This window comes from Streptomyces coerulescens (genome assembly GCF_042657965.1).
Classification (GTDB): Bacteria; Actinomycetota; Actinomycetes; order Streptomycetales; family Streptomycetaceae; genus Streptomyces; species Streptomyces coerulescens.
In genome coordinates this window covers 169,605-227,275 of record NZ_JBHSKM010000022.1, presented here as the reverse complement: position 1 = coordinate 227,275, position 57,671 = coordinate 169,605, and the positions used below count along the sequence as shown (strand labels likewise).

The following is a 57,671-nucleotide window of genomic DNA, read 5'->3' as shown; positions in this document are numbered from 1 at the left end:
CACCGCGCACGGGCCGAGGATCTGGCGCGCGCCCAGCGAGCGCAGTGCCCAGAGATTGGCCCGGTAGTTGATCCGGTGCGGCGGCAGATGGTGGCCGCGTCCGTGCCGGGGCAGGAAGGCGACCCGCCGGCCGGCGATCTCGCCGAGGAAGAGGGAGTCGCTGGGCGGCCCGTAGGGGGTTTCCACCTGTATCTCGGTCACGTCGTCGAGGAACGAGTAGAAACCGGAGCCGCCGATCACGCCGAGTTCGACGTTCGCCTTGTTCGCCATGTCCGCACCCTAACCGGACCCGGATATGCCGAGGACCCCGTCGCCGTACGACGACAGGGTCCCGTAAGAAGTGGTGCGCGCTAGGCGGCGGAGCTGCTGGAGGAGCTTCCGGCGCTCGACGGCTTCGAGTCCGAGGAGGACGAAGTCGTCGAGGTGGAGGACGACGAGGAGGAGTCGGTCGAGGAGGACGACGACTTCGCGGAAGCCGGCGAGCTGCTCGACGAGGAGCCGCGGCTGTCGTTGCGGTAGAAGCCGGAGCCCTTGAAGACGATGCCGACCGCGGAGAACACCTTCTTGAGGCGGCCCTGGCAGTTGGGGCACTCGGTCAGGGCGTCGTCGGTGAACTTCTGCACCGCCTCGAGGCCCTCGCCGCACTCGGTGCACTGGTACTGGTAGGTCGGCACTGTCTTCCTCCTGGCACTCTCACTCGATGAGTGCTAACGACGGTCCATAGTGACGTATTCCAGCCGCTCAGTCCACTGCCACCGGCATGCGGTGACCCACGCCACGTGCGACGGTGCGGCTGCCGGAGCGTGCCATGAGCCGTGAGCGCAGCGCGAGCAGGGTCGCGAGGGCCAGCAAGGTGCCGGCCATCGGCACCAGGAATCCGGCGCCGCCCCACAGGCGGTCCTCCAGTTGTCCGGCGACCGTCACGGCGGCGGCCTGGCCGAGCGCCACCGCACCGGTGAGCCAGGTGAAGGCCTCGGTGCGGGCACCGGCCGGGACCAGGTTCTCGACCAGCGTGTAGCCGGTGATCAGCGCGGGCGCGATGCACATGCCGACGAGCAGACCGAGGCCCGCCAGGACGAGCACCGAGTGCGCGGCCCACAGACCGGACGCGGCCAGCGCGAGGGCGGCGTAGCCGACGAGGAGGCGGCGCTGCGGGGCCACCTTCCAGGCGATCGCGCCGCAGGCGATGCCGGAGAGCATGTTGCCGGCGGCGAAGGTGCCGTAGAGGACGCCATTGAGTCCGGGTTCGCCGATCGACTCGGTGAACGCGGCCAGCGAGACCTGCATGCCGCCGAAGACGGAACCGATGCCGAGGAAGGTCACGATCAGCACCCGCACTCCGGGGACACGAAGCGCGGAAGCGTGCTCCACGCGTGCGTGCCCGGCGGCCGTGACCGAGGGCTGGGTGCTCTTCTGCGCGGCGAACAGCAGACCGCCGAGCAGCGTCAGCGCCGCCTCGGTCACCAGGCCCGCGGCCGGGTCGACGGCGGTGCACAGGGCGGTGGCCAGTAGCGGGCCGACGACGAAGGTCAGCTCGTCGGTGACGGACTCGAAGGCCGCGGCAGTGGTCATCAGGGGCGAGCCCTGGAGCTTCACGCCCCAGCGGGCCCGCACCATGGGGCCGACCTGCGGCACCGAGGCACCGGTCGGCACGGCGGCCACGAACAGCGCCCACAGGGGTGCGTGGGCCAGCGCCAGCACCGTCAGGGTCAGCCCGGACACGGTGTGCACGAGGACGCCGGGGAACAGGACGGCGCGCTGTCCGTAACGGTCGGCGAGGCGGCCGCTGTAGGGCGCGAACAGTGCCATGGAGACGCCGGTGACGGCCGCGGCGGCGCCCGCAGCGCCGTAGGAACCGGTGGTGTGCTGGACCAGCAGCACGATGGAGATGGTCAGCATCGCGAACGGCTGGCGGGCCGCGAAGCCGGGGACCAGGAACGTCCAGGCGCCGCGGGTGCGCAGCAGCTGTCCGTATCCCGGGCGGGAGGCGGCCGACGAGTCCTTCGACGGCTCGTGGGTGACCGTGGATGCCACGGCCCGTGCCTTTCTGCCGCCTGGTAGCACGGCCCCTACGGGTGGGGGGCGGCGCCGAGAGCTGTCCTCTTGCGCGGAACTGCGGTAGATACCGGAGCCCACTTCGAGGAAGGACGTCCCGGCCGCCATACGGTCGCGCCAGCTCTGCGTCAGGCAGAGTTGGTTCGATCTGGGGTTACGCCTGCATAGTACAGGGAGCAGGGGACATTGGCCTTGTGAAGATGAGCACGGCGCCTCATTTCACCTGCGATCAGTTTGTCCCGTTCGTCCCCAGCCACCCCGCCAGCTTGCCTCCGGCGCCCACGGCGCGCAGCCGGCGCTCGGCGGCGTCGCGCACCGGGTCCGTGGCGACGACGAGCAGTTCGTCCCCGCGCCGCAGCACCGTCGTCGGCATCGGAACGAACGATTTTCCGTCGCGGACGACCAGCGTGACGGCGGCCCCGGCGGGCAGTCGCAGCTCGTTGATCTCGACGCCGTGCATCTTCGAGCCGTCGGGGATCGCGAAGGACAGCAGATGTCCGCGCAGCCGCTCCAGCGGCGCCGACTCGATGCCCAGGTCGGCGGGTGTGGGCCCCTGGCCGAGGTCCAGCTTGCGGGCGAGCCAGGGCAGGGTCGGCCCCTGGATCAGGGTGTAGACGACGACCAGGACGAAGACGACGTTGAAGATGGTGTGACTGCCCTCGATGCCGCTCACCATGGGGATCGTCGCCAGGATGATGGGCACGGCGCCGCGCAGCCCGGCCCAGGACATCAGGGCCTGCTCCCGCCAGGGCACGCGGAACGGCACCAGGCAGGCGACGACGCCCAGGGGCCGCGCCACCATGGTCAGCACCAGCCCGATGACGAGCGCGGGCACGATGTCGTCGCCCAGCTCGTGCGGGGTGACCAGCAGCCCGAGCAGCACGAACATGCCGATCTGGGCGATCCAGCCGACCCCGTCGGCGAACCCGCGCGTGGCCGGCCAGTGCGGCAGTTTCGCGTTGCCCAGCACCATCGCGGCGAGATAGACGGCGAGGAAGCCGCTGCCGTGTGCCATGGCGCCGGCCGCGTAGGCGGTGACGGCGATGGCCATGACGGCGATCGGGTAGAGGCCGGAGGCGGGCAGCGCCACATGTCTCAGGCCCCAGGCGCCCAGCCAGCCCACGGCGAGACCGATGGCGGCGCCGATGGCCAGCTCCTGTGCTATCTCGCCGGCCAGCACATACCAGTGCGGGACGGGACCGGCCTCGGAGAACGCGACCACCAGGATGACCACGGGGGCGTCGTTGAAGCCGGACTCCGCCTCCAGCGTGCCCGTCACGCGCGCGGGGAGCGGGATCCTGCGCAGTACGGAGAACACCGCGGCGGCGTCCGTCGAGGAGACGACCGCCCCGATGATCAGCGCCTGCCGCCATTCCAGCCCGACCAGATAGTGCGCGGCCGTCGCCGTGACCCCGACGCTCACCGTGACCCCGAGCAGCGCCAGCGCGGAGGCGGCCGGCAGGGCCGGCTTGATCTCCTTCCACTTCGTGCCCAGACCGCCCTCGGCCAGGATCACCACCAGGGCCGCATACCCGATGACCTGGGTGAGCTCGGCGTCGTCGAAGCGGATGCCGCCGATGCCGTCCTGCCCCATGAGCACACCGATGCCCAGGTACACGAGCAGGCTGGGGAGCCCGCTGCGCGAGGAGATCCGAACCGCTGCGACGGCGCCGAGCAGGACGAGCGAGCAGACGAGCAGGAGCTGGTTGAGGTCGTGGACAGTCAGCGGCCGTTCCCTTCCCTGGCCCGCGCGCACGCGCGCGTGGGCTCACGTACATAGGACACGAAGTGGCGGTTCTCCGCACCCAACTACTTCGTTACCTTACCTAACTCTTGACGATTTCTTGACGCTCATGGGTGCATGATCGAACGTCCGTCCGTGCTGGTTCCCTACTCCGCGTCAAGTTGGATCGGGCCCTGCGCCTATGGTTGCTCCAGCACTCCAGGACCGCCTGCCTCTCGCGTTAGGACAGCAAGGACAGCGATGCCCCCCAACACCACCGCCTCCACGGGTCGACAGCCCGGCAAGTCCGGCAGGAAGAAGGGGCGCAGAGCCCGCCTGCTCGTCCTCGTGCTGGTGCTGGCCGTAGTGGCGGGCGTGGCCGGCGGGGCGTACTGGTCCATCAGCACCGTCCGCGCCTCGTTCCCGCAGACCAAGGGATCGATCACGCTCAAGGGCCTGTCCGGGCCCGTCGACGTGAGGCGCGACGACTACGGCATCCCGCAGATCTACGCCTCCTCCGACGAGGACCTGTTCATGGCGCAGGGCTTCGTCCAGGCCCAGGACCGGTTCTGGGAGATGGACGTACGCCGCCACATGACGTCCGGCCGGCTGTCGGAGATGTTCGGCAAGAGCCAGGTCGACAACGACGAGTTCCTGCGCACCCTGGGCTGGGACCGGATCGCGAAGCAGGAGTACGACAAGACGCTGTCCGCGTCCACCAAGAAGTACCTCCAGGCCTACGCCGCCGGCGTCAACGCCTACCTGGACGGCAAGGACGGCAAGGACATCTCGCTGGAGTACGCCGCCCTCGGCTTCACCAACGACTACAAGCCCGGGAAGTGGACCCCCGTCGACTCGATCGCCTGGCTGAAGGCGATGGCCTGGGACCTGCGCGGCAACATGCAGGACGAGATCGACCGCGCCCTGATGACCAGCCGCCTCGGCCCCAAGGAGATCGCGGACCTGTACCCGCAGTACCCGTACAGCCGCAACAAGACGATCGTCCAGGCGGGCCAGTACGACGAGGCCACCAGGACCTTCGGCTCGACGGGCTCCGCCGCGAGCGCGGGTTCGTCCGCGGACGGCACGGCGGGCACGGGTACGGGAACCTCCTCCGGCACCGCGGGCCTGCAGGGCCAGCTGGCGGGTCTGCAGGAGGTCCTGGACGACCTCCCCACGGCCGTCGGCGTGAACGGCAACGGCATCGGCTCCAACTCCTGGGTGGTCGGCGGCAAGTACACGATCACCGGCAAGCCCCTGCTCGCCAACGACCCGCACCTGTCGGCCTCGCTGCCGTCCGTCTGGTACCAGATGGGCCTGCACTGCCGCACGGTCTCCAGCAAGTGCCAGTACGACGTCAGCGGCTACACCTTCGCGGGCATGCCCGGCGTGGTCATCGGCCACAACCAGAACATCTCCTGGGGCATGACCAACTCGGGCGTCGACGTCACCGACCTCTACCTGGAGAAGCTCTCCGGCGACGGTTACCTGTACGACGGCAAGACGGTGCCCTTCGTCTCGCGCCAGGAGACCATCAAGGTCGCCGGCGGTGCATCGAAGGAGATCGTCGTCCGCCAGACCAAGGACGGGATGCCCCTGCTGTCCGACCGCAGCGACGAGCTGGTGAAGGTCGGCCGCAAGGCCACCGTCGACACCGCCGCCCCCGACCGCGGCGACGGCTACGGCATCGCGCTGCGCTGGACCGCGCTGGACCCGGGCACCACCATGGACGCCGTCTTCGCCATGGACAAGGCGAAGAACTGGACCGACTTCCGCGCCGCGGCCACCCAGTTCGACGTGCCCTCGCAGAACCTGATCTACGCCGACACCGAGAACCACATCGGCTACACGCTGCCCGGAAAGATCCCCACGCGCGCGTCCGGCTACGACGGCTCCGTCCCGGTGCCGGGCTGGGACCCGAGGTCGCGCTGGACGGGCTACATCGACGACGACGAGCTGCCCTACGAGTACGACCCGGCCCGCGGCTACATCGTCACCGCCAACCAGGCCGTGATCGGCAAGGCCAAGTACCCGTACACGCTCACCACGGACTGGGGCTACGGCGCCCGCAGCCAGCGCATCAACGACCTCATCCAGTCGAAGATCGACGACGGCGGCAAGATCTCCACCGACGACATGCGCCAGATGCAGCTCGACAACAGCAGCGAGATCGCCAAGCTGCTCGTGCCCAAGCTGCTGAAGATCGACATCTCCGACAAGGACGTCCGGGACGCCGCGGCCATCCGGGAGGCTCAGGAGCTCCTCGAGGGCTGGGACTACACCCAGGACGCCGACTCGGCGGCGGCCGCCTACTTCAACTCGGTCTGGCGCAACATCCTCAAGCTCGCCTTCGGCAACAAGCTGCCCAAGGAGCTGCGGGTCGAGGGCCAGTGCCTGTGGGTCGACCCCGTCAACACCACCGGCCCCGTCGACGAGACGGACAAGGTGCGCGAGTGCGGTCAGCGCGAGCCCGACCAGGCGCAGCCCGACGGCGGCGACCGCTGGTTCGAGGTCGTGCGCAGCCTGATGAGCGACGAGGACAGCGACTGGTGGAAGACGCCCTCCTCGGGCACCCGCCCATCGGCCGACAACCGCGACGAGCTGTTCCGGCGCGCCATGATCGACGCCCGCTGGGAGCTGACCGCCAAGCTCGGCAAGGACATCGACACGTGGAACTGGGGCCGGCTGCACCGCCTGTTCCTGAAGAACCAGACCCTCGGCACCGAGGGCCCCGGGTTCCTCCAGTACGCCCTCAACCGCGGCCCCTGGAAGCTCAGCGGCGGCGAGGCCACGGTCAACGCCAGCGGCTGGAACGCGGCCGGCGGCTACGGCGTCGTCTGGGTGCCGTCGATGCGGATGGTGGTCAACCTCGGCGACCTCGACAAGTCGAAGTGGATCAACCTCACCGGCGCCTCCGGGCACGCCTACAACGCGCACTACACCGACCAGACGGACAAATGGGCCGACGGCGAACTGCTCGACTGGTCCTTCTCCAAGAAGGCGGTCGAGGACGGTACGAGCGACACGCTTGTACTGAAGCCGTGATGGGTTGTCTTTGGGGTGCGGGTGCGTGGGGGCTGGTCGCGCGGTTCCCCGCGCCCCTCAAGGGCGTCGCCCTCGTCGTCGTTTCAGATGAACCGGCGTACCCCTGACGGGGTCACCACCGCGTGCACCGGGCGGTCGTGCGGTTCCTCGGGGACGCGGGGGACGACCTCCGAGTCGTACAGCAGGACCACGAGCGCCGGGTGCGCGGCCGCGCGTTCCAGCCGGGCGAGGACGCGGTCGTACGACCCTCCGCCGCGTCCCAGACGCATCCCGCGCGCGTCGACCGCGAGACCGGGCAGCAGCACGACGTCCGCGCCGGTCACGGCGTCCGGGCCGAGGCGCTCGCCGCCGGGCTCGAACAGGGCCATCTTCCCGCCGTGCCGGACACGTTCCAGGCAGTCCTGCCCGGTGTACGCGCCCCAGTCGAGGTCGTTGTCGGGCAACAGCGCCGGGAGGAGCACTCGTACGCCCCGCGCGCGCAGCGCGTCCAGGAGCGCGAGGGTGCCCGGTTCGCTCCCCACGGAGACATAGGCCGCCACCGTGCCCGCACGCGCCAGTTCGGGCAGCTCCAGCGCGCGGCCGGCCAGCGCGGTCGCCGACGACCGCACGTCATCCGCCGTCAACCTGTCTCTCACCGTGAGGAATTCTCGGCGCAACGTTCGCTTGTCAGGCTCGGCCGGACGTCCGGTGTGACTCATTGGTCCTCGCGTACCCTTCTCAATGTGCTCATATGAGAGCCAAATAACCGGAGCCTCAGATTCCCTACAAAGGCACCGGATAAGGTTGCGGGCATGACTCAGTCTCACCCTCGGATCAGCAAGGCTGTCATCCCCGCAGCGGGTCTGGGCACCCGCTTCCTGCCGGCCACCAAAGCCACTCCCAAGGAGATGCTGCCGGTCGTCGACAAGCCGGCGATCCAGTACGTGGTCGAAGAGGCCGTCTCGGCGGGCCTCGACGACGTCCTCATGATCACGGGCCGCAACAAGCGCCCCCTGGAGGACCACTTCGACCGCAACTACGAGCTGGAGTCCGCCCTTCAGAAGAAGGGCGACGCCGACCGGCTCGCGAAGGTGCAGGAGTCCAGCGACCTGGCCACCATGCACTACGTCCGCCAGGGCGACCCCAAGGGCCTCGGCCACGCCGTCCTGTGCGCCGCACCGCACGTCGGCCACGAGCCCTTCGCCGTCCTCCTCGGCGACGACCTCATCGACCCCCGCGACCCGCTGCTCAAGCGGATGGTCGAGGTGCAGGAGCGGCACGGTGGCAGCGTCATCGCGCTCATGGAGGTCGCCCCCGAACAGATCCACCTCTACGGCTGTGCGGCCGTCGACCCCACCGAGGACGGTGACGTGGTCAAGGTGCACGACCTCGTCGAGAAGCCGGCCGCCGCGGACGCCCCGTCGAACTACGCGATCATCGGCCGTTACGTCCTCGACCCGCACATCTTCGACATACTGCGCAAGACCGAGCCGGGCCGCGGCGGCGAGATCCAGCTCACCGACGCGCTCCAGCAGCTGTCGCAGGACGAGAAGGTCGGCGGCCCCGTGCACGGCGTCGTCTTCAAGGGCCGCCGCTATGACACCGGAGACCGCGGCGACTACCTGCGTGCCATTGTCAGACTCGCATGCGAACGTGAAGACCTGGGCCCGGACTTCCGGACCTGGCTTCGCAGTTACGTAGCCGAGGAGATGTAGCGAGTTGAGCACCGCCGCCGCGCCCCGCCCCGCCGGTCAGGACCACCTCTGGTCGGTGGACGAGCACCTGGAGGACATCCTCACGACCGTCCGCCCCCTCGAACCCATCGAGCTGCAACTGCTCGACGCCCAGGGCTGCGTCCTGGTCGACGACGTCACGGTGCAGGTCTCCCTGCCGCCGTTCGACAACAGCTCGATGGACGGGTACGCGGTGCGGGTCTCGGATGTCGAGGGCGCGAGCGAGGAGTTCCCGGCGGTGCTCGAAGTCGTCGGCGATGTCGCGGCGGGCCGGGCCGATCCGCCCCAGGTGGGCCCCGGCCAGGCCGCCCGCATCATGACCGGCGCCCCGCTGCCGCCCGGCGCCGAGACCGTCATCCCGGTGGAGTGGACCGACGGAGGGCTCGGCGAGGGCCCGGTGACCGGGATGCGCGCCGGCAGCCTCGCTCCCGAGGGCGCGCAGGGCCAGGTGCACATCCACCGGCCCGCGAAGGCACGCGCGCATGTGCGCGCGAAGGGCAGCGACGTCAAGGCCGGCGACAGGGCGCTCGCGGCGGGCACGGTCCTCGGACCGTCACAGATCGCCCTGCTCGCCGCCATCGGCCGCGGCACGGTCCGGGTGCGCCCGCGCCCGCGCGTGGTCGTCATGTCCACCGGCAGCGAACTCGTCCAGCCCGACGAGCAGCTGGCCGAGGGCCAGATCTACGACTCCAACAGCTTCTCCCTGACCGCGGCCGCCCGTGACGCCGGCGCCATCGCCTACCGCGTGGGCGCCGTCGCCGACGACGCCGAGACACTGCGGTCCACCGTCGAGGACCAGCTCGTGCGCGCCGACCTCATGGTCACCACGGGCGGTGTGAGCGTCGGGGCGTACGACGTGGTCAAGGAGGCGCTGTCGCACGTCGGCGACGAGGACGAGCCCGGCAGCGGCATCGAGTTCCGCAAGCTGGCCATGCAGCCCGGCAAACCCCAGGGCTTCGGCTCCATCGGCCCCGACCACACCCCGCTGCTCGCCCTGCCGGGCAACCCGGTGTCGTCGTACGTCTCCTTCGAAATCTTCGTGCGCCCCGCGATCCGGGCCCTGATGGGCCTGCAGGACGTCCACCGGCCCCGCACGAGAGCGACCCTCGCCGCCGACGAGGCGCTGACCTCGCCGAAGGGGCGCAGACAGTTCCTGCGCGGGAGCTACGCCGACGGCGAGGTGCGGCCCGTCGGCGGTGCCGGCTCCCACCTCATCGCGGCCCTCGCGCACGCGGACGCGCTGATCGTGGTCCCCGAGGACACCGAGAGCGTCGAGCCCGGCACCGAGGTCGAGGTGGTCCTGCTCGGCTGAGCGGCCCTGGGCCGGGGTACCGTGTCGCGCACAGCAGGCCCGTGCGGCGCACCGCGACGGGCCCGGACCGGGAGCGCCACACCAGGATGAGCACGCAGGACCAACCCAGCCAGGACCGGCTCACGCACATCGACGACGCGGGCGCCGCCCGTATGGTCGACGTGTCCGGCAAGGACGTCACCGCGCGCACCGCCCGCGCCAGTGGACGCGTCCTCGTCTCACCCCGTGTGATCGAGCTGCTGCGCGGTGAGGGGGTCCCCAAGGGCGATGCCCTCGCCACCGCGCGCATCGCGGGGATCATGGGCGCCAAACGCACCCCGGACCTCGTCCCGCTGTGCCACCCGCTCGCGCTCTCCGGTGTGAAACTGGACCTGTCGGTCGCGGACGACGCCGTGGAGATCCTGGCCACCGTGAAGACCACGGACCGCACGGGCGTCGAGATGGAGGCCCTCACCGCGGTCTCCGTCGCGGCGCTGACCGTGATCGACATGGTGAAGGCGGTCGACAAGGGAGCGGTCATCACGGACGTACGGGTGGAGGAGAAGACGGGCGGCAAGTCGGGCGACTGGAGCCGGGCATGACATCGGACGCGTCGACCGGCGGTGCCCTGCTCGCGCCGTACAGCGCGCTGGTGGTCACCGCCTCCAACCGGGCCGCCGCCGGGGTCTACGAGGACAAGGGCGGCCCGCTGATCGCGCACGGCCTCAAGGGCTTCGGCTTCGCGGTCGACGGCCCGCAGGTCGTGCCCGACGGCGACCCGGTCGCCGCCGCCCTGCGCGCCGGGATCGACGCCGGATACGACGTCATCGTCACGACCGGCGGCACCGGCATCTCGCCCACCGACCGCACACCCGAGGCGACCCGCGCGGTGATCGACCACGAGGTGCCGGGCATCGCGGAGGCCATCCGGGCGTTCGGCCGGGAGAAGGTGCCGACCGCGGTGCTGTCCCGGGGTCTGGCCGGAGTGGCGGGGCACACGCTGATCGTGAACCTGCCCGGCTCCAGCGGCGGGGTGAAGGACGGGCTGGCCGTACTCGAGCCCCTGCTGATCCACGCCGTCGACCAGATCCGCGGCGGCGACCACCCCAGACCGAGCAGTGGGGGTGCGAGCTGAACAGCCCATCCTGGCCCGTCGTGCTGGGGGACGGCGACATCGTCCTCCGGCCGATAAAGATGCGCGACCAGCGGGCCTGGCGCGAGGTCAACCGACGCAACCGGGACTGGCTGCGCCCGTGGGAGGCGACGATTCCGCCGCCCACGCCCAGCGGGCCGATCGCGCACCGGCCGACCTACCGTCAGATGGTCCGGCACCTGCGGTCCGAGGCGGGCGCGGGCCGGATGCTGCCGTTCGTCATCGAATACCAGGGGCGGCTGGTGGGGCAGTTGACCGTGGCCGGGATCACCTGGGGCTCGATGTGTTCCGGGCATATCGGCTACTGGGTGGACGAGTCGGTGGCGGGGCGCGGGGTGATGCCGACCGCTGTGGCGCTTGTCGTGGACCACTGTTTCCGGACCGTCGGTCTGCACCGCATCGAGGTCTGCATTCGCCCGGAGAACGGGCCGAGCCGCCGGGTCGTGGAGAAACTCGGATTCCGAGAGGAGGGGCTGCGCCCGCGATATCTCCACATCGACGGAGCCTGGCGCGACCATCTCGTCTTCGCGCTCACCGCGGAAGAGGTCCCGGAAGGGCTGCTGGGCCGCTGGCAGCGGACCCGCTCGCAGAAGGCGCCGCACTCGAACCAGCAGAACACCCCGCAGAACACCCGGCAGAACCCGCAGGGGAATCCCGCGTAGCACGGAAGCGGCCCGGGGAATTGAATAAGTGTTCGAAATTGATCGCCGGATGACCGCCTCGGGGCATTAAATTCGCGCCCCGAGCGGGCTGCTGATCGCATCGGTCACAAAAAAAGTTCGAAATATCAGCCAGATCGTGCGACACACCGGCTCAATTGGCGGATGGCCCCACGCAAACCCCTCTACCGTGTGAGACGTGAGCAGCAGCGGCCTCATCTACGCAGTCATTGTCGGGGCCTGGGCCGCCTACTTGGTGCCGATGTGGCTCCGTAGGCAGGACGAGCTGAACGAGGCCCGTCCGACGGAACGCTTCAGCACAGCCATCCGGTTGCTGTCCGGACGGGCGGGGATGGAGCGCCGGTACGCCAAGGACCTGCGCGCGCGCTCCACCTCCGAGGGGGAGCCCAGCGCCGATGACCCGGGCGACGCCACCGAGTCGGTGGACGTCCGGGCCTTCGCCGTACCTCCGACCCGTCCGCAGACCCAGGCGACGGCTCAGGCGCAGGCATCCGGGCGCCCCGAGCCGGCGCGAGAACCCGCGGCCAAGCCGTCGGCCAAATCGGCGGCCAAGGCGTCGCCCGAGCGCGCCGAACCGGGCTCCGTCCCGGCGGGCAAGAGCGCCGGGCCGCGCAAGCGGGTCCCGGCGGCACGGCGTCCCCCCTCCGGGGAGGCGGCCGCGGCACGGGCCCGGCGCACGAAGGTGCTCGCCCGCCGCAGGCGCACCACCGTCGTTCTCTTCCTCGCCTTCACCCTCGGCGCGATCGTCGCGGCGGTCGGCGGACTCGCCTTCCTGTGGGCGCCCGGCATCCCCGCCCTGCTGCTCAGTGGGTACATCGCGTATCTGCGGTCGCAGGAGCGCCGCCGCTTCGCCTACCAGATGGACCGGCGCCAGGCCGAGGCCGCCGCGCAGCGGCTGCGCGAGCACGCACGCCAGTCCCGGCGCCGCGGGAGCGCCGACGCCGGGGCCGGCGTCGACGAGCCCGACGAGGGGCCCGAACCAGGCACCGACACCGGGCTGTCCGCCCTCGCCGCGGACCGGCGCGCCCTCGTCGAGCAGACCGATCACGCCGAGTGGGTCGACCAGCAGCGCGAACGGCAGCGCCGGCCCGGCCACGGGGACAGCTGGGACCCGGTCCCGGTGCCGCTGCCGACGTACGTGACCGCACCGGTCGCACCCCGCGCCTCCTCCGACGTGGACCTCGGGGCGCCGGACGCCTGGAGCTCTGCACGCTCGAGCTCCGTCGCCCGGGACCGGGAGACGGGCGCCGAGAGCGCGGATGCGGCCGCCCACGAGGCGCAGACGCCGGAGTCGGAGCGCGGCGACGACAAGGGCGAGGGAGGCGGCCGCAGCGACGCCCGACGGGCCGCTTCCGCCCGCCGGGCGCGCGAGCGGGGCCGTACGCCGCTGTTCGACCAGTACGAGGACGGCGACCGGCCGCGCGCGGCGAACGAGTAGCCGCCCCCGCCGCGAGCAGGCGGCCGACCAGGAACGGATTTTCAAGCAGGCCGATCGGGGTGCTAAAGTTTCACTCGTTGCAAGGGCCTGTGGCGCAGTCCGGTAGCGCACCTCGTTCGCATCGAGGGGGCCAGGGGTTCAAATCCCCTCAGGTCCACAGCAACGACTCCCCAGGGAAACCTGGGAAGTTGGCGAGATCCCGTCCGATCTTTGATCGGGCGGGATTTTTGTTGCGCCCAGGAGGCACCGGGGGACGAGGCTTGAGGGGGAGCGTGGAGAAGACCGCCGCACCGTTACCGACCGGGCGTACGGCGCTGCTGCGGATCGTGGCCTTCCGGCGGTTCGTGACCGCCAGTCTGATCTCCGCCACCGGGTCCGCGATGGCGCCCCTCGCACTCGCCTACGCCGTGATCGGCGAGGGCGGCGGAGCCGGGGACCTGGGTGTGGTGCTCGCCACAAACACCGTTCCGACCATCGTCTTCCTCGTCATGGGCGGCGTGCTCGCGGACCGGCTCTCCCGCAGCCGCATGCTCTTCCTCGGCAATCTGCTGGCGGCCGCCGCCCAGGGGACACTCGCCGTGATCGTCGTCGTGGGGCAGGCGTCGACGACCTCGGTCGCCGTCTGCGGCCTCGTCTCGGGGACGGCCGTCGCCTTCACCGTGCCCGCCAACCAGGGGGCCGTGGCGCAGATCGTGCCCGCCGAGCACCTGCAGCAGGCCAACGCCCTGCTCCGGCTGCCGAGCAACGCCGTCAAGGTGCTCGGCCCGGCCGTCGGCGGCGCCGTCGTCGCGGTCAGCGGCCCGGCCTGGGCACTGGCCTGGGACGCGCTCACCTTCGCCGTCGCCGCCGTCCTGCTGCTCGGGCTGCGCCTGGACGCGCCCGTCACCGTCACCAGCGCGCTGACCGATCTGCGCGAGGGATGGACGGGCTTCTGGTCGCGGACCTGGCTGTGGACCTATACGGCCGCAGGGAGCGTCCTCGTCGCCGCGTGGCTCGCGGGGTTCCAGCTGCTGGGCCCCGTCGTCGCGGCGGAGCGGTACGCGGGCGCGCGTGACTGGGGGCTGGTGCAGGGGGCGTTCGCGGCCGGACTGCTGGTGGGGACGCTGGTGTGTCTGCGCCGGCGGCCGTACCGCCTGCTGGCCGTGGCCGTCGCGGGCGGTCTGCCGCTCGCCGCGCCGCTGCTCGCCATGGGGTGGGAACTGCCGCTGCCCTGGGTGCTGTTGGCCACGCTGCTCGCGGGGATCGGTCTGGACGTCGCCATCGTCGCCTGGGCGACGGCGTTTCAGCAGCATGTGCCGCAGGGCGAGTTGGGGCGCCTCGGCGCGTTCAACAGCGTCGGCGAGCGGCTGGCGATTCCGCTCGGCTATCTGCTGACCGCGCTCGCGGCCGGACTGTGGGACACCAGGACGGTGCTGGTGGCGTGCGCCGGGCTCATCGCCGCCGCGGTCGTCCTCAACCTCTGTGTGCGGGACGTGTACCGCGTCAACGCGACCGAGACGTGACCGCTCACAGCGCCTTGGCGTAGCACAGGCTCAGGTCGTGGAAGCGGTAGTAGCCGAACTTCCCGCACGGCTCGTAGCCGCTGGAGCGGTACAGGGCCACCGCCTCCGGCTGCTTGGCGCCGGTCTCCAGGACCATGCGGATACGGCCCGCCGCGCGGGCGTCCTCCTCCAGTGCCGCGAGGATGCGTCTCGCGAGGCCCCTCCCGCGCATCGCGTCGACGACGTACATGCGCTTGAGCTCGGCGTCCCCGTCCTGGTTGCCCTCGCCGTTGTCGTCCTGGGCCCGCCAGCCGCCGGACGCCACCGGGGTGCCCTGCTCGTCGTACGCGATCAGGTACAGGCCGTTCGGCGGGTCGAAGTCGGTCGTCGCGAGCGGCGTTGCGTCGCCGTCGTCGCCGTAGCGGACCGCGTACTCGGCCTGGACCTGGTCGCTGAGCTTGACGGCGTCGGGGTGGTCGAAAGAGACCGGGCGTATATGCATGCTGGATACCGTATATCAATTCAAGATCAAGAGGTTCCAATATCGGACACCGTCCAGTGTGCCGGTAGGGTGCCGTGGTGCTTACCGTGACCTCTGTGAATGTGAACGGGCTGCGGGCCGCCACGAAGAAGGGCTTCGTGGAGTGGCTCGCCGGTACCGACGCCGACGTCCTGTGCCTTCAGGAGGTGCGCGCGGAGCCGGAGCAGCTGCCCGAGCACGTCCGCACGCCGGACGGCTGGCACGTCGTGCACGCGCCCGCCGCCGCCAAGGGTCGCGCCGGCGTCTCCCTCTACACCCGCCGTGAGCCGGACCGTATCCAGGTCGGCTTCGGCTCCAGCGAGTTCGACGGCGGCGGGCGCTACGTCGAGGCCGACCTGCCGGGTGTGACGATCGCCTCGCTCTATCTGCCCTCCGGCGAGGTCGGCACCGAACGGCAGGACGAGAAGGTCCGCTTCATGGGCGAGTTCCTGGCCCATCTGAAGGACCTGCGCGAACGTGCCGCCGCTGACGGCCGCGAGGTCCTCGTCTGCGGCGACTGGAACATCGCCCACCAGCAGGCCGACCTGAAGAACTGGCGCGGCAACACCAAGAACTCCGGCTTTCTGCCGGAGGAGCGCCAGTGGCTGACGCAGGTCTTGGACGCGGCGGACGGCGGGTACGTCGATGTGGTGCGGGCGCTGCATCCGGATGTGGAGGGGCCGTACACGTGGTGGTCGTACCGGGGGCGGGCTTTCGACAACGACACAGGTTGGCGCATCGACTACCAGGTCGCGACGCCGGGGCTGGCCGCCAAGGCGCTCAAGGGATACGTCGAGCGGGCGGCGACGCATGCCGAGCGGTGGTCGGACCATGCGCCGGTGACGGTGGTCTACGACCGTTAGCCGCCTTCGCTCTGTTTGCGGAGCCGGCGGTCCAGGGCCAGTGACAGTTCCGCCTCCACCACGCTCCGTGCCAAGGGGCGCAGGCGTTGGAGGTCGTCCTCGTGGGCGTGGCGCAGGACCAGGTCGGCGAACATCTCGGCCAGGTCGTCGACGTGCTGGCGGACGTGTTTGCCGGCCGCCAGGACCTCGGCGAGCGGGATGCCCTCGCGGACCAGGGCGGAGGAGACGTCCAGCAGGCGGCGGCTGATGTGGACGATCTCGTCGCCGTCGGTGCCCAGGTAGCCGAGGTCCAGGGCGGCGGCCAGGTTCTCCGGGGTGACCTGGCCCTCGAAGCGGGCGGCGAGTTCCTCGGGGGTGAGGCGGACCGGTTCCTCCTCGGTCGGGGTGACGCCGAGGACGTCGGCGACGTCGCGGCCGTGGTCGAGGGCCTCCGCCAGTTCCGCGATGCCGGTGAGGGTGTGGCCGCGCTCCAGCAGGGCCGCGATGGTGCGCAGCCGGGCCAGGTGGTGCTCGTCGTACCAGGCGATACGGCCCTCGCGGCGCGGTGGCGGGATCAGCTTGCGTTCTCGGTAGAAGCGCAGGGTGCGCACCGTGATGCCGGCCAGTCGGGCGAGCTCCTCCATGCGGTATTCACGCTTCTCGGTCACTCGGGAACCTTAATTCGTACCGGCGGTAACTTTCCTCGTCCCGACCCCTACCGGTCGGTACGGTCCTCCTCTAGTCTCCCATCACGCCAGTGTTCACTGGCATGGTTCCGGTTGAGGCTGAAGTGTGGAGGCACAGGCATGGCCGAACGCGAACATGTGCGGGTCGCGGTGGTCGGGTCCGGGTTCGGCGGGCTGGGGGCCGCCGTAAGGCTGAGGCGCGAGGGCGTGACCGACTTCGTCGTCCTGGAGCGGGCCGGCAGCGTCGGCGGCACCTGGCGGGACAACAGCTATCCGGGGTGCGCCTGCGACGTACCGTCCCATCTGTACTCGTTCTCCTTCGCGCCCAACCCCGACTGGCCGCGCACCTTCTCCGGGCAGGAGCACATCCGTGCCTACCTGGAGCACGTCACCGACACCTTCGGGCTGCGGCCGCACATCCGCTTCGACTCCGAGGTGAAGCGTATGGCCTGGAACGGCGAGCGGCTGTGCTGGGACATCGAGACCAGCGCGGGGGACCTGTCGGCCGACTTCGTGGTCTCCGCCACCGGGCCGCTGTCCGACCCCAAGATGCCCGACATCCCGGGCCTGGACTCCTTCCCCGGCAAGGTCTTCCACTCCGCCCGCTGGGACCACGACTACGACCTGCGCGGCAAACGCGTCGCCATGGTCGGAACCGGCGCCTCCGCCATCCAGATCGTGCCGTCCATCCAGCCCGAGGTCGAGCGGCTCACGCTCTTCCAGCGCACCCCGCCCTGGGTCATGCCCCGCATGGACCGGGCCATCAGCGGCGCCGAACGCTCCCTGCACCGGGCCCTGCCCTTCACCAGCCGGCTGCGCCGCGGGCTGCTGTGGGGCATCCGGGAGCTGCAGGTCCAGGCGTTCACCAAGCACCCGAACGAGCTGGGCTTCATCGAGCAGCTCGCCAAGCGGAACATGGCCCGCGCGATCAAGGACCCGGCGCTGCGCGCCAAGCTCACCCCCGACTACCGCATCGGCTGCAAGCGGATCCTGCTGAGCAGCGAGTACTACCCGGCGATCGCCAGGCCGAATGTGGATGTGGTGGCGAGCGGGCTCAGTGAGATCAAGGGCTCGACCGTCGTCGCCGCCGACGGCACCGAGGCCGAGGTGGACGCGATCGTCTTCGGCACCGGGTTCCATGTCACCGACATGCCGATCGCCGACCGCGTGGTGGGTGCGGAGGGCAAGACCCTCGCCGAGACATGGAAGGACGGGATGGAGGCGCTGCGCGGCGCCTCGGCCGCCGGGTTCCCGAACTGGATGACCGTCATCGGGCCCAACACCGGCCTCGGGAACTCCTCCATGATCCTGATGATCGAGTCCCAGCTGAACTACATGGCCGACTTCGTACGGCAGCTCGGCCTGCTCGGCGGCCGGGTCGCCCTCGACGCGCGCCCCAGCGCCGTGCACACCTGGAACCGGCGGGTGCAGGAGCGCATGAAGCGGACGGTGTGGAACACGGGCGGCTGCACCAGCTGGTACCTGGACGCCAACGGGCGCAACACGACCGTCTGGCCGGGCACCACGAGCGAGTTCCGGCGGGCCACCCGGCGCGTGGACCTCGCCGAGTACGCCGTCGTACGGGCGTCCGCCGACGCCGAGGAGAGCGCGGAGGTGGCCGCGTGAGCCGCCTGCTGAACGTCGCCTCCGGGCCGTACGCCCCGCCCGCTCCCGCCCGTGAGCTGACGGCCGTGTCCGCCGACGGCGCCAGGATCCACGTCGAACTGCACGGTCCCGTCGACGACCTCGACGCGCCCGCCGTGGTCCTCGCGCACGGCTGGGCCTGCTCGACCAAGTTCTGGGCGGCGCAGATACGCGAACTCGCCGTCGACCACCGCGTCATCGCCTACGACCAGCGCGGCCACGGACGCAGCCCGGCGAGCCTCGCCTGCACCGCCGACGCCCTCGCCGACGACCTCGAAGCCGTCCTGAAGGCGACGCTCGCACCGGGCGAGAAGGCCGTGATCGCCGGGCACTCCATGGGCGGCATGACGGTGATGGCCGCCGCCGAGCGCCCCGGCCTCCGCGAACACGCCGCCGCTGTCCTGCTGTGCAGCACCGGCGCGTCGCGGCTGGTGGCCGAGTCGACCGTCATACCCATCCGCGCGGGCCGGCTGCGCACCTGGCTGACCGCGCGCGTCCTCGGCTCCCGGGCACCGCTCGGGCCGGTCACACCGGTCGCCCGCGCGATCCTCAAGTACGCGACGATGGGCCCCGGTTCGGCCCCGCACATGGTCGAGGCGTGCGCCCGGATCGTGCACGCCTGCCCGCGCAAGGTGCGTCACGCCTGGTCGCAGGTGCTCGACCTGCTCGATCTCGACCACGGCGTACGCCAGTTGACAGTGCCGACCGCAGTGCTCGTCGGCAGCGCCGACCGGATGACCCCGCCGGTGCACACGCGCTCTCTCGCCGCCGCGCTGCCGCAGCTCATCGACGTCACCGAACTGCCCGGCCTCGGGCACATGACGCCGGTCGAGGCGCCGGAGCTGGTGACCGCGAAGATACGGGAACTCGTCACATCAGCACCCAAGGCCACGAAGAACACGCAGGTGAAGGAGGGCGCATGAGCAAGGTGAGCCTCGAAGGACAGGTCGCCGTCGTCACGGGCGCGGCGCGCGGCGTCGGGGAGCTGCTCGCGCGCAAGCTCTCCGCACGCGGTGCCGCGGTGGCGCTGGTCGGGCTGGAGCCGGACGCCCTCAAGCAGGTCTCCGAGCGGCTGCACGGCGACAGCGACCACTGGCACGCCGACGTGACCGACCACGAGGCCATGGCGCGGGTGGCGCAGGAGGTCAAGGAGCGGTTCGGGAAGGTCGACATCGTCGTCGCCAACGCCGGTGTCGCGACCGGCGGTCCGTTCGTCGACTCCGACCCGGAGGCCTGGCGGCGGGTCATCGAGGTCAACCTCATCGGGTCGGCGGTGACGGCCCGCGCGTTCCTGCCGGTGCTGATGGAGAGCCGGGGCTATCTGCTCCAGATCGCCTCGCTCGCGGCGATCACCCCGGCGCCGATGATGACCGCGTACTGCGCGTCCAAGTCGGGCGTGGAGGCGTACGCGCACAGCCTGCGGGCCGAGGTCGGCCACAAGGGCGTGCGGGTCGGGGTCGGTTATCTGTCCTGGACCGACACGGACATGGTGCGCGGGGCCGATCAGGACGACGTCATGCGGGAGTTGAGGCAGCGGCTGCCGTGGCCGTCCAACAAGACGTATCCGCTGGGGCCGGCGGTCGACCGGATCGTGGCCGGGATCGAGCGGCGGTCCAGCCATGTGTACGGGCAGTGGTGGCTGCGCGGGATGCAGGGTGTTCGCGGGTATCTGCCCGCGCTCATCGGGACGGTGGGGCAGCGGGAGATGCGGCGGTTCGCGGACCGGCTGGACGGCATGCGCACGGGGCTGGTCGGAGCGGGCGGCGCCGCCGATGAGCAGGAGCGTATTACGCGCCGTAACTGATCGACATGCGCAGGGTTATCGCCCGTGTGAATCTGGTCGAGGCCCCACCGAGGGGCCAACCCCCACCCACTACGGGAGTGAACCCACATGGGCATGAAGGACCAGTTCAAGGAGAAGTCCGAGCAGCTCCAGGAGCGTGCGCGCCAGCACGGTCAGCAGGAGCGCGGCCGTCCGCAGGGCCAGCCGGAGCGGGGGCGTCCGCAGGGGCAGCCCGAGCGGGGTCGTCCGCAGCGGCCGGAGCGCGACCGCGACCGTGACCGCGACCCCGAGCGGATGCGTGAGGACGAGGAGCGGTTCGACCAGGACTACGACCGGTAGTCGGTCGTAGTCCGCTGAACGCGACGCGGGGTGCCCCCTGTTGGGTGGGTGCCCCGCGTTTTGCGTTGCGTGTGAGGGGTGCGTTGTCGGGTGCGGGCCGGTGGGGGTTCTTCGCTTAGTTCCCCGCGCCCCTGGGGAGTTGGTGCCGCTGCGCCTCAAGAGGTGAGCGGATGGCCGCGCCCTTCAGGGGGTTGCGCCTCAGGGGTTGTGCGAGGCGGGAGTTTCGGGCGTGACCGGTCCGGTACGTGTGAGTAGTCCGGGGGTGTTGCCGCCGGGTTGGACTCCAGGAGTTTCAGGGCCAGTTCGACCGCGTCCGTCAGTTGGGCGTGGCGGCCCTCCGCCCAGTCCAGGGGGGTGCGCAGGACCTCCAGGTCCGGGGTGACGCCCTTGTTCTCGATGGACCAGCCGTACGCGTCGAACCACGCCGCGTTCATCGGGACCGTGATCACCGTGCCGTCGCCGAGGCGGTGGCGGCCGGTCATGCCGACCACTCCGCCCCAGGTGCGCTGCCCGACGACGGGGCCGAGCCTGAGGAGCTTGAAGGCCGCCGTGATCATGTCGCCGTCGGAGGAGGTCGCCTCGTCGGCCAGGGCGACCACGGGGCCGCGGGGGGCGTTCGAGGCGTACGACACCGGCTGGGCGTCGCGGGTGAGGTCCCAGCCGAGGATCGTGCGGGTCAGCTTCTCGACGACGAGTTCGCTGATGTGGCCGCCCGCGTTGCCGCGTACGTCGACGATCAGCGCGGGGCGGGACATCTCCATCCGCAGGTCCCGGTTGAACTGGGCCCAGCCCGAGCCGCCCATGTCCGGGATGTGCAGATAGCCGCAGCGGCCGCCGCTCAACTCCCGTACCACTTCCCGGCGTTTGGCGACCCAGTCCTGGTAGCGCAGGGGGCGTTCGTCGATCAGCGGGACCACGGCCACGCGACGGGCCCGGCCCGCCACGCCCTCGGCCGGGGTGAACGTCAGCTCCACCGTGGTGCCGCCGGCGCCGGCCAGGAGCGGGTAGGGGCCGGTGACCGGGTCCACGGGGCGGCCGTCGACGTGGGTGAGGACGGCGCCCTCCCGGATCCCCGTGCCCGCCAGCGGGGAGCGGGCCTTGGAGTCGGACGACTCGCCGGGCAGGATGCGCTTGACCGTCCAGCCCTCGTCGCGGCGTACGAAGTTGGCGCCGAGCAGGCCCTGCCAGCGCTGGTAGTGCGGTGGGCCCTCGTTGCGGCGGGCGGCCGTGACATAGGCGTGCGAGGTGCCGAGCTCGCCCAGCACCTCGCGCAGCAGGTCCGCGAAGTCGTCGGGGGAGGCGACGCGTTCGACCAGGGGGCGGTACTGGTCGAGGACCGCGTCCCAGTCGATGCCGCACATGCCCGGCTCCCAGAAGTACGCCCGGATCAGCCGGCCCGCCTCCTCGTACGACTGCCGCCACTCGGCGGCCGGATCCACCTCGTGCAGGATGCGGCGGGCGTCGATCCACACCGTGGAGTCGCTGTCGCCGGACTCGGTGGCGGGGACCGCGCGCAGGTCGCCCTCGTCCATCACGACCAGCCGGCTGCCGTCGCCGCTGACCGTGAACCAGTCGAGGTGGTCGACGAGTTCGGACTTCTTGGCCTTGCTGATGCTGAAGTGCTCCAGGGTGGGCCGCCCGGTCGTGTCGTCCGGGTTGGCGAAGGTCTCGCCCAGCGCGCCCGAGATCGGCCAGCGCAGCCAGACGAGGCCGCCGCCCGAGACCGGGTACAGCGCCGAGTACTTGGAGGCGGCGACCGGGAAGGGCGTGACCCGGCTCTCCAGGCCCTCGACCTCGACGATCGTCGCGCCGCCGCCGTCGCCCTCGTCGTCCTCCACCGGGTCCAGGCCCCCTGCGGCCGGGCGGCCCTCGGGGTTCAGGGCGAAGGGAGAGGGGGTCGCGGAGGACAGCGGCACCAGGTAGGGGCGGCAGCCGAGCGGGAAGGACAGGTCGCCGGTGTGGACGTCGTACACCGGGTCGAAGCCGCGCCAGGACAGGAAGGCGAGGTAGCGGCCGTCGCGGGTGAACACCGGGTTCTCGTCCTCGAAGCGGCCGCCGGTGAGGTCCACGATCAGGCGGTCCTTTATGCGGGCCAGCTTGATCTGGCGCAGGGAGCGGCCGATGCCGGGGTGCGACCAGGTCAGCCAGGTCCCGTCCGGGGAGAAGGCCAGGTCCCGCACGGGGCCGTTGACCGACCGGATCAGCTCGGTGACCTCGCCGTTGGAGTCCTCCGTGGCGTCGAGGAGGAGCAGCCGTCCGTCGTGCGCGGCGATGGCGAGGCGCTCGCCCTTGGGGTCGGCGGCCATCTCCAGGACCCGGCCCACGTCGCCCGAGGCCAGCCGGCGCGGATCGCGGTCGCCGGTGGCGCGGGGCAGATAGGCGATCTCGATCGCGTCCTCGCCCTCCGCGTCCGTCACATAGGCGACCTGGCCGACCGAGCCGAGCATTTCGGGGAGCCGGACCCGTACCCCGGCGGTGTCGGTGATCGTGCGGGCCGGGCCGTCCCGGTGGGTCAGCCAGTACAGGCTGCCGCGTACGACGACGGCGCTCGCGCGGCCCGTCTCGTCGACGGAGACGCCGTCGACGTGCTGGGAGGCCGGCACCTGGTACGTGCGGCGGCCGGCGCGCGGCCCGCTCAGCCGTACGTCGAGCCGGCGGGGTTCGGACCCGGCGGTCAGGTCGTCCACGATCCAGAGGTCGCCCGCGCACTGGTACACCACCCGGGTGCCGTCACTGGCGGCGTGCCGGGCGTAGAAGGCGTCGTGGTCGGTGTGCCGGCGCAGGTCGGAGCCGTCGTGGGCGCAGGAGTAGAGGTTGCCGACGCCCTCGTGGTCGGAGAGGAAGGCGATCCGGCCGCCGACGAACATGGGGGAGGCCAGATGGCCGTCGATGTCCGGGAGCAGGCGTTCGCAGTGCAGCCACAGCCGGCCGGTGGCGCCGCCCCGGTAGCGCTTCCAGGAGGCCGGTTCGTGCGGCGGGGTGCCGGTCAGCAGCAGGGTCCGGCGCTCGTCGTCGAGGTCGGCGACCTGGATGTCGGCGCAGGGGCCCCAGGGCAGCTTGCGGCCGGGGTCGCCGTCGGGGCGGACCTTGTAGGCGAAGGTGTAGTGGGAGAAGGGCTCGCCGTGGGAGGCGACGGCGAGGATCACCCCGTCGGGGGTCCAGCCGCACACCCGGGTGTCCGCCGAGCCCCAGTGGGTCAGCTGCCGGCCCGGGCCGCCGTCCACCGGGACCAGATGGATCTCGGGGACCAGGCTGCGCCAGCTCGTGTACGCGATGTGGCGGCCGTCGGGGGCGAAGCGGGGGTGGCCGATCTTGGTGCGGTCCACGGTGAGCCGCCAGGCGCGGCCCGGGCCGTCGAGCGGAGTCAGCCACAGGTCGTCCTCGGCCACGAAGCACAGCAGGTCGTCATGGAGATGAGGCAGGCGCAGATAGCTCACCTCCCCATGTTTTTCCCGCGGACGGATCGGAGCAACTCGTGACATCTCATACCGTCCGGACCTGGCGTGAGCCAGAACACGAACGAAACCGTTTCGTTTCGCTTGCGGGTGCGCTATCGTCGTTGGTGTACGAAACCGTGTCGTTCGGAGTGGGAAGGTGAGTTCGGTGGCCGAGGTCGCAACTGCACGTCGCAGCCGGATCACCCCCGAGCGCGAGGCCGAGCTGTACGAGGCCGTGCTCGACCTGCTCCGGGAGGTCGGCTACGACGCCCTCACCATGGACGCCGTGGCGGCCCGCACCCGGTCCAGCAAGGCGACGCTCTACCGCCAGTGGGGCGGCAAGCCGGAGCTGGTGGCGAAGGCGATCCGGCACAACAAGCCGGGCAGCATCTCCGACGTCGACACCGGATCCCTGCGGGGCGACCTGCACGCCCTCACCTCCCGTGAGGACGACTGCTCCATGCAGCAGAACGCCGCGCTGATGCGGGGTCTGTTCATGGCGGTGCACGGCAACCCGGACCTTCTCCAGGCGTTCAAGGAGCTCCTCATCGAGCCCGAGATGGAGGAGTTCCACCGGGTGGTGCAGCGGGCCGTCGACCGCGGTGAGATCCGCGCCGACCGGCCCGCGCTGGAGTACGTCGTGCACATGCTCGTCGGCGCGTTCGCCACCCGCACGCTGATCGACGACCAGCCGCCGACCCAGCAGTTCCTCACCTCGTACATCGACGCCGTGGTCCTCCCCGCCCTCGGCGTTCCCGTCAACTGACGAGTCCCCTTCAGCTAGCCCTCCACCTGACGTAACCGCTCACGTCGTCGGGCTGATCACCCCTGCCCAGAACCAATCCCACGACCTGACCGGGAGTCACTCTCGTGGCCACGTTCCTCTACAAAGTCGGCCGGCTCGCCTTCAGGCGACGGCACTTCGTCGCCCTGATATGGGTCGCGCTGCTCACCCTCGCGGGTGTGGGCGCGGCCAGTGCGCCCGCAGCGGGCACCACGTCCTTCTCGATCCCCGGCACCGAGGCCCAGAAGGCCTTCGACCTGCTGGACCAGCGCTTTCCCGGCATGAGCGCCGACGGCGCCACCGCCCGTGTCGTCTTCGAGGCGCCGCACGGCCAGAAGATGACCGACCCCGGCAACAAGGCGACCGTCCAGGACACCGTCAAGGAGCTGTCCGACGGCTCCGAGGTGGCCTCCGTCGCCGACCCGTACACCGCGAAGGCCGTCAGCAAGGACGGCACGATCGCGTACGCCTCGGTGAAGTACGAGGTCTCCGGCATGGAGCTGAAGGACGCCTCCCGGGAGGCTCTGGAGGACGCCGCGCAGGACGCCCGTGATGCCGGGCTGACCGTGGAGATCGGCGGTGACGCGCTCCAGACCACGCCGGAGACCGGCGCCACGGAGGTCATCGGCATCGCGGTCGCCGCGGTCGTCCTCGTCATCACCTTCGGCTCGCTGATCGCGGCAGGGCTCCCCTTGCTCACCGCCCTGATCGGCGTGGGCATCGGCATCTCGACGATCACCGCCCTGGCGAGCGCCCTGGAGCTGGGCTCCACCACCTCCACGCTGGCGATGATGATCGGCCTCGCGGTCGGCATCGACTACGCCCTGTTCATCGTCTCCCGCTATCGGGCCGAACTGGCCGAGGGCCGCGAGCGCGAGGAAGCGGCGGGCCGTGCGGTCGGTACGGCGGGCTCGGCGGTGGTGTTCGCCGGCCTGACGGTCGTGATCGCGCTGGTCGGACTGTCGGTCGTCAACATCCCGATGCTGACCAAGATGGGCATCGCGGCGGCGGGCACGGTCGTGATCGCGGTACTGATCGCCCTGACCATGATCCCGGCCCTGCTCGGCTACGCGGGCAAGAAGGTGCGCCCGGCGGGCGGCAGGAGCCGCTGGATGGGCGGCAACCGCGCCGAGAAGAAGGCGGCCGCGGGCAGGACCAAGCCGAACATGGGCACCCGCTGGGCCAGCTTCGTCGTACGCCGTCCGATCGCCGTGCTGCTGCTGGGCGTCGTCGGCCTCGGTGCGGCGGCGATCCCGGCGAGCTCCCTCGAACTGGGCCTCGGCGACGACGGCACCCAGCCGACGTCCACCACCCAGCGCCGCGCCTACGACCTGCTGTCCAACGGTTTCGGACCGGGCTTCAACGGCCCGCTGATGGTCGTGGTCGACGCCAAGGGCCAGAGCGACCCGGACGCGGTCTTCCAGCAGGTCGGCGACGACATCAAGGGCCTGAAGAACGTCGTGACGGTGACGCCGGCCGCCCCCAACAAGGCGGGCGACACCGCGACGATCACGGTCATCCCGAAGTCGAAGCCGTCGTCGGTGACGACCGAGGACCTGGTGCACTCCATCCGTGACAAGGGCGTCGAGGTGAAGGCCGACACGGACGCGGAGGTGCTGGTCACCGGCTCGACGGCGATGAACATCGACGTCTCGCAGAAGCTCAACGACGCACTGCTGCCGTACCTGGCGCTGGTGGTCGGCCTCGCCTTCCTCCTGCTGATCGTGGTCTTCCGCTCGATCCTGGTCCCGCTGAAGGCGGCGCTCGGGTTCCTGCTGAGCGTGATGGCGGCGCTCGGCGCGGTGGTCGCGGTCTTCCAGTGGGGCTGGTTCGCGGGCCTCATGGGCGTGGAGGAGACCGGCCCGGTGATGTCCATGATGCCGATCTTCATGGTCGGCGTGGTCTTCGGCCTGGCGATGGACTACGAGGTGTTCCTCGTGACGCGGATGCGCGAGGCGTACGTCCATGGCGAGAAGCCGAGCCAGGCGGTGGTGACCGGGTTCAAGTACGGCGCGAGGGTCGTCACGGCCGCGGCCGTGATCATGATGGCGGTCTTCGCGGGCTTCATCGGCTCGTCCGAGTCCATGGTCAAGATGATCGGCTTCGGCCTGGCGATCGCGGTGTTCTTCGACGCCTTCGTGGTGCGGATGGCCATCGTGCCGGCCGTCCTGGCCCTGCTCGGGAAGCGGGCCTGGTGGCTGCCGAAGTGGCTGGACCGTGCCCTGCCGAACGTGGACGTGGAGGGCGAGGGCCTGCGCACGGACGGCGGGTCCGGGACGTCCGGGAAGGACGCCGACCCCGACGAGGACCGGGCGCTGGCACGCGTCTGAGCGTCCCGACCGAGGAGGACCGGCCGGTGAGGGCCCCGTGGGGACGGGGAGCCCTCACCGGCCCCGCCGGTCCGGGCGCTGAACTCGGTCGCGTGTCCCGTACACACACCGCTAGCGTGCCCTGCATGACGACGACCGACAGCGCTCGCTCCGCCGCCCACCCCCGTTTCGCCGCCGCGCTGGACGAGCTGGGGCTCGGTGAGCTGCTCGGGCGGATCCGCCGCTTCCCGGACGCGACCCGTACGGCCGCCGAGGCCGCCGCCGCGATCGGGTGCGAGCTCAGCGAGATCTGCAAGTCGCTGATCTTCGCGGCCGACGGGGTGCCGGTGCTGGTCCTCATGGACGGCGCCTCCCGGGTCGACCTGGAGCGGGTGCGGCAGGAGCTCGGGGCCGAGAAGGTGACGCGGGCCAAGGTGGACGTCGTACGGGAGACGACGGGCTATGCCATCGGGGGAGTACCGCCCTTCGGGCATGTGACACGGACGCGGGTGCTGGCCGACCGTTCGCTGCTGGAGCACGACGTCGTGTGGGCCGCCGCGGGCAACCCGCACGCCGTGTTCCCCATGGCGCCCGAGGACCTCGTCGCGCACGCCGGCGCCACCCTGGTGGACGTGCGCGAGCAGAATCCGTGACCCCGCTGGTCACCTCCGCCGTCCTGCTGGCCGCCGTCACACACGCCGGCTGGAACGCCATCGCCCACAAGATCACCGACAAGCTGGCGGGGTTCGCGCTCATCGCCGGCGGCGGGGTGCTGATCGGGGTGGCGCTGATGCCGTTCGGGACGTTCCCGGCGGCTCGGGCGTGGCCGTACCTGCTGGCCTCCGCCTGCGTCCACATCGTCTACTTCGCGCTGCTCATGAAGTCGTTCCGGCTGGGCGACTTCGGGCAGGCCTACCCCATCGCACGCGGCACTGCGCCGCTCGTCGTCGCCGTCTTCGCGGCCGTGTTCGCGCACGAGGTGCCCAACGGCTGGGGTGCCGCCGGGATCGCCCTGTCCTGCGCGGGCCTCACCGGTGTGGCCCTGTGGGGGCTGCGCGGACGAAGGCCCGACTGGGCGGCGATCGGGGCGGCACTGGCGACCGGGCTGAGCATCGCCGCGTACACCGTCCTGGACGGCCTGGGCGTCCGCGCCTCCGGCTCCTCCCTCGGCTACATCGCCTGGCTGATGGCGGTCGAGGGCCTGGCGATCCCGGCGTACGCGGTGTGGCGCCGACGCGGGCAGACGATCGCGACGTTGCGTCCCTTCGCGCGGCTGGGCCTGCTGGGCGCGGCCTTGTCCGTCATCGCCTACGCACTGGTCCTGTGGGCCCAGACGAAGGCGGAGCTGGCACCGATCGCCGCGCTGCGGGAGTCGTCGATTCTTGTGGGGGCGGCCATCGGGGCCGTGTTCTTCAAGGAGCGGTTCGGCGCGTCGCGCATCGCGGCGGCGGTGCTGCTGGTGGCCGGGATCGGGATGATGCTGCACGCGGGCTAGGGGGTTGCCGCTCCGTCACGCGCGGGGCCTGTGACAGTTCTGTGATTGCACCGCGTCGACGGTGTTGCGCCGGGCACCCTAGATTCGAGCCGCACGGCATCTGGGATCTGCGGATCTGCCCAAAGGAGGACATGTGGCCGAGAGTCCGGACTCGGGAAAGCAGTTCGACGACTCCGAACTCCTGGAGATGTCCCAGGGTGACCCGGCGCAGGCGAGGCTGCTGCGCAAGTCCCTGGAGACGCTTGCCGCGGGGCATGGCGGTGACGCCCTGAAGGAGATGGCGCAGGAGGTGCTCTCCGGGCGCGTCGGCCTGCGGGACGCGGCGAACGTGTCCGCGTACTCCGACCAACTGATCGAGCAGGCGGCCCCCATGGCGGAGAAATGGGCCGCGCTCTCGGAGGCCGAGCGCGAGGAACTGGCCGCGGAGGGGCGGCGTGCGATCGCGGCGGAGCAGGAGCAGATCGACGAGGAACGACGCGCGGCGCCCGAGAAGGGCGCCGGCCACAAGTCCCGGCATGAGGGCCGGGGCTGGTCACTGTACTGACGGGGGCAGGAGCAGACCGTGGGTTTTCGAGTAGAGCCGGACGCCGTCCAGGGGTTCTCCACGCTCGTGGGACGCGGCGCCGACGGCGCCACGAAGGCCGTCGAGTACACGAGCAACAACGCGAAGATCGACACGATGGTCGGAGGGCAGCTCTGGGACCTCGTCGCGGGCGATCACGACAGCTATGTGGAGGCCGCCAAGAAGGCCCTGGGCAAGGCCCAGAGCGTCCTCACGGCCTCGGAGAAGGAACTGTCCAAGTCCGCTAAGTACTACCGCGAAACGGACACCGAGCAGGCCGCGAAGATGGACGCCACCTACCCGGGCTCCAAGGGCGGCGGGGGCGCACCGTCCGGCGGCGGCAACGGCAGTGACTTCGCCGACGCGCAGGACGCGTCGGCCGCCCTGAAGCCGCCCGCGGGCGACAGCGACAACCCCCTGGTCAACTACGCCCAGGGGCACGCCGACGAATACATGATGAACCCGGTGCAGAAGACCCTGGGCACCGTCCTGGACCTCGGCAGCCCGTCGACCGTGGCCGTGGAGGCGGTGAAGCTCCTCTTCGGCGTCGACATCTTCGGCGAGATCAACAACTGGGTCCTCGGTGACTGGAGCAAGTACAAGGACTGCGCCGAAGTCTGGGGAAACCTCGGCTCGTTCTGCGACTCGGTGGCCGCGAACCTGAAGAAGGGCACCGGAAACGTCGGCGTGACCTGGGAGGGCAACGCCTACGACGCCGCGAAGGTCTACTTCGACGAGTTCGGCAAGAAACTCGCCGACTTCAAGGAGAGCTTCGACTCTTTGAAGACCTGCTACGACCAGGCGGCACAGATGGTGTTCCAGCTCGCGGAGGTCCTCAAGGCCGGGATCGTCTTCCTCGCCGACATGGCGATCATCTGGATGGCCAACATGGCCGCGGCCACCGCGGTCAACGCCATCCCGATCGGCGGGCAGGCGGCGTCCGTCGCGATGTTCGCGCTGGCCGCGGCCCAGGCCGTCATGATCATCGAGAGGTACGCCGCTCTGGTGAAGGCGTTCGACGCGACCATGATGGCCATCACCGGACTCGGGGCGGTGCTGTCCACGGCGATCAGCGGCTTCTCGGCGGCCGACGGCTTCCCCGAGGCGAGCTCCGCCGGCTACGACAACCGAGTGGTCGCCTGAGATGGAGCTGTTCCTCTCCCGCGCCCGCATGATGTCCGCCGGGTCCGTCCCCGTGTACCTGGCCCTCCTGCTCTTCATCACACAGGAAGAGGGCTGGCACTGGAGCTTCCTGGTGCTCTGCGTCCTGCCGCCCGTCGCCGCGGTGGCGGGCTTCATCGGCAAGCGGGACATCCGGCCGGGCCTCGCGGTGACGGCACTGGTCCTGGCGATCGTCCCGCTGCCGCTCGTCGGCGGGCTGGAGGCGCTGTTCCAGTAGCGGTCAGGGAAGCGCCGGCTTGCCCACCCTGAACGCGAACTGGCCGCAGTACGTCAGCTTGCGCAGATTCACCAGCGCCGTCTTCCGGCGCCCACTCCTCCCCCACTGGTCGATCTCGTCGTTCAGCGGCGACTGGGTGTCCCAGTACCGGCTGTACTCGGGCGGCCTGCCGAGATAGCTGCGCATGATCAGCGCCACCCCGTCCAGCGAGGGCCGGATCTCCTCCAGCACCAGCCCCGCCTCCTCCACCAGCATGCGGAAGCCGTACGGCGTGTAGTTCCACAGGCTGAAGGAGTGGTACGGCTCGAACTGGGACGTCGATCCGATGAACCGGCCGCCCGGCCGCAGCACCCGGGCGATCTCGGCGAGCAGCTCACGCGGCCGGGCGACGTGCTCGAAGACCTGGTGGGAGTAGATCAGCGGCAGCGAGCCGCAGGCGAGGGGCAGATGGACGCCGTCGTAGTGCACCACCGGGTCGCCGCCGGGAGTGTGCTGCCCGGCCTCCGGCGAGTCACCGATGTCGACGCCGATCCACCGCACCTCGGGGTCGTGCTTGCGGAACAGCGCGGCCGAGGTGCCGCGGCCGCACCCCAGGTCCACGACCAGCCCGGGCGCGCCGGGGGCGGCCATCACCTCGTCCACGTAGTAGCGCGAGGTGACCTGCCGGGCGTGGTCGCCGGGGATGCAGTCCCGCATGAGGTCCCACAGGGTCGCCATGTCTCGATGCTACGAACACGGAAGGTCACGCGCTATTCACGGACCGCGACTCCGGACAGGTCGTGCGGCCGCATGCTGTTGCGGTCGGTGACCGAGCGGCCCAGCGCGTGGTGCGGCCACAGGCCCGCGGCCACCCGCCGGCTGCGCTCGCTCCACTGCCGGGCCGCCACGTCACCGGCCTTGAAGTGGTTGAGGGCGTAGCCGCCGGAGTGGATGCGCACCAGGGTGAAGCCGCCCGGATACTCCTTGGCGGCGGCGACCTCCTGATGGGTGACGTGCGGGGCCCGCGTCAGCACGGTGCGCTTGTTGCGGTGGGTGTGGCCGGCGTGGTGGAGGAAGACGCCGGGCGCGGAGGCATAGGCGTCGACCAGGGCGCGGGCCTGGCGGCGCTCCAGGCACTGGCCGCGGCTCACCGGGAAGAGGGAGTCCCGCACGGTCAGCGGATGGTGGCCGAAGACGAGGGTCGGCTGGTCCGGCTGCTCCCTCAACCGCGCCTGGAACCAGTCCAGTTGCTCGGCCCCGAGGCCGCCCGAGTCGGCGCCGTTGCCGGACTTGGCGTAGGTGTCGAGGCCGATGATCCGCAGTCCGCCGAGGTCCCGGGCGAAGTACCCGGGCCCGTCGCCGCCGCCCGGGAAGGTCATGCGGAACGCATCGTCCTTGGACCGGTCGTGGTTGCCGCGGACGACGAAGTAGTCCTCGCCGTGCGCGCCGAAACCGTCCAGGATCCGGCGGGCCTCGCCGAGGTCGTGGGCCGATCCGCCGGCCGAGATGTCGCCCCCGGCCAGCAGCAGGTCCGCCCCGCGCCGCCGGGCCTCGGCGACCAGGGCGCGGCTCATCAGCTCCGGGTAGGGTGCGCGGCCCGGCTGCTGGACCACGCCGCGCAGCAGGGGCAGACCGCCGACCAGGCCGGCGGTGGTCTCGCCGAGGTGCAGGTCGTTGCAGAGCGCGATCGACAGCAGGTGCCGGCCGGGCGGGGGCTGCGGGGTGGTGAAGGAGTACGGCCCGCCGCCGGAGGCGAGTCCGAACGTCGAGGTGCCGACGGCGTTGCCGCGCACCAGGTGCAGCGGGGTGGGCGTGGCGGCCGCGCCCCTGGAGCGGGCCTGGTAGTAGTACGTCTGCCCGGGCTCCAGGTCGGTGAGTTCGACCTGGTGGTGGGCGGTCGCGCGGCCCTCGGACGCGGTGCGGTTCAGCCGCGCGGGGTGGGTGCCGTAGACGACCTCGCCCTCGGTGACCGCGGGCAGGGGGTGGCCGAGACCGTCATCGGTGCCGGGGATGCCGGTGTACCAGGTGATGACGGCACGGTCCTCGGTCAGGGTGACCAGTTCCAGGTTGACGGCGGACAGATCGTCGGGGTGCCACGAGCGCACCCGGCGCACGGCCGCGGAGGCCGAGCGCAGCAGGGCGGGGGCGAGGCGCGCACCGGAGCGCAGCACCTCGCAGGGGCCGGGGAAGGCCGACAGTGCTGCGAGAGCGGGGAGATGAGCGGAGAAGCAGCAGCGCATGTCCTTCATGTGGCCCGGAGCGGTTAACAGGGGACGTGGCGGTGGCGGCGGGGCCAGGGCCGGTGCGCGACATCTCCATGGAAGCAGCCCGCGACCGCCTGCCGAAGCGACTGTGCCGAGTCTCACCTGATCCCGAGTTGACAGCTCCTGGGGGATTTGTCGAAGCCGACTAGTCTGCGGCCCTCGTGAGGCGCACCCTGGAAGCAGTACTTCCGGAGGTGATCGTCATGATGCACACCGCAGTGGGATGGCACGTCGAGATGGAGTTCATGGAGGACGACGAGCACACGAGGGCGGTCGCGATGGTGCGGCTGCCCGACGGCACCGAGGTACGGGCCCATGGGCATGCCGCACGCCACCACACGGACGCCAATCAGCCGCGGGTGGGGGAGGAGATCGCCGGTGCCCGGGCGCTGAACGAGCTCGCGATGCAGATGCTCACGAAGGCGCACGGGGAGATCGACGCGGCTTCTGGGCGTACGTCGCATCCCATTCACGTTTGACGCCTACTGGGGTGCCACGGGGGGCGTGTGGCGGGTGCGGTGCCGTTGGGGCTTGTCGCGCCCGCGCGGCGGAGCCGCACATTTGATACAGCCCCGCGCCCCTCAGGGGGTTGCCCGTAGCGCCCTTATCAGGCTCTGCGTCCTCGGGTCCGCCGTCACCGTCTTGCGGAAGCCGTTCGTCACATAGCCGAACGCGATTCCCGTCTCCGGGTCGGCGAAGCCGAGGGCGCCGCCGCGTCCGGGGTGGCCGAAGGAACCCGGGCCGAGCAGCGGCGACGCGGTGCCGTGCAGCATGTAGCCGAGGCCGAAGCGGGTGTTCACGACCAGGATGCGGTCCGGGCCGGACGACTCCTCGGCCCTCGCCAGCTCCACCGTCGCCGGGTCGAAGAGCCGTACGCCGTCGACCTCGCCGATCAGCGCCGCGTAGACGCGGGCCAGACCGTCGGCGGTCGCGATGCCGTTGGTGGCGGGCAGGGCCGACGCCCGGTAGGCGGCGTCGTTCTGGTCGGGAAACGGGGTGATCGCGGCGAAGGCCCGGTTGGTGAGGGAGTCGGGGTCCGTGTAGGCCTCGGTGACCGAACGCTTCGGGCGGGCCTTCAGCACCGCCCCCGACGCGGGCTCCGGCGCCTCGACGCGCCCGACCCGGCCCGCCCGCCCGGCCGCCTCCTCCGCGGCCGGCAGCCCCAGCCACAGGTCGGCACCCAGCGGACCGGCGATCTCGTCCGCGATCCACTCGCCGGTGCCCTTCCCGGTCACCCGCCGCACGATCCCGTCGAGCATCCAGCCGTAGGTCAGCGCGTGGTAGCCGTGCTCGGTGCCGGGCTCCCACACGGGTGCCTGCGCGACCACCGCCTCCGGGCCCCGCAGTGGGTCCAGCGACTCCTGCGGCGTGAGCGGGCGGTCCAGCACCGGCAGCCCGGCGCGGTGGTTCAGTACGTGTCTGACCAGCACCCGCTCCTTGCCGCGGGCCTTGAACTCCGGCCAGTAATCGGCCACCGGCGCGTCCAGGTCCAGCTCCCCGCGCTGCCGCAGCGCGAGGAGTACGGCGGCGGCGACGCCCTTCGTGGCCGAGCGCACGATCTGGGCGGTGCCCCGCTGCCAGGGCTCGGACCCGTCGACGTCCTTCGTGCCGGCCCACAGGTCGACCACCTTGCGGCCGTCCCGGTACACCGCGACCGCCGCGCCCCGCTCGCCCAGCGTCTCGAAGTTCCGGACGAACGCGTCCCTGACCGGCTCGAAGCCCTCGGCCACTGCGCCGTTCACGTCCACGTCCGTCTCCTCGTCCTGCCTCGTGCGGGTGCCCTTCTACCCAAGCAGGATGGTGACGTCGATGTTCCCGCGGGTGGCGTTGGAGTACGGGCACACGTCGTGCGCGGCGTCCACCAGCTTCTCCGCGATGTCCGCGTCCAGCACCGGCAGGGACACGCTGAGCGCGACCGCCAGGCCGTAGCCGCGGTGTTTGTTGGGGCCGATGCCGACCTTCGCGGCGACCGTGGAACCGGAGAGGTCGTAGCCCTCACGGTTGCCGACGAGGATCAGCGCGTTGTGGAAGCAGGAGCTGTAGCCGGCGGCGAAGAGCTGCTCGGGGTTGGTGCCGTTGCCGTCGCCGCCGAGTGCGGGCGGCATCGCGACCTTCAGCTCGATCTGGCCGTCCTGGCTGGTGACATGGCCGTCCCGGCCGCCGTGCGCGGTGGCCTCGGCGACGTACATGATCTTCGTCGGACGGGTGTCGACGGCGGTGCCCTCGTCGTTCATGGGTGGCCCTCCCCCCGGAACAGTGCGCCCAGGAAAAGGTGCGCACAAGTACATCGCGCACAAGGTACTGGGCGGTACGGAGCCTGCCGTTACCGGGGGGTAGCAACCGTGGGTAACCCGAGATCAGCGGGTGCGCTCGGCGGCCGCCGCCCCGGCCTTCGCCGCCAGCTGCCACAGCTCCTCGCGCAGCCGCGCGACCTCCGGACCGTCCAGCCCCGTCGCCGCGAGCAGGGAGCCCGGCACATGCGTCGCGCGTTCCCTCAGCTCCTCGGCGCGCTCCGTGCACGCGATCAGCACCGAGCGCTCGTCACGCGCCGCGCGCTCCCGGCGGACCAGCCCCGCCGACTCCAGCCGCTTCAGCAGCGGCGACACCGTGCCGTAGTCGAGCTTCAGCGCGCCGGCCAGTTCCTTCACCGTCGTCTCGCCGCGCTCCCACAGGACCAGCAGGACGAGGTACTGGGGATAGGTCAGGCTCAGCTCGTCGAGAAGCGGGCGGTACGCGGCCGTCACCGCGCGCTGGGCGGCGTACAGCGCGAAGCACAGCTGGTCGTCCAGGAACAGCGACCCGGCGGCCCCTTCGTTGTCTTGACGCGTCACGCGCCCTCCCCCACGCTCGAACCGGCTTCGCTCGGCTCGCGCGGGGGCACCCCCATCACGGACCGCGGGTCGAAGCCGAAGGGCAGCTCCAGCCGGTGTGCGCGCATCAGCTCGTCGTCCGCGAGGAGTTCACCGGTCTTGCCGTCCGCCGCGATCACACCCTCGCTCAGGATCAGCGAGCGCGGGCACAGCTCCAGGGCGTACGGCAGGTCGTGCGTGACCATGAGCACGGTCACGTCCAACGAGCGCAGGATGTCGGCCAGTTCACGGCGGGAAGCGGGGTCGAGGTTGGAGGAGGGCTCGTCCAGGACGAGGATCTCCGGCTCCATCGCGAGGACCGTCGCCACCGCGACCCGGCGCCGCTGCCCGAAGGAGAGGTGGTGCGGCGGACGCTCCTTGAACTCCGCCATGCCGACCCGCTCCAGCGCCCGGTCGACGCGCTCCTCCAGCTCGGCGCCCTTGAGCCCGGCCGCCGCCGGCCCGAACGCGACGTCCTCGCGGACCGTCGGCATGAACAGCTGGTCGTCCGGGTCCTGGAACACGATGCCGACCCGGCGCCGGATCTCCGCCATGTGCTGCCTGCCGACGGGCAATCCGGCCACCTTCACGGTCCCCGTGCCGCCGGTCAGAATGCCGTTGAGATGCAGCACCAGGGTCGTCTTGCCGGCGCCGTTCGGGCCGAGCAGCGCGACCCGTTCGCCGCGCGCGATCGAGAAGTCCACGCCGAACAGGGCCTGGTGGCCGTCGGGGTAGGCGAAGGCGAGGCCCGAGACCTCGAGGGAAGCGGTCACAGCACCCATCCCAGCAGACAGACGACAAGGGCGGAGAAGGGAAGCGCCAGGGCGTACGACCACTGCGCCCGGGACGCGGTCACCTCGTCGATGACCGGCATCGAACCGGCGTATCCGCGGCTGACCATGGCCAGGTGCACCCGCTCGCCGCGCTCGTAGGACCGGATGAACAGCGCGCCCGCCGACTTCGCGAGCACGCCCCAGTGGCGCACGCCCTTCGCCTCGAAGCCGCGCGACTCCCGCGCGATGCGCATCCGCCGCATCTCGTCGGCGATGACGTCGCCGTAGCGGATCATGAAGGACGCGATCTGCACCAGCAGGGGCGGGAGCTTCAACCGCTGGAGGCCGAGGAGGAGTTCACGCAGCTCGGTGGTGGAGGCGAGCAGCACCGAGGCGGCGACGCCCAGGGTGCCCTTGGCGAGCACGTTCCAGGCGCCCCACAGTCCGCTGACGCTCAGCGACATGCCCAGCACCTCCACCCGCTCGCCCTCCGCCACGAACGGCATCAGCACGGCGAACGCGACGAACGGCACCTCGATCAGCAGCCGCTTGAGCAGAAAGCCCGCCGGCACCCGGGCGACGCCGGCGACGGTCCCGAGCAGGACGGCGTACAGGCCGAACGCCCACATCGCCTCCCGGGGCGTCGACACCACGACCACCACGAACGCGAACGTCGCGGCGAGTTTGGTGTGCGGCGGCAGACCGTGCACGGGCGAGTGCCCGTGCCGGTAGAGCCGGTGCGCGTGCCCCGCACCCATGTCAGGCGCTCGAACCCGCGGTGGTGCCGGTGCTCGACGGCGACACGTCGTCCGTACGGCGCCTGCGCACCGCCCAGAACACCGCGCTGCCCGCGACCACGGTCACGCCCACACCGATCACGCCCGCGAGACCGCCGGACAGCCGCGCGTCGGTGATGTCCTTGACGCCGTAGTCGGCGAGCGGGGAGTCGGCGTTCGCGTGGTCCTCGGTCTTCTTGTCGATGCCGTGGTCGGCGGCGACCTTCTCCAGACCGTCGGGGCTGGCGGACGCGTAGAAGCTGACGAACCCGGCGAGCACCAGGGAGGTGACCAGGCCCACCGCCCACACCTTGCGCGGGGAGCGCGCGGCGACCGGGACGGCCGGCTCGGCGGCGGGCGCGTCGACCAGCTCGCCGCCGACCCGCAGCTGAAGACGCTGACGCAGGTCACGGGCGCCGTACACGAGGTCGGGGCGTACGGCGACGACCGCGCCGACGGTCAGGGCGGTGATCGCGGCCTCGCCGATGCCGATCAGGATGTGCACGCCGACCATCGCGCCGGCGACCTTGCCGATGGAGACGTCGGTGGTGCCGCCCACCGCGTACATGAGCGTGAAGGCCAGGGCCGCCGCGGGCACGGACAGCAGGGCGGCGACGAAAGAGGCGACGGTGACCGAACGGCGGCTGCGGGGAAGCACCTTCACCAGGCCGCGGAAGACGGCGTAGGCGACGACGGTCGTGACGATGGCCATGTTGGTGATGTTCACGCCGAGGGCGGTCAGACCGCCGTCCGCGAACAGGATGCCCTGCATGAGCAGGACGACCGAGACGCACAGCACCCCTGTGTAGGGGCCGACGAGGATCGCCGCGAGCGCCCCGCCGAGCAGATGGCCACTGGTCCCCGCGGCGACGGGGAAGTTCAGCATCTGCACGGCGAAGATGAACGCCGCCACCAGGCCGGCCAGCGGCGCGGTGCGCTCGTCGAGCTCACGGCGTGCGCCGCGCAGGCTCACGGCGACCGCGGCGGCGGCGACCACTCCGGTCACGGCGGAGGTGGGGGCGTCTATGAATCCGTCAGGTACGTGCACCGTTCGATGATAGTGGCTTGTTGCGAACCCCTTGCAAGAGCGAGGAGGTGGGAACTGCGTACGGACACCCTTCTCTCCAAGGGGCGGAATCCAGGAAATATGCGACATTGGAAGGGGTGCGAAGGTACAGCTTTCGCAAAGGTTGCGCAGCGTAAGGGGTCGACCGATGTCCGTAGTCGAACAGTACGCGCGAGCCCATGTCGTCACGGACGCGGACATCCTCGCGCAGGACCAGGATGCGGTGCCGGTGGTGCTGCGGTACGACCCGGAGTCCGATCCCCGCTCGGTGCGGATCGGGTTGCCCGGACGTGAGGCCCATGAGTGGACCTTCTCGCGCTCACTCCTGGAACAGGGGCTGCGTGCCCCCGCGGGAAGTGGAGACGTCCGCGTGTGGCCGTGCGGTCGTGTGCAGGCCGTGGTGGAGTTCCACTCCGCGCAGGGGGTGTCGGTGGTGCAGTTCGAGACGAAGGCGCTGATGAGGTTTCTGCGGCGGACCTATCTGGCCGCCGAGGCACCCGTGCCGCACTGAGGTTCAGCGCTGGCAACTGAGGTTCAGCCGTGTGGAACTGAGGCTCAGCCGCCCGCCTTCAGCAGTGCCGCCACGATCGGGCCCGCCGTCTCGCCGCCGTGTCCGCCCTGCTGGACGACGCCCGCCGCCGCCAGGTCGCCGCGGTACGCGGTGAACCAGCCGTTCGGCTTCTTCTGGCCGTCGACCTCCGCCGAGCCGGTCTTGGCGCCGACGTCACCGGTGACCCCCGACATCGCCTCGGCCGCCGTGCCGTAGGCCGCCGTGTAGGCCATCAGTCCGCGCAGCTGGGTCAGCGTGGCCGCGGACATGGTGCGTGACGCCGTCGCGAGCTGCCGTCCGTCGACATCGGGGGAGACCAGGTACGGCTGCTTGAAGGTGCCCGTCTTCACGGTCGCCGACACCGACGCCATGTTCAGCGGGTTCATCCGCACCCCGCCCTGCCCGATGAGCTCGGCCGCCATCTGGGCCTGCGACTGCACCGGGACGGCGCCGTCGAAGGTGGAGACGCCGACGGACCAGTTGTTCAAGGAGAGCCCGAAGACCTGCTGGGCCTGCTTGGTGAGGCTGTCGTCGTCCAGCTCGGGCGCCTGGCTGATGAAGGCCGTGTTGCAGGAGCGGGCGAAACTCGCCTTGAACGTGCCGTTCTTGATCTCGAACTTGTCGTCGTTCTGGAACTTCCAGTGCCCGTACGTGAAGTACTTCGGGCAGGGATGCTCCTTCTCCGACGACGCCAGGCCCTTCTCGATCAGCAGCGACGAGGTGATGACCTTCATCGTGGAGCCGGGCGCGAGGGAGCCCTGGAACGCGGTGTTGAAGCCGTGCGAGGAGTTCGCGACCGCGAGGATCTCGCCGGTCGAGGGGCGCAGCACGACCACCGACGCCTTCGGCTTCGCGGCGACCTGCTTCTCCGCGGCGGCCTGCAGCGCCGGGCTGAGCGTCGTCTTCACCGTGCCCGGCGTGCCCTCGCTCAGCTCCAGCAGCGTCTTGTCGGACAGCTCCGCCTTCTTGGACTCCTTGCCCCGGACCACCTGGAGCTCGACGCCCGCCTTGCCGCCGGCCTTCTCGCCGTACTTCTCGCGCAGCCCGTCCAGGACCGAGCCCAGCGACGGGTACTCCTTCTCCGTCAGCTCGCCGCCGTCCCGGTCCAGCGCCTTGACCGGCGGGGTGCCGGACGCGCCGGTGACCAGGGTGTCGCCGTCCTTGAGGTCGGGGTGGACGACCGCCGAGTGCCAGTCGACCAGCGGCTTGCCGTCCTCGGCGCGCCGGACGACGGTCAGCGCGCTGTCGTAGGCCAGCGGCTTGGTGGTGCCCTTGTACGACACCGTGGCCTTCACGGAGAAAGGGACCTTGGCGCCGGCGCGGGTACCGGCGGTCAGGGCGACGTCCTTGATGTGGGCGTCCTTGGTGTAGCCGGTCAGCAGGGCCCGGGCGGCGGTGGCGTCGTCCGTGGCGGCGGCCGCCTCGGTCACCTTGCCCGCCTGCCAGGCGGTGAGGAAGTCCCGGGCCGCGGTGGTGACCTCGGTCGCCGACAGCGGCCCGGTCCTGACGGACTTGGACTTCTGGCCGGAGCCCGACTCCGTGCCGTTCTCGGCGGCCGCGCCGCTGCCCAGCAGCGCGTAGACCCCGAACCCGGCGCCGCCCACGACGACGGCGATCATCCCGCCGAGCATGGCGGGGTTGGTCTTCCGTCGCTCGGCGACGCGCCTTCTGTTGCCCACTGCTTTCCGTTCCCTCGCGTATTCCAGGGCCCCCGCCGCCCCGCTGACCTCACGCATACCAACGACGAGGCCCACCCTAGAGTCCCGTGCCGCCAGGGATAAGTTCAGCCGGACGCTCGTAGCACGGCTGCGACAATCGGCCCGGCCGCGTCGCCGCCGTGGCCGCCCTTCTCGGTCATGGCCGCCGCCGCCACATCATCGCGGAAGCCGGTGAACCAGCTGTCGGAGGTGGCCTGTCCGTCGACCTCCGCGGAACCGGTCTTGGCGCCGATGTCACCGCCCAGCCCGGACATGACCCCGACGGCGGTGCCCTGGGCCGAGGTCGCCGTCAGCCGCATCATCTGCTTCAGCTGGGCGGCGGTGCTCGACGGCAGCCCCTTGGCGGTGGCGATCTGGCGGTCGTCGAGGTCGGGCGAGACGAGATACGGCTGCCGGAACTCGCCGGTGATCGCGGTGGCCGTGACCGACGCCATGTTCAGCGGGCTCATCTGGACCTGGCCCTGTCCGATGGCGTTGGCCGCGCGGTCCGGTCCCGCGGCGGCGGGGACGCTGCCGTCGAACGAGACGATGCCGGTCTTCCAGTCACCGCGGCCGAGCCCGAACCGCTCCTCGGCCTCCGCCGTCAGCGAGGCGTCCGTGAGCGGGTCCTCGTCGACGAGCTTGATGAAGGCGGTGTTGCAGGAGCGCAGGAAACCGTTCGCGAGCGTGGCGTTCGCGCTCTCGTCGGGCTTCAGGCCGTCGAGGTTCTTGAAGGTCTGGCTCTGCCAGGTGGCGGTGGGCGGACAGGGCGCAGGGCCGTTCATCGTGGTCACGCCGTTGTCGATGAGCATCGCCGCGGTGATGATCTTCATCGTGGAGCCGGGGGCGACGCGTCCCTCGAAGGCCGCGTTGAAGGCGTCGTCGCGGTGGTTGGCGACGGCCAGCACCTCGCCGTTGCTGGGCTTGAGGGCCACGACGGAGGAGTTGGCGTACTTGCTCACGGCCTTCTCGGCCGCCGCCTGCGCACTCGCGCTGAGCGTCGTCTCCAGCTTGCCGGGTCTGCCCTTGGACAGCGTCAGCAGCGAGGTGTCCGGTGACTCGTCGGCGTGCCGGATCGACAGCTCGACGCCGGGCTCGCCGCCGGCCTTGTCGCCGTACCGCTCACGCAGGGTGTCCAGGATCGGGCCGAGTGAGGGGTACTTCTCCTTCGTCAGCACGGCGCCGTCGCGGTCGACGGCCTCGATGGGCGGGTTCGCCGCCTCGCCGGTGACGAGGGTGTCGTCCCGCTTCAGCTGCGGGTGGATCACGGTGGGCTGCCAGTCGACGAGGGCCCGCCCGGTGGTACGGCCGCGTACGACGGTGAGCTCGCTCTTGTAGGTGAGCGGCTTGGACTTCCCGTCGTAGGACACCTTGGCCTTCACCGAGAACGGCACGGTGGCACCGCGCGCCGCGCTCGGCGTGATCTGCACGCCGGTGATGTGGGCGCTCTCCCCGTATGCGGAGAGCAGCGCCACGGCGGCCGCGTCGTTGTTCGTGTACGTCGAGGCCTGCGCGGCCTCCCCCTTCTCCCACGCGGCGAAGAACTTGGCCGTGGTGTCCTCGACCTCCTCCGCACTCGGCGGCCCGGTCCGCTCGGGCGCGGGTCCCGCGGACCCCGTCGCCCCACCTCCGTTCAACGCCGACACGATGTTGTAGGCGCCGTAGCCGGCTCCGCCCACCATCACCGCGAACACACCACCTATGACGGCGGCCTTGACCCCCTTGGGCATGGTCCCCTCCCCGTTATGTCCTCCGCACTGTAAGTGACATGGGGGAAACCAGAGGGAGTTGTGTCCTTTTGTTGTCCGAATGTGTGACCGATTCTTGGCCGAACGATCGACATGTCGGACCCTGCCCCGGAACTACACCCAGGTATCGAGCCACATCCGCGACCGCCAGTCGTCGATCGGGATCGCCTGGCCGGTGTACAGGGGCCAGAAATAGATGAAGTTCCAGGCGATCAGCAGTACCAGGACGCCCGCGCCCGTCGCGCCCGCCACGCGGCGGGTGTCACTGGAGCCCGGTGGGCCGGTGATCGCGCCGAGGAGCATCGCCACGGCGAGGCAGAGGAAGGGGAGGAAGACGACGGCGTAGAAGAAGAAGATCGTGCGTTCCTGGTAGAGGAACCACGGGAGATAGCCGGCGGCGATGCCGCAGGCGATGGCGCCCGCGCGCCAGTCGCGGCGGAAGAGCCAGCGCCACAGGACGTACAGGACCGCGAAGGCGGCCACCCACCAAAGGAGGGGGGTGCCCAGGGCCAGTACCTCGCGGGCGCACTTCTCGCCCGCGTCGACGGGGCAGCCGTCCTTGCCGGGCGTGGGGGACTCGTAGAAGTACGACACCGGGCGGCCGGCGACGATCCAGCTCCACGGGTTGGACTGGTAGGTGTGCGGGGACGACAGGCCCACGTGGAACTCGTAGACCTGGTGCTCGTAGTGCCACAGGCTCAGCCACCAGTCGGGGAACAGCCATGACCAGCTGCTGGTGCGGCCGTTGGCGGTGGCCCAGTCGCGGTAGTAGCCGCCGCTGCCGTCGGTGGGGGAAAGGATCCAGCCCGTCCAGGACACCAGGTACGTGACGATCGCCACCGGCACGGTCGCCACGAAGGCCAGCCCCAGGTCGCGCTTGATCACCGCCGTGTACGGGTGGTAGGCGCCCGCGACCCGGCGGGCGCCGACGTCCCAGAGCACCGTCAGCAGACCGAAGGCGACCAGGAAGTACAGGCCGTTCCACTTGGTGCCGATGGCCAGGCCCAGCATCAGACCGGCCAGCCAGCGGTAGGGGCGCCAGCCGAGGCGCAGGGTCTCGGCGATGTGCGCGTCGGGGCGGACCCGTCCGTCGGCGTCCACCGGCAGCGCGGCGGCGAGTTTCGCGCGGGCCCGGTCCCGGTCGACGACCAGAGCGCCGAACGCCGCCAGCACGAAGAACATCAGCACCCCGTCGAGCAGCGAGGTGCGCGCCATCACGAAGGCGAGCCCGTCCACCGCCATCAGCGTGCCGGCGAGACAGCCGAGGAAGGTCGAGCGGAAGATACGGCGGCCGATACGGCACAGCATCAGCACCGCGAGCGTGCCGAGCAGTGCCGTCATGAAGCGCCAGCCGAACGGGTTGAACCCGAACATCAGCTCGCCGAGCCCGATGACGTACTTGCCCACCGGCGGATGCACGACGTAGGAGGCGTCCGTCGGGATCCGCACCTGGTCGCCGAGCCGCAGGACCAGGTCGTTGGCGTTCTTGGCCCAGTCGACCTCGAAGCCGCGGTGGACGAGCGCCCACGCGTCCTTGGCGTAGTACGTCTCGTCGAATATCACCTTCTTCGGGTTGCCCAGGTTCCAGAACCGCAGCACCCCGGCCAGCAGCGTCACCAGCAGCGGGCCGCCCCACGCCGACCAGCGCGCGAGCCGCTCGGCGAGCGGCCGCGAGACCCCGAGGAACTGCCACATCCGCGGGCCGGGCCGGACGTACGGCGGCACGAGCTGGTCGTGTACGTCGCCTCTGGGCGCCGCCGTGTAGCCGAATCGGCGCAGCCGCTGCTGCCACGACGGCCGCTGGTCGTGCGGTGCCTGGCCCTGCTGGATGTCCGTGGAGTCCATCGACGACGCTGTACTGGTCACCGCGCCATCGTAGGGAACACGTCTGTGGGAGTCGCGCGGATGCGCCCTGCGAGGATGGAAACGTGACAGGAACCCTTGTTTTGGCAGGCACTCCCATCGGCGACGTCAAGGACGCCCCGCCCCGGCTCGTCGAGGAACTGGCGGGCGCGGACGTGGTCGCCGCCGAGGACACCCGGCGGCTCAAGCGCCTCACCCAGGCGCTGGGCGTGCAGCCCGCGGGGCGGGTCGTGTCGTACTTCGAGGGCAACGAGTCGGCCCGTACGCCGGAGCTGGTCGAGGCGCTGCTCGCGGGCTCGCGGGTGCTGCTGGTGACCGACGCGGGGATGCCGTCGGTGTCCGACCCCGGGTACCGGCTGGTCGCGGCGGCGGTGGAGAAGGACATCCGGGTCACCGCCGTGCCCGGGCCGTCCGCCGTGCTCACCGCGCTCGCGCTGTCCGGGCTGCCCGTCGACCGGTTCTGCTTCGAGGGGTTCCTGCCGCGCAAGGCGGGGGAGCGGCGCTCGCGTCTGACGGAGGTCGCGCAGGAGCGGCGCACGCTCGTCTACTTCGAGGCGCCGCACCGCCTCGACGACACCCTCGCCGCGATGGCGGAGGTGTTCGGCGCCGAGCGGCGGGCCGCAGTGTGCCGGGAGCTGACCAAGACGTACGAGGAGGTCAGGCGGGGCGGGCTCGGGGAGCTCGCGGCCTGGGCCGCCGAGGGAGTGCGCGGCGAGATCACCGTCGTCGTCGAGGGGGCCCCGGAGAAGGGGCCCGAGGAGCTCGACGCGCCGGAGCTGGTACGTCGGGTTCGCGTCCGCGAAGAGGCCGGGGAGCGCCGCAAGGAGGCCATCGCGGCGGTGGCGGCGGAGGCGGGGCTGCCCAAGCGGGAGGTCTTCGACGCCGTCGTGGCGGCAAAGAACGCGGGGGCGTGAAACACCGGGTGAGCAGGGCGTATATCGCATGAGCGTGCGCCCCATGCCGGGGTAAAGCAACTCGGCCCCTACGGCAAGGAACGGCCAAGTCGGCGCCAACACTGCACAGATGGCGTGCGTTCACTCCTGCGGAGGAGTCCACTGGGTTGTGGGACGTGACCCGTCCACCCAGCGGACCACAGGAGCTGGCATGAGTGAGATCGCACAGCAGACCACGGGCCTTCGCAGCGCCGCGACCGCCGTCGTCCACGAGTCGTATTCGTTCGCCTGCATGCGCTGCGGGCATGGCTGGGAGCAGTCGTACGAGATAGAGCACCACACCGACGCCGACGGCCGTGAGTTCGTGATGTACGTCGCGAACGGCCAGGTCGTCCCCTCCCCGCTCAGCCGGCCCACGTGTCAGAACTGCGACGGGCACATCGTGCGGATCATGCGCCCCGGGCAGGTGTCCTCCGTGCAGAACTCCCTGCACCACCCCCGCCCGGTCCCCCGGCAGGCGCAGCAGGAGCCGGAAGCGGCGGAACCGGGGGCGGGGGAGCACCACTGGCATCTCTCCGATCTGCTGCACGTGTTCCACCGCAGGGCGAGCTGAGCCGAGCGCCCGGCCGGCGGGGCATGCCCCTTTCGTAGGATCGGGGCATGCCTTCGAACGCCGCCGACAAGAACGCCGCCCCGCCCCTCCCGGAGCCGCTCCGGGTACCGGTCGCCGACTCGCACACCCACCTCGACATGCAGTCCGGCACCGTGCGGGAAGGGCTGGACAAGGCGGCGTCGGTGGGGGTGACCACGGTCGTGCAGGTGGGCTGCGACGTACGCGGCTCGCAGTGGGCGGCCGAGACGGCGGCGCGGTACGACGCCGTGCACGCGACCGTCGCGCTGCACCCCAACGAGGCGCCGCGCATCGTGCACGGCGACCCCGACGGCTGGTCGCGTCAGGGGGCGCGCGAGCCGGGTGGTGCGCCGGCGCTCGACGAGGCGCTCGCGGAGATCGACCGTCTCGCCGCGCTTCCCCAGGTGAAGGGCGTCGGCGAGACCGGCCTCGACTACTTCCGCACCGGGCCCGAGGGCAAGGAGGCCCAGGAGGCGTCGTTCCGCGCCCACATCGAGATCGCCAAGCGGCACGGCAAGGCCCTGGTCATCCACGACCGCGACGCCCACGCCGACGTGCTGCGCGTCCTGAAGGAGGAGGGCGCTCCCGAGCGGACCGTCTTCCACTGCTACTCCGGCGACGCGGAGATGGCGCAGGTGTGCGCCCGCGCCGGATACTTCATGTCCTTCGCCGGCAACGTCACCTTCAAGAACGCCCAGAATCTGCGGGACGCGGTGGCCGTCGCCCCGCTGGAGCTGCTCCTGGTGGAGACGGACGCGCCGTTCCTCACGCCGGCGCCGTACCGCGGACGGCCCAACGCGCCGTATCTCATTCCGATCACGGTGCGCGCCCTGGCGGCCGTACGGGGCATCGACGAGGACACGCTGGCGACGGCTCTGGGGACGAACACGGCACATGCCTTCGGGTACTGACCGATAACCGCGCGATAACGCTCGCACAGCTTCACGTCCGGGCGACGGCCACGTTCCGTAGTCGCGTCGCTTTGGAGAGTCACGACCCCTCCGCTAGGTTCTGGGGGCCCGAAACGGACCCCTCCGGTGGAGCGTGTCGTCGTGAGCAACGCGCAGTTCGAGACGTACGGCCCGAGCACGGCCCATGAGCCATCGGGGTACGGCGGCTTCGACCCGTACAGCGCACCGACGCTGGGCCACGGAGTGCCGTTGCCCTATGAGGCGCGTACGGAGAGTCACGGAACCGGGTACGACCGGCATGCCTCGCACCCGTCGTACGCGGCCTACGAGGACACCTACGTGCCCGCGTACGAGATCGCCGAAGCGGCGCACGCGCCCGTCGCGCGCCCCAGGAGTGGCCGGCGGGCCGCGCACCGGCGCCGGGCGCGGGCCGCCGAGCGGGGCGACGGGACCATGCGCAAGCTGGTCCCGCAGGCCCTGGTCGTCGCGTTCCTCGCGGGCGGCACCAGCGCCTTCGTGGCCAAGGACAAGGCGGTCGAACTGAGCGTCGACGGCGGCAAGCCGCGCAGCCTGCACACCTTCGCGGACGACGTCGGCGAACTGCTGGCCGAGGAGGGCGTCGACGTGGGGGCGCACGACCTGGTCGCGCCCGCTTCCGGCGCGGGGCTCACCCACGGCGACGAGGTCGCCGTGCACTACGGGCGCCCCGTCCGGCTCACCCTCGACGGCCACCGGCGCGAGGTGTGGACGACGGCCCGCACGGTGGAGGCGGCGCTCACCGAGCTCGGAGTGCGCGCGGAAGGCGCGTATCTGTCGACGGCGCGCTCCCGGCGCATCGGGCGGGAGGGCCTCGCGCTGGATGTGCGCACCGAGCGGGCGGTGACCGTCATGGCGGACGGCCGGGCGCGCACGATCCGCACGAACGCCGCGAGCGTGGGCGAGGTCGTGGAGCAGGCCGGGGTCACCCTGCGCGGGCAGGACACCACCTCCGTCCCGCTGGAGAGCTTCCCGCGCGACGGGCAGACGGTCACCGTGCTGCGGATCACCGGGCACAAGGAGATCCGCGACGAGGCGATCCCGTTCGCGGTGGAGCGCGTCGACGACCCCACGGTCTTCAAGGGCACGGAGGTCGTCGAGCGGGCGGGGCAGGCGGGACTGCGGCGGATCACGTACTCGCTGCGCACGGTCAACGGAGTGCGGCAGAAGCCGCGGCGGATCAGGACCGAGGTGGCGCGCGAACCGCAGACGCAGGTGGTGAAGGTCGGCACGAAGCCCCTGCCGACGTCCGTCAGCGGCGCCGGCCAGCTGAACTGGGACGGGCTCGCGGCGTGCGAGTCCGGGGGGCAGGCGAACGCGGTGGACTCGTCGGGGACGTACGGCGGGCTGTACCAGTTCGACACCCACACCTGGCACGACCTCGGCGGCAAGGGCAGGCCGCAGGACGCCCCCGCCGAGGAACAGACGATGCGGGCCAAGAAGCTGTACGTACGGCAGGGCACCAGTCCCTGGCCGCACTGCGGGGCACGGCTGCACAGGTGAGCGGCGGCGGGCCGGTCCCGCGACGCCCCGTACCCTTGTCGGGTGAGCAGCCCCACCCCCGACGCCCTCCTGAGCCCCGCCGACGTCCGTGAGCTGGCGAGCGCCCTCGGCGTACGCCCCACCAAGCAGCGCGGCCAGAACTTCGTGATCGACGCGAACACGGTCCGCCGTATCGTCCGCACCGCGGAGGTCCGGCCGGACGACGTGGTCGTGGAGGTAGGCCCGGGTCTCGGCTCCCTCACCCTCGCCCTGCTGGAGGTGGCCGACCGCGTCACCGCCGTCGAGATCGACGACGTCCTGGCCGGCGCGCTGCCCGCGACCATCGCGGCCCGGATGCCCGGGCGCGCCGAGCGGTTCGCACTGGTGCACTCCGACGCGATGCACGTCGACGAGCTGCCCGGCCCGCCGCCCACCGCGCTGGTCGCCAACCTCCCGTACAACGTGGCCGTCCCGGTCCTGCTGCACATGCTCGCCACCTTCCCGAGCATCGAACGCACCCTCGTCATGGTGCAGTCGGAGGTCGCCGACCGCCTCGCCGCCGCACCCGGCTCGAAGGTGTACGGCGTGCCCTCGGTCAAGGCCAACTGGTACGCGGAGGTCAAGCGGGCCGGCGCCATCGGCCGCAATGTCTTCTGGCCCGCCCCGAACGTCGACAGCGGCCTGGTGTCCCTGACCCGGCGCACCGAACCGCTCAAGACCACCGCGACCAGGCGTGAGGTCTTCGCCGTCGTCGACGCCGCCTTCGCCCAGCGCCGCAAGACGCTGCGCGCCGCCCTGGCCGGCTGGGCCGGTTCGGCGGCCGCCGCCGAGGCCGCCCTGGTCGCCGCGGGAGTCTCCCCGCAGGCGCGCGGAGAGTCCCTGACGGTCGAGGAGTTCGCGGCCATCGCCGAGAACAAGCAGGCCACCGGTCAGGAGGCACAGGCCGCCGGCCAAGACACCCGGGCCACCGGTCAGGAGACACCGAGCACCGGCCGGGAGACACAGGCCACCGCCCCGTCGGCACGGTCCGCCGCCGAGCACGAGGAGTCCGAGTAAGTGAGCGCGAGCGTCGTCGTACGGGTCCCGGCCAAGGTCAACGTCCAGCTCGCGGTCGGCGCCGCCCGCGCGGACGGCTTCCACGACCTGGCCAACGTCTTCCTCGCCGTCGGCCTGTACGACGAGGTCACCGTGACCCCCTCGCCCGGCGGGGTGCGCGTCACCTGTGACGGCTCCGACGCCGACCAGGTCCCGCTCGACCGTACGAACCTCGCCGCCCGCGCGGCCGAGGCGCTCGCGGCGCGGTACGGCCTCACGCCCGACGTGCATCTGCACATCGCCAAGGACATCCCGGTCGCCGGTGGCATGGCGGGCGGCAGCGCCGACGGCGCCGGAGCGCTGCTGGCCTGCGACGCGCTGTGGGGCACGGGCGCCTCTCGCGAGGAACTCCTCGACATCTGCGCCGAGTTGGGCAGCGACGTCCCCTTCAGCCTGGTCGGCGGCGCGGCCCTCGGCACCGGGCGGGGCGAGAAGCTGCGCCCGCTGGAGGTGGGCGGCACCTTCCACTGGGTGTTCGCGATGGCCGAGCGGGGGCTGTCGACGCCCGCGGTCTTCCGTGAGTTCGACCGGCTCGGCGAGGGCACCGACATCCCTGAGCCCGTCGCCTCCCAGCCGCTGCTCGACGCCCTCGCCAAGGGCGACCCGGACGCGCTCGCCGCCGCCGTCTCCAACGACCTGCAGCCCGCCGCCCTTTCGCTGTTCCCGGAACTCGCCGACACCCTCGCCGCGGGCCTCGCGGCGGGCGCGCTGACGGCGCTGGTCTCCGGCTCGGGCCCGACCACGGCGTTCCTCGCCCGGGACGCCGAGTCGGCCGTGAAGGTGGCCGACACCCTGCGCACGTCCGGGACTTGCCGTGCGGTGCGCACCGCGGCCGGGCCCGCGCAGGGCGCCACGGTCGTGCGGGCCGCCGGAGCGTGACGCCGTACTCACAAGTACGCGTTCTTCGCCCGATCTCCACACGGAAGTACTGCGATCGCAGTACACGAGGGGCTGTTGGGGCGATTAGGGTCGCTTGACGTTTCAACTGTCGGGCCGGTGCGCCCGGCCCTCCGTCAAGCGCACTTCTGGAAGGGGACACTCCTGTGTCCGAATCCCCCACACCCGCCCAGTCGTCCCACCGTAGAAAGCGCTCCCTGTCCCGTCGCGGCATGATCGCCGCGGGCGGGGCGGTGGCCGCCGGAGCCGCGCTCACGCCCATGGTGTTCGCCGCCGGCGACTCCGAAGGGACGGACAACTCCGCCTCCGATTCCGGTGGTTCGGGCACCACGCCCGAGAAGTTCCCCGCCACCCGGACCGAGGCCGCCACCGGCACCGGCGAGGCCACCACCGCCTTCGCCGCCTCCTACGTGGGAGTGCGCTGGTCCGGCGCGAAGGAGGGCGCCGCCATCCGGCTCGCGAACGGCGACTGGCGGAACCTGACGAGCGGCTGCGCGGCCGTCGAGGACGGTGGCACGGCCCTGGTCGCCGCCGGTGACGCCAAGGTCTACGAGCTGAGGGCGCCGAGCGGCATCGACGGTGTGCGCTCGCTGGCGATCGACACCACTGACGGCCCCGACCGCACCGTCCAGGTGCCCAGCGAGCCCACGCGCGTGCGCGGCGTCGGCTACCTCTCGCGGCCGGCCTGGGGCGCCGACGAGTCCAAGCGGTACAAGGACGGCAAGGTCAACTCGCCCGAGGTGTACTACCCGCTCCAGGTCATCACGGTCCACCACACCGCGACGCCGAACGACGACCCCGACCCGGCCGCGACGGTACGCGCGATGTACGAGTACCACGCGATCACCAACGACTGGGGCGACATCGGCTACCACTTCCTCATCGACGAGGCGGGCACCGTCTACGAGGGCCGCTACTCCGGCGACGACGGCATCCCCGCCTTCAACCCCGACGGCGACCTCGTCACCGCCTTCCACTCCGTCGGCTACAACTCCGGCGCCCTCGGCATCGCCCTCATCGGCAACCTCCAGGAGAAGCCCCCGACGGACGCGGCCAAGGCCTCCCTGATCCGGCTGATCAAGGTGATAACCCGGTTCAAGGGCCTCGACCCGCAGGCGAGGGTGACTTACACCAACCCCGTCAACGGCACCAAGAAGGACACCGACACCGTCGGCGGCCACCGCGACTACTTCGACACCGAGTGCCCCGGCCAGGTCATGTACGACCTCCTGGCCGAGGTCCGTGCGGCGGCGGCACGCCGCTGACGCCGGGCACGGCGAGGCGCCCCGGGGACCGCGGTGGGGTCCCCGGGGCGTACGGCTGTGCGTAAGGCGGCGTACGGCGGTGCGGACGGCGGCGTACGGCTGTGCGGACGGCGGCGTACGGCTGTGCGGACGGCGGCGTGCGGGGCTGTCGGTGGGCGCGACTACCCTGGAAGGTCGATCGTCCCCCTGGGCAGGAGAGAAATGGCCGTCAATCTGGTCAATGTCGAGAACGTCAGCAAGGTGTACGGCACCCGTGCCCTGCTCGACGGTGTCTCGCTCGGCGTCTCCGAGGGCGACCGCATCGGCGTCGTCGGACGCAACGGCGACGGCAAGACGACCCTGATCCGGATGCTGGCCAAGGTGGAGGAGGCCGACACCGGCCGGGTCACGCACTCCGGCGGGCTGCGCCTCGGCGTCCTCACGCAGCACGACTCGCTCGACTCCGAGGCCACCGTCCGGCACGAGGTCATCCGGGACATGGCCGACCACGAGTGGGCGGGCAACGCCAAGATCCGGGACGTGCTCACCGGCCTCTTCGGCGGGCTCGACCTGCCCGGTTTCCCGCAGGGCCTGGACACCGTCATCGGCCCGCTCTCCGGCGGCGAGCGGCGGCGGATCGCGCTCGCCAAGCTGCTCATCGAGGAGCAGGACCTGATCGTCCTCGACGAGCCCACCAACCACCTCGACGTCGAGGGCATCTCCTGGCTCGCCCAGCACCTGCGCGAGCGGCGCTCGGCGCTCGTCTGCGTCACCCACGACCGCTGGTTCCTCGACCAGGTCTGCACCCGCATGTGGGACGTCCAGCGCGGCGACGTCTACGAGTACGAGGGCGGCTACTCCGACTACGTCTTCGCGCGCGCCGAGCGTGAGCGGATCGCCGCGACCGAGGAGGTCAAGCGGCAGAACCTGGTCCGCAAGGAGCTGGCGTGGCTGCGCCGCGGCGCCCCCGCGCGGACGTCCAAGCCGCGCTTCAGGGTCGAGGCCGCCAACGAGCTCATCAAGGACGTACCGCCGCCCCGCGACAGCAGCGAGCTGATGAAGTTCGCGTCCTCCCGGCTCGGCAAGACGGTGTTCGACCTGGAGGACGTCACCGTCCAGGCCGGCCCCAAGGTGCTGCTCAAGCATGTGACGTGGCAGCTCGGCCCCGGCGACCGCATCGGCCTGGTCGGCGTCAACGGCGCGGGCAAGACCTCGCTCCTGCGCGCGATGGCCGAGGCCGCGCGGACCGAGGGCGAGGCCCAGCCGGCCGGCGGGCGGATCGCGGTCGGGAAGACCGTCAAACTCGCCTACCTGTCGCAGGAAGTGGCCGAGCTGAACCCGAACTGGCGGGTGCTGGAGGCCGTCCAGCAGGTGCGTGAGCGCGTGGACCTGGGCAAGGGCCGCGAGATGACCGCCGGTCAGCTGTGCGAGACGTTCGGCTTCAACAAGGAGAAGCAGTGGACGCCGGTCGGTGACCTGTCCGGCGGTGAGCGCCGCCGGCTCCAGCTGCTGCGGCTGCTCATGGACGAGCCCAACGTCCTCTTCCTCGACGAGCCCACCAACGACCTCGACATCGAGACGCTCACCCAGCTGGAAGATGTCCTCGACGGCTGGCCGGGCTCGATGATCGTCATCTCCCACGACCGGTTCTTCGTGGAGCGCACCACGGACCGGGTGTTCGCGCTGCTCGGCGACGCCACGCTGCGGATGCTGCCGCGCGGCATCGACGAGTACCTGGAGCGCAGGCACCGGATGGAGGCACAGGTCGCGGCGGCTGCCGCGACTCCGGCCGCGGAGAAGGCCGTGCCGGAGAAGAGCTCGGCCGACTCGCGTGCAGCCAAGAAGGAGTTGCAGAAGATCGAGCGGCAGCTCGACAAGCTCTCCGAGCGGGAGACCAAGCTGCACGCGCAGATCGCCGAGCACGCGACGGACTTCGGGAAGGTCGCCGAACTCGACGCGGAGCTACGGGACTTGGCGGGGCAGCGGGATGAGCTGGAGATGCGGTGGCTGGAACTGGCGGAGGACGCGTAGCGCTCCGCTGGTCTGGCCGTGACTACGGAAGTGGCGGGCTTGGGTGGGGTGTCGGGTGCGGCGGTGTGGGGGCTGGTCGCGCCCGCGCGGCGGTAGCCGCAAATCGATACGGCCCCGCGCCCCTTCAAAAGGCGCCTGCGGCGCCGTTGTCGGGCGGCTGCGTGTGCTGTGTGAAGGGGGCGTGAAGGCGCATAACGGGGGTATCACGGGGCGGTTCTCCCTTGGGAACAGGGGAGGATGCGGGCCGGTGTGCTGTCGGTGGCGGGTGATAGAAAGGGCCGCCTGAGAACAGTCTGAGAAACGCTGGTGTGGCGGAAACGCGACGGCACAGAACGTGGCACCACACCGGTCTCAAGGGGGAACCGCTCATGAGCCAGCCGCCCAACCAGCCGCCGCAGGGCGGTTTCGGCGCACCACAGGACCCGCGGCAGGGCGGCTTCGCAGCGCCGCAGCCCGGGCAGCAAGGTGCGCCGCAGACCCCGCCCCCGCCGCAGGGCGCCCCCCAGACACCCCCGCCGCCGCAGGGCCCGCCGCAGACGCCGCCGCCCCCGCAGACCCCGCCGTCCGGCCCCCCGCAGCCCGGCTACGGCTACCCGCAGCAGCCGGGCCAGCCAGTTCAGCCGGGCCCGTACCAGTCCGGGCCGTACGCCCAGCCCCAGCAGCAGCCGGGGCCGTACGGGTATCCGCAGCAGCCCGCCCCGGGTTACGGCTACCCGCCCCAGCCGCAGTACCCGGGCGCACCCGGCACCCCGCCCGGTGGCTCGCGCAACCCCTTCAAGGGCAAGCCCGCCGTCGTCATCGGCGCCGCCGTCGCGGCGCTGCTCGTCATCGGTGGCACCGTGTACGCGGTCACCGGTGGCGACGACAAGAAGGACGACAAGCCGGTGGCCCAGGGGAGCGACGACCCCAAGGGCTCCGAGTCGCCGTCCGAATCCGGCGGTGGCGGTGACGACCCGGAGAACCTCAACGGGGGCCGCCAGGCGGGCGAGTCGAAGGTGCTCTGGTACAAGCCGGCGCCCGACGCGCCCAAGTCCGGCGCCGACGCCCCCGGCATGTGGATCACCGACCGGACCGCGGTGAAGGCGGCGTACAAGCAGCTCTTCGGCTTCAAGGTCGCCGACGGCGAGGACGCCTGGGACCCGATCACCTTCCCGGAGAAGATCTGCGCGGTCACCCCGCAGAAGTCCGACAGCGACAAGATCGTCGTCGCGTACATGAGCGGCAGCAGCGACCGCGCCAAGTGCAACCAGCTCCAGCAGGTCGACCTGAACACCGGCGACAAGGGCTGGAAGGGCAGCGTCGCCGACGGCCAGCTCTTCGACAGCACGCTCGACGTCGAACTGACCATCACCGGCAAGACGTTGCTGGTGGGCCGCTCGCAGTCCGGTACGGCGTACGACATCGACAGCGGCGAGAAGATGTGGGACAAGACGCGCTTCGGGGACAAGTGCTTCCCCGACGCCTTCGCGGGCGGCGACAAGATCATCGCCGTCGCGTCCTGTGCCGCCTCCAGCAGCGACGAGCACGACGAGGTGCAGGAGCTCGACCCGTCGACCGGCGAGGCGAAGTGGACCAGGCGCTTCGACAAGGGCTGGCGCGTGTCGCGCGTCTTCTCCCTCGACCCGCTGGTCATCTACGGCACGAACGAGGACAAGAAGGCGTGGAACATCTCCACGTTCGACTCCGCCGGCAAGATCCGCTCCCAGGTCGACGTCGACCTGGAGATCGGCGCCGAGTGCGGCTGGGCCATCCTCCAGCGTGACCTTCAGGGCTGCTCCGGCGTGGTCGCCGACGCGAACACGCTGTACATGCCCACCAAGTCGACCGCCAGCGCCAATGAGATCGTCGCCATCGACCTCGGCAACGGCAAGGAGAAGTGGCGGGTGAAGTCCCCGGCCGACGACTCGATGCTGCCGATCAAGGTCGAGGACGGCAAGCTCATCGCCTACGTCCAGGCGACCTACGACGCGGGCGGCCAGGTCGTGGCGATCCCGATCTCCGGGAGCGGCCACCAGCCGGCGAAGGTGCTCCAGAACCCGGCGAGCGCCGCGGACATCGAGAACGGCTTCTTCTCCAAGGCCTACGCCTGGGCCGACGGCCGCTTCTACCTCTCCAGCACCCGGCTGAGCGGGCAGGACGAGGCCAAGGAGAAGCTGATGCTCGCCTTCGGCAAGTGAGGCGCGCACCGCTCGCGCCCCTCGCGCCCGACCCCGTGTCCGTCGTCCCCCTCCCCTGAGGTACCCACGCCATGAGCCAGCCGCCGCCTCCGCCGCCCAACCAGCCCCCGCCGGGCGGGTTCGGCCCGCCGCAGGATCAGCCGCCCCAGCAGCCGGGCGGCGGCTTCGGCGCCCCCCAGCCGTCGCAACGGCCCCAGCAGCCGCCCGCGCAGCCTCCGCAGCCGCCGGCCCAGGCACCCGGGCAGCCCGGCTACGGCTACCCCCAGCCTCCCCAGCCCCCGCAGGGCGCCCCCCAGGCCGCCCCGCCCGGGTACGGCCCTGCGACCCCGCAGCCCGCTCCGTACGGCCAGCCGCAGAACCCCTACGGCCAGCCCCAGAACCCGTACACGCAGCAGCCCGGCTACGGCTATCCGCAGCAGACCGTGCCGATGCACCCGCAGCCCGGACAGCCCGCCGGCGGGGGCCGGTCCAGCTCGCAGCTGGCCGTCGTCGTGGCGGCGGCCGTCGTGGTGATCGCCCTGATCATCGGCGGTGGCGTCTGGTACGCGAAGTCCGGTGACAAGGGCGGCAAGGACGACACCGCGAGCTCCAGCGGCGGCACCGGCGGCGGTGGCGATGACGCGGGCGGCGGCTTCGACGCCCCCGACGGCACGGAGAAGGTGCCCTCGAACACCGCCTCCTCGGTCCTCTTCCAGGTCCCGGCTCCCGATGTCGACGACGACACCAGCATCGTGGTGTCCGGCTCGTGGCTGACCGACAAGGCGTACGTCAAGAGCGGTGTCGCGGAGATCGTCGGCTACGACCTCGACAAGGGCTCCGAGCTGTGGTCGGTCAAGCTGCCCGGCCCGGTGTGCCAGGCCAGCAAGCACATCAGCGAGGACGGTGTGACGGCCGTCGCCTTCGAGCCCGCGATGCCGACCAAGGACAAGCCCTCGCACGGCTGCACCCAGGTCGCCGCGATCGACCTCGACGCGGGCAAGAAGCTGTGGACCAAGTCCGCCCAGAACGCGGACGGGCAGATCCGCTACGACAACATCACCGTCAGCGGGGGCACCGTCGCCGCGGGCGGCACCAGCGGCGGCGCCGCCTGGGACCTGGAGTCGGGCAAGCCGCTGTGGGTCCCGAAAGCCGACGACGACTGCTACGACCTCGGGTACGCGGGCGGCCCGAAGATGGCCGTGGTCCGCAGGTGCGGTTCCTACGACCAGCCCCAGCTGCACATCCAGACCATCGACCCGAAGACCGGGAAGGTGATCTCCGAGTACAAGATGGCCGAGGGCGTCGAGTACGCCAGCGTCATCTCCACCGACCCGCTGGTCGTGGCGGCGGAGGCCGGCCAGTCCGAGGACGCCATCGGCATCACGGACGCCTTCTCCATCGACAACAGGACCGGCAAGCTGCGCATCCGTATCTCCGTGCCGGGCGACCAGTTCGCGGCCCGCTGCTCCGGCGTCACCACCATCGAGTCGTGCACGGGCGTCGTGGTGGGCAACGACCGGCTCTACGTCGAGACGAAGCAGCACGAGGGCAGCGGCGAGTACGGCCAGACCAACGAGATCGTCTCCTTCGACCTGGCCACCGGCAAGCAGACCGGTCAGCGCGCGGACGCGGGCGACCGGTACACGATCACGCCCCTGCGCATGGACGGCGGCAATGTGATCGCGTACAAGCGTCCCCCCTACGACAAGGGCGGACAGATCGTCAGCATCGACGGCGGCAGTTTCGAGGAGACGAAGCTGCTGGAGAACCCGGCCACGAGGCCCGTGCGGGACGTGGAGACGCGGATGTCGCCGGAGTACTCCGAGATCCTCTACTCGCAGGGCCGTCTGTACATGTCCGCCAAGTTCGCCAGCGAGCTGGGCAGTTCGGGCACCCGCAAGGCCCATGTGATCGCGTTCGGCGCGAACGGCTGAGATCGCCGAGCCCGGTGGTGAAGACGGCTCCGTCCCTGCTCGGGGGCGGAGCCGTTCGCGTACCGTCTCATCGCCCTCGAATACCCGGAAAGCCAGAAAATCCGCCGTTCCGGGGCACTTCTCGCCTGTAGGGGGAGCGCAACGTCGAACAAGCGTGTAGCTTCCGGGGGCATGAAGGGCGGGGGAGCCGGGAGGGGGCTTCTGTCCGCGCGGACCAGTGGGCATCCATAGTGGGGCATCCGGACTGGCGCAGGCGGTCCTGGGTAGTGATGGGTATCCATTGGGGGGACTGGGGGGTTGCTCGATGGGAGTTCGGCTCATGGTGGTCGACGACCACCGATTGCTCGCCGAGGCACTGGCCTCGGCACTGAAGTTGAGGGGGCACCGGGTGCTGGCCGCGGCGGCGCCCGCCGCGGGG

Annotated in this window: 52 protein-coding genes and 1 tRNA gene (2 of these 53 cut by a window edge); 34 read left to right on the top strand and 19 right to left on the bottom strand. The window is 71.1% G+C overall.

The window, feature by feature from the left end; genetic code table 11:
• The 4 genes from ACFPQ9_RS28435 to ACFPQ9_RS28420 all read right to left on the bottom strand — a co-directional run.
• Positions 1-270: the 5' end (the start) of an S-methyl-5'-thioadenosine phosphorylase gene (locus ACFPQ9_RS28435; RefSeq protein ID WP_380859273.1), read on the bottom strand. It extends 573 nt beyond the left edge of the window; the window shows 270 of its 843 coding nt (coding positions 1-270); its start codon is at positions 268-270; its stop codon lies off the left edge, out of view.
• Between the two features lie 80 nt (positions 271-350).
• Positions 351-674, bottom strand: coding sequence for an FmdB family zinc ribbon protein (locus ACFPQ9_RS28430; RefSeq protein ID WP_380859270.1), 324 nt, complete (start codon positions 672-674; stop codon positions 351-353).
• 67 nt (positions 675-741) lie between these two features.
• Positions 742-2,034: an MFS transporter gene (locus tag ACFPQ9_RS28425; protein WP_380859267.1), complete on the bottom strand. Its 1,293-nt coding sequence runs from the start codon at positions 2,032-2,034 to the stop codon at positions 742-744.
• Between the two features lie 250 nt (positions 2,035-2,284).
• The gene (locus ACFPQ9_RS28420; RefSeq protein ID WP_380859264.1) at positions 2,285-3,811 is read right to left on the bottom strand and encodes a potassium/proton antiporter; all 1,527 of its coding nucleotides are present in this window, start codon (positions 3,809-3,811) and stop codon (positions 2,285-2,287) included.
• A gap of 228 nt (positions 3,812-4,039) precedes the next feature.
• Between ACFPQ9_RS28420 and ACFPQ9_RS28415 the strand changes: the two genes are divergently transcribed.
• Positions 4,040-6,823, top strand: coding sequence for a penicillin acylase family protein (locus ACFPQ9_RS28415; protein WP_380859261.1), 2,784 nt, complete (start codon positions 4,040-4,042; stop codon positions 6,821-6,823).
• 83 nt (positions 6,824-6,906) lie between these two features.
• On the opposite strand, the gene ACFPQ9_RS28410 is transcribed toward ACFPQ9_RS28415, so the two are convergent.
• Positions 6,907-7,521, bottom strand: coding sequence for a 5-formyltetrahydrofolate cyclo-ligase (locus tag ACFPQ9_RS28410; RefSeq protein ID WP_380859258.1), 615 nt, complete (start codon positions 7,519-7,521; stop codon positions 6,907-6,909).
• A gap of 93 nt (positions 7,522-7,614) precedes the next feature.
• Between ACFPQ9_RS28410 and galU the strand changes: the two genes are divergently transcribed.
• The 8 genes from galU (at position 7,615) to ACFPQ9_RS28370 (ending at position 14,599) form a co-directional block, all read left to right on the top strand.
• Positions 7,615-8,517, top strand: a complete 903-nt coding sequence (galU, locus tag ACFPQ9_RS28405; RefSeq protein WP_380859255.1) for a UTP--glucose-1-phosphate uridylyltransferase GalU — start codon at positions 7,615-7,617, stop codon at positions 8,515-8,517.
• A 4-nt stretch (positions 8,518-8,521) separates the two neighbouring features.
• Complete coding sequence (gene glp / locus ACFPQ9_RS28400) at positions 8,522-9,847, top strand: molybdotransferase-like divisome protein Glp (RefSeq protein WP_380859252.1); 1,326 nt, start codon at positions 8,522-8,524, stop codon at positions 9,845-9,847.
• Between the two features lie 86 nt (positions 9,848-9,933).
• Positions 9,934-10,428, top strand: coding sequence for a cyclic pyranopterin monophosphate synthase MoaC (gene moaC, locus ACFPQ9_RS28395; protein ID WP_380859249.1), 495 nt, complete (start codon positions 9,934-9,936; stop codon positions 10,426-10,428).
• Positions 10,425-10,961: a MogA/MoaB family molybdenum cofactor biosynthesis protein gene (locus ACFPQ9_RS28390; RefSeq protein ID WP_380859246.1), complete on the top strand. Its 537-nt coding sequence runs from the start codon at positions 10,425-10,427 to the stop codon at positions 10,959-10,961. Before moaC ends, ACFPQ9_RS28390 begins: the two co-directional genes overlap by 4 nt.
• A gap of 20 nt (positions 10,962-10,981) precedes the next feature.
• Positions 10,982-11,641 (top strand): GNAT family N-acetyltransferase, encoded by a 660-nt coding sequence (locus tag ACFPQ9_RS28385; RefSeq protein ID WP_380859243.1) that lies wholly within the window; start codon positions 10,982-10,984, stop codon positions 11,639-11,641.
• Positions 11,642-11,837: 196 nt separating this feature from the next.
• Positions 11,838-13,097, top strand: coding sequence for a divisome protein SepX/GlpR (sepX, locus tag ACFPQ9_RS28380; RefSeq protein ID WP_380859240.1), 1,260 nt, complete (start codon positions 11,838-11,840; stop codon positions 13,095-13,097).
• Positions 13,098-13,180: 83 nt separating this feature from the next.
• Positions 13,181-13,254: transfer RNA gene (locus ACFPQ9_RS28375), tRNA-Ala, on the top strand.
• 115 nt (positions 13,255-13,369) lie between these two features.
• Positions 13,370-14,599 carry an MFS transporter gene (locus ACFPQ9_RS28370; protein WP_380859237.1) on the top strand — a complete coding sequence of 410 codons (1,230 nt, stop codon included), beginning with the start codon at positions 13,370-13,372 and terminating at the stop codon, positions 14,597-14,599.
• A gap of 4 nt (positions 14,600-14,603) precedes the next feature.
• Here ACFPQ9_RS28370 and ACFPQ9_RS28365 read toward each other — a convergent pair whose 3' ends face one another.
• Complete coding sequence (locus tag ACFPQ9_RS28365) at positions 14,604-15,080, bottom strand: GNAT family N-acetyltransferase (RefSeq protein ID WP_380859235.1); 477 nt, start codon at positions 15,078-15,080, stop codon at positions 14,604-14,606.
• A gap of 77 nt (positions 15,081-15,157) precedes the next feature.
• On the opposite strand from ACFPQ9_RS28365, the gene ACFPQ9_RS28360 reads away from it, so the two are divergent.
• Positions 15,158-15,961, top strand: a complete 804-nt coding sequence (locus ACFPQ9_RS28360; RefSeq protein ID WP_380859233.1) for an exodeoxyribonuclease III — start codon at positions 15,158-15,160, stop codon at positions 15,959-15,961.
• Here the strand turns inward: ACFPQ9_RS28360 and ACFPQ9_RS28355 are convergent.
• Positions 15,958-16,584: a MerR family transcriptional regulator gene (locus ACFPQ9_RS28355; protein WP_380859489.1), complete on the bottom strand. Its 627-nt coding sequence runs from the start codon at positions 16,582-16,584 to the stop codon at positions 15,958-15,960. The genes ACFPQ9_RS28360 and ACFPQ9_RS28355 overlap by 4 nt on opposite strands.
• 162 nt (positions 16,585-16,746) lie before the next feature.
• On the opposite strand from ACFPQ9_RS28355, the gene ACFPQ9_RS28350 reads away from it, so the two are divergent.
• The 4 genes from ACFPQ9_RS28350 to ACFPQ9_RS28335 all read left to right on the top strand — a co-directional run bounded on the left by ACFPQ9_RS28350 (position 16,747) and on the right by ACFPQ9_RS28335 (position 20,392).
• The gene (locus ACFPQ9_RS28350; RefSeq protein WP_380859231.1) at positions 16,747-18,252 is read left to right on the top strand and encodes a flavin-containing monooxygenase; all 1,506 of its coding nucleotides are present in this window, start codon (positions 16,747-16,749) and stop codon (positions 18,250-18,252) included.
• Positions 18,249-19,193 carry an alpha/beta fold hydrolase gene (locus tag ACFPQ9_RS28345; RefSeq protein ID WP_380859229.1) on the top strand — a complete coding sequence of 315 codons (945 nt, stop codon included), beginning with the start codon at positions 18,249-18,251 and terminating at the stop codon, positions 19,191-19,193. Before ACFPQ9_RS28350 ends, ACFPQ9_RS28345 begins: the two co-directional genes overlap by 4 nt.
• Positions 19,190-20,074: an SDR family oxidoreductase gene (locus ACFPQ9_RS28340; RefSeq protein ID WP_380859226.1), complete on the top strand. Its 885-nt coding sequence runs from the start codon at positions 19,190-19,192 to the stop codon at positions 20,072-20,074. The genes ACFPQ9_RS28345 and ACFPQ9_RS28340 overlap by 4 nt, the downstream gene beginning before the upstream one ends.
• Before the next feature lie 87 nt (positions 20,075-20,161).
• Complete coding sequence (locus ACFPQ9_RS28335) at positions 20,162-20,392, top strand: hypothetical protein (RefSeq protein WP_380859223.1); 231 nt, start codon at positions 20,162-20,164, stop codon at positions 20,390-20,392.
• Positions 20,393-20,547: 155 nt separating this feature from the next.
• Here the strand turns inward: ACFPQ9_RS28335 and ACFPQ9_RS28330 are convergent, their stop codons facing one another.
• On the bottom strand, positions 20,548-23,829 hold the full coding sequence (locus ACFPQ9_RS28330) for a S41 family peptidase (RefSeq protein ID WP_380859220.1): 3,282 nt from the start codon (positions 23,827-23,829) through the stop codon (positions 20,548-20,550).
• A 166-nt stretch (positions 23,830-23,995) separates the two neighbouring features.
• On the opposite strand from ACFPQ9_RS28330, the gene ACFPQ9_RS28325 reads away from it, so the two are divergent.
• The 7 genes from ACFPQ9_RS28325 (at position 23,996) to ACFPQ9_RS28295 (ending at position 30,378) form a co-directional block, all read left to right on the top strand.
• A complete protein-coding gene (locus tag ACFPQ9_RS28325) occupies positions 23,996-24,595 on the top strand; it encodes a TetR/AcrR family transcriptional regulator (protein ID WP_380859217.1) in 600 nt (199 codons plus the stop codon).
• Between the two features lie 104 nt (positions 24,596-24,699).
• A complete protein-coding gene (locus ACFPQ9_RS28320) occupies positions 24,700-26,943 on the top strand; it encodes an MMPL family transporter (RefSeq protein WP_380859214.1) in 2,244 nt (747 codons plus the stop codon).
• A 125-nt stretch (positions 26,944-27,068) separates the two neighbouring features.
• Complete coding sequence (locus tag ACFPQ9_RS28315) at positions 27,069-27,575, top strand: YbaK/EbsC family protein (protein WP_380859211.1); 507 nt, start codon at positions 27,069-27,071, stop codon at positions 27,573-27,575.
• The gene (locus tag ACFPQ9_RS28310; protein WP_380859208.1) at positions 27,572-28,417 is read left to right on the top strand and encodes an EamA family transporter; all 846 of its coding nucleotides are present in this window, start codon (positions 27,572-27,574) and stop codon (positions 28,415-28,417) included. Before ACFPQ9_RS28315 ends, ACFPQ9_RS28310 begins: the two co-directional genes overlap by 4 nt.
• A gap of 133 nt (positions 28,418-28,550) precedes the next feature.
• Positions 28,551-28,961 carry a hypothetical protein gene (locus ACFPQ9_RS28305; RefSeq protein ID WP_380859205.1) on the top strand — a complete coding sequence of 137 codons (411 nt, stop codon included), beginning with the start codon at positions 28,551-28,553 and terminating at the stop codon, positions 28,959-28,961.
• Between the two features lie 18 nt (positions 28,962-28,979).
• Complete coding sequence (locus tag ACFPQ9_RS28300; RefSeq protein WP_380859202.1) at positions 28,980-30,122, top strand: hypothetical protein; 1,143 nt, start codon at positions 28,980-28,982, stop codon at positions 30,120-30,122.
• Between the two features lies 1 nt (position 30,123).
• Positions 30,124-30,378 carry a hypothetical protein gene (locus tag ACFPQ9_RS28295; RefSeq protein ID WP_380859199.1) on the top strand — a complete coding sequence of 85 codons (255 nt, stop codon included), beginning with the start codon at positions 30,124-30,126 and terminating at the stop codon, positions 30,376-30,378.
• 3 nt (positions 30,379-30,381) lie between these two features.
• Here ACFPQ9_RS28295 and ACFPQ9_RS28290 read toward each other — a convergent pair whose 3' ends face one another.
• Positions 30,382-31,095: a class I SAM-dependent methyltransferase gene (locus ACFPQ9_RS28290; RefSeq protein ID WP_380859196.1), complete on the bottom strand. Its 714-nt coding sequence runs from the start codon at positions 31,093-31,095 to the stop codon at positions 30,382-30,384.
• Between the two features lie 32 nt (positions 31,096-31,127).
• The gene (locus ACFPQ9_RS28285; RefSeq protein WP_380859486.1) at positions 31,128-32,597 is read right to left on the bottom strand and encodes a purple acid phosphatase family protein; all 1,470 of its coding nucleotides are present in this window, start codon (positions 32,595-32,597) and stop codon (positions 31,128-31,130) included.
• Positions 32,598-32,824: 227 nt separating this feature from the next.
• On the opposite strand from ACFPQ9_RS28285, the gene ACFPQ9_RS28280 reads away from it, so the two are divergent.
• Positions 32,825-33,100 (top strand): DUF1876 domain-containing protein, encoded by a 276-nt coding sequence (locus tag ACFPQ9_RS28280; protein WP_380859193.1) that lies wholly within the window; start codon positions 32,825-32,827, stop codon positions 33,098-33,100.
• Positions 33,101-33,202: 102 nt separating this feature from the next.
• Here ACFPQ9_RS28280 and ACFPQ9_RS28275 read toward each other — a convergent pair whose 3' ends face one another.
• From ACFPQ9_RS28275 to ACFPQ9_RS28250, 6 genes are all read right to left on the bottom strand, one after another.
• Complete coding sequence (locus ACFPQ9_RS28275) at positions 33,203-34,369, bottom strand: serine hydrolase domain-containing protein (protein ID WP_380859190.1); 1,167 nt, start codon at positions 34,367-34,369, stop codon at positions 33,203-33,205.
• A gap of 36 nt (positions 34,370-34,405) precedes the next feature.
• The gene (locus tag ACFPQ9_RS28270; RefSeq protein ID WP_380859187.1) at positions 34,406-34,855 is read right to left on the bottom strand and encodes an organic hydroperoxide resistance protein; all 450 of its coding nucleotides are present in this window, start codon (positions 34,853-34,855) and stop codon (positions 34,406-34,408) included.
• Positions 34,856-34,978: 123 nt separating this feature from the next.
• Positions 34,979-35,452 (bottom strand): MarR family winged helix-turn-helix transcriptional regulator, encoded by a 474-nt coding sequence (locus tag ACFPQ9_RS28265; protein WP_380859184.1) that lies wholly within the window; start codon positions 35,450-35,452, stop codon positions 34,979-34,981.
• Positions 35,449-36,252, bottom strand: coding sequence for an energy-coupling factor ABC transporter ATP-binding protein (locus ACFPQ9_RS28260; protein ID WP_380859181.1), 804 nt, complete (start codon positions 36,250-36,252; stop codon positions 35,449-35,451). Before ACFPQ9_RS28260 ends, ACFPQ9_RS28265 begins: the two co-directional genes overlap by 4 nt.
• Positions 36,240-37,001, bottom strand: a complete 762-nt coding sequence (cbiQ, locus tag ACFPQ9_RS28255; protein WP_380859178.1) for a cobalt ECF transporter T component CbiQ — start codon at positions 36,999-37,001, stop codon at positions 36,240-36,242. Before cbiQ ends, ACFPQ9_RS28260 begins: the two co-directional genes overlap by 13 nt.
• Before the next feature lies 1 nt (position 37,002).
• A complete protein-coding gene (locus ACFPQ9_RS28250) occupies positions 37,003-38,067 on the bottom strand; it encodes an energy-coupling factor ABC transporter permease (protein ID WP_380859175.1) in 1,065 nt (354 codons plus the stop codon).
• 166 nt (positions 38,068-38,233) lie between these two features.
• On the opposite strand from ACFPQ9_RS28250, the gene ACFPQ9_RS28245 reads away from it, so the two are divergent.
• The gene (locus ACFPQ9_RS28245; RefSeq protein ID WP_380859172.1) at positions 38,234-38,596 is read left to right on the top strand and encodes an SsgA family sporulation/cell division regulator; all 363 of its coding nucleotides are present in this window, start codon (positions 38,234-38,236) and stop codon (positions 38,594-38,596) included.
• A gap of 44 nt (positions 38,597-38,640) precedes the next feature.
• Here the strand turns inward: ACFPQ9_RS28245 and ACFPQ9_RS28240 are convergent, their stop codons facing one another.
• From ACFPQ9_RS28240 to ACFPQ9_RS28230, 3 genes are all read right to left on the bottom strand, one after another.
• Positions 38,641-40,314 (bottom strand): penicillin-binding transpeptidase domain-containing protein, encoded by a 1,674-nt coding sequence (locus tag ACFPQ9_RS28240; protein WP_380859169.1) that lies wholly within the window; start codon positions 40,312-40,314, stop codon positions 38,641-38,643.
• Between the two features lie 104 nt (positions 40,315-40,418).
• A complete protein-coding gene (locus ACFPQ9_RS28235) occupies positions 40,419-42,062 on the bottom strand; it encodes a penicillin-binding transpeptidase domain-containing protein (RefSeq protein WP_380859166.1) in 1,644 nt (547 codons plus the stop codon).
• Positions 42,063-42,194: 132 nt separating this feature from the next.
• Positions 42,195-43,946: a dolichyl-phosphate-mannose--protein mannosyltransferase gene (locus tag ACFPQ9_RS28230; RefSeq protein WP_380859163.1), complete on the bottom strand. Its 1,752-nt coding sequence runs from the start codon at positions 43,944-43,946 to the stop codon at positions 42,195-42,197.
• A 62-nt stretch (positions 43,947-44,008) separates the two neighbouring features.
• Between ACFPQ9_RS28230 and rsmI the strand changes: the two genes are divergently transcribed.
• From rsmI to ACFPQ9_RS28175, 11 genes are all read left to right on the top strand, one after another.
• Positions 44,009-44,857, top strand: coding sequence for a 16S rRNA (cytidine(1402)-2'-O)-methyltransferase (gene rsmI, locus ACFPQ9_RS28225; RefSeq protein ID WP_380859160.1), 849 nt, complete (start codon positions 44,009-44,011; stop codon positions 44,855-44,857).
• Between the two features lie 190 nt (positions 44,858-45,047).
• Positions 45,048-45,449 (top strand): hypothetical protein, encoded by a 402-nt coding sequence (locus ACFPQ9_RS28220; protein WP_380859157.1) that lies wholly within the window; start codon positions 45,048-45,050, stop codon positions 45,447-45,449.
• Between the two features lie 47 nt (positions 45,450-45,496).
• Positions 45,497-46,378, top strand: coding sequence for a TatD family hydrolase (locus ACFPQ9_RS28215; RefSeq protein ID WP_380859154.1), 882 nt, complete (start codon positions 45,497-45,499; stop codon positions 46,376-46,378).
• A 141-nt stretch (positions 46,379-46,519) separates the two neighbouring features.
• Positions 46,520-47,917, top strand: a complete 1,398-nt coding sequence (locus tag ACFPQ9_RS28210; RefSeq protein ID WP_380859151.1) for a ubiquitin-like domain-containing protein — start codon at positions 46,520-46,522, stop codon at positions 47,915-47,917.
• A gap of 42 nt (positions 47,918-47,959) precedes the next feature.
• Positions 47,960-48,952, top strand: a complete 993-nt coding sequence (gene rsmA / locus ACFPQ9_RS28205) for a 16S rRNA (adenine(1518)-N(6)/adenine(1519)-N(6))-dimethyltransferase RsmA (protein ID WP_380859148.1) — start codon at positions 47,960-47,962, stop codon at positions 48,950-48,952.
• On the top strand, positions 48,953-49,870 hold the full coding sequence (locus tag ACFPQ9_RS28200; RefSeq protein ID WP_380859145.1) for a 4-(cytidine 5'-diphospho)-2-C-methyl-D-erythritol kinase: 918 nt from the start codon (positions 48,953-48,955) through the stop codon (positions 49,868-49,870).
• Positions 49,871-50,034: 164 nt separating this feature from the next.
• Complete coding sequence (locus tag ACFPQ9_RS28195) at positions 50,035-51,153, top strand: peptidoglycan recognition protein family protein (RefSeq protein WP_380859142.1); 1,119 nt, start codon at positions 50,035-50,037, stop codon at positions 51,151-51,153.
• Between the two features lie 201 nt (positions 51,154-51,354).
• Positions 51,355-53,163: an ABC-F family ATP-binding cassette domain-containing protein gene (locus tag ACFPQ9_RS28190; protein ID WP_380859139.1), complete on the top strand. Its 1,809-nt coding sequence runs from the start codon at positions 51,355-51,357 to the stop codon at positions 53,161-53,163.
• Positions 53,164-53,531: 368 nt separating this feature from the next.
• Positions 53,532-55,340: an outer membrane protein assembly factor BamB family protein gene (locus ACFPQ9_RS28185; protein WP_380859136.1), complete on the top strand. Its 1,809-nt coding sequence runs from the start codon at positions 53,532-53,534 to the stop codon at positions 55,338-55,340.
• Positions 55,341-55,411: 71 nt separating this feature from the next.
• Positions 55,412-57,253, top strand: a complete 1,842-nt coding sequence (locus ACFPQ9_RS28180) for an outer membrane protein assembly factor BamB family protein (RefSeq protein ID WP_380859133.1) — start codon at positions 55,412-55,414, stop codon at positions 57,251-57,253.
• A 304-nt stretch (positions 57,254-57,557) separates the two neighbouring features.
• Positions 57,558-57,671: the 5' portion of a helix-turn-helix transcriptional regulator gene (locus tag ACFPQ9_RS28175; RefSeq protein WP_380859130.1), read on the top strand. Its footprint extends 579 nt past the window's final position; the window shows 114 of its 693 coding nt (coding positions 1-114); it begins with the start codon at positions 57,558-57,560; the stop codon falls past the right edge of the window.

Coding starts and splice junctions, on each gene's coding strand:
- ACFPQ9_RS28415 (WP_380859261.1), top strand. CDS start 4,040: ATGCCCCCCAACACCACCGCCTCCACGGGTCGACAGCCCGGCAAGTCC.
- ACFPQ9_RS28410 (WP_380859258.1), bottom strand. CDS start 7,521: ATGAGTCACACCGGACGTCCGGCCGAGCCTGACAAGCGAACGTTGCGC.
- galU (WP_380859255.1), top strand. CDS start 7,615: ATGACTCAGTCTCACCCTCGGATCAGCAAGGCTGTCATCCCCGCAGCG.
- moaC (WP_380859249.1), top strand. CDS start 9,934: ATGAGCACGCAGGACCAACCCAGCCAGGACCGGCTCACGCACATCGAC.
- ACFPQ9_RS28390 (WP_380859246.1), top strand. CDS start 10,425: ATGACATCGGACGCGTCGACCGGCGGTGCCCTGCTCGCGCCGTACAGC.
- ACFPQ9_RS28365 (WP_380859235.1), bottom strand. CDS start 15,080: ATGCATATACGCCCGGTCTCTTTCGACCACCCCGACGCCGTCAAGCTC.
- ACFPQ9_RS28355 (WP_380859489.1), bottom strand. CDS start 16,584: ATGGAGGAGCTCGCCCGACTGGCCGGCATCACGGTGCGCACCCTGCGC.
- ACFPQ9_RS28350 (WP_380859231.1), top strand. CDS start 16,747: ATGGCCGAACGCGAACATGTGCGGGTCGCGGTGGTCGGGTCCGGGTTC.
- ACFPQ9_RS28340 (WP_380859226.1), top strand. CDS start 19,190: ATGAGCAAGGTGAGCCTCGAAGGACAGGTCGCCGTCGTCACGGGCGCG.
- ACFPQ9_RS28335 (WP_380859223.1), top strand. CDS start 20,162: ATGGGCATGAAGGACCAGTTCAAGGAGAAGTCCGAGCAGCTCCAGGAG.
- ACFPQ9_RS28315 (WP_380859211.1), top strand. CDS start 27,069: ATGACGACGACCGACAGCGCTCGCTCCGCCGCCCACCCCCGTTTCGCC.
- ACFPQ9_RS28295 (WP_380859199.1), top strand. CDS start 30,124: ATGGAGCTGTTCCTCTCCCGCGCCCGCATGATGTCCGCCGGGTCCGTC.
- ACFPQ9_RS28290 (WP_380859196.1), bottom strand. CDS start 31,095: ATGGCGACCCTGTGGGACCTCATGCGGGACTGCATCCCCGGCGACCAC.
- ACFPQ9_RS28285 (WP_380859486.1), bottom strand. CDS start 32,597: ATGCGCTGCTGCTTCTCCGCTCATCTCCCCGCTCTCGCAGCACTGTCG.
- ACFPQ9_RS28280 (WP_380859193.1), top strand. CDS start 32,825: ATGATGCACACCGCAGTGGGATGGCACGTCGAGATGGAGTTCATGGAG.
- ACFPQ9_RS28270 (WP_380859187.1), bottom strand. CDS start 34,855: ATGAACGACGAGGGCACCGCCGTCGACACCCGTCCGACGAAGATCATG.
- ACFPQ9_RS28260 (WP_380859181.1), bottom strand. CDS start 36,252: ATGGGTGCTGTGACCGCTTCCCTCGAGGTCTCGGGCCTCGCCTTCGCC.
- cbiQ (WP_380859178.1), bottom strand. CDS start 37,001: ATGGGTGCGGGGCACGCGCACCGGCTCTACCGGCACGGGCACTCGCCC.
- ACFPQ9_RS28245 (WP_380859172.1), top strand. CDS start 38,234: ATGTCCGTAGTCGAACAGTACGCGCGAGCCCATGTCGTCACGGACGCG.
- ACFPQ9_RS28235 (WP_380859166.1), bottom strand. CDS start 42,062: ATGCCCAAGGGGGTCAAGGCCGCCGTCATAGGTGGTGTGTTCGCGGTG.
- ACFPQ9_RS28220 (WP_380859157.1), top strand. CDS start 45,048: ATGAGTGAGATCGCACAGCAGACCACGGGCCTTCGCAGCGCCGCGACC.
- ACFPQ9_RS28215 (WP_380859154.1), top strand. CDS start 45,497: ATGCCTTCGAACGCCGCCGACAAGAACGCCGCCCCGCCCCTCCCGGAG.
- ACFPQ9_RS28190 (WP_380859139.1), top strand. CDS start 51,355: ATGGCCGTCAATCTGGTCAATGTCGAGAACGTCAGCAAGGTGTACGGC.
- ACFPQ9_RS28185 (WP_380859136.1), top strand. CDS start 53,532: ATGAGCCAGCCGCCCAACCAGCCGCCGCAGGGCGGTTTCGGCGCACCA.
- ACFPQ9_RS28180 (WP_380859133.1), top strand. CDS start 55,412: ATGAGCCAGCCGCCGCCTCCGCCGCCCAACCAGCCCCCGCCGGGCGGG.